A 56566-nucleotide genomic window follows, 5' to 3' on the forward strand; every position below is an offset into this window, starting at 1 on the left:
GTCGCCACCAGCAGTTTCCAGACGATCTCGCGAGATCTACCAGCAAGATCAACAGTCACAGGGAGTAGGCACACCACAGAAGTTGGACCAGAACCCAATCTCGTGAACAAGGCCAGGCATGGAAGGCCCGGAGCCGCTCTGCCGCCTTGCTGCTCAGCGAAATCATCGAAGGTGGAACCATGACAGGGGAAGCGCGAGGTCGTTCTGAGCAAGCAGGACCTTCGTGAGGTCACCGCGTTCGCCGCGGCATGCGCGGAGATGGTGCTGCAGATATTCGAGGCCGATCAGCCGGACGACTCGCGGCCTCGAGACGCTGTCGGTGCCGCCTGGGAGTTCGCCCAGGGTGGTGAGCGCGGCAAATCTCTGCGCGACACAGCGTCGGCGGCCCTCAAGGCAGCCAAGAGCGCGGACACCGCGGCTGCGCGCGAGGCGGCGTGGGCAGCGATGTCCGCGGCAGGCGCCGCCTACCTGCATCCGCTGGCCAAGGCCACCCAGGTCAAGCACATTCTCGGAGCTGGCGCTCACGCAGCCAGAGCGGCAGAACTCGTCGCCGGCGACGATCGGAGCGTTGGTGTCGAACACCTTGAGCAGACGGTGCGTCGTGCAACACCGGCCGTTGTCGACGTGCTCAAACGCTTCCCGGCGGCACCGGATCGCGGCGGACGGGTGGGTGAGTTGATCCGCATGTTGGACGCTGCCCTTCGTTTACCAACCCTCAATGAGTAACCTTCAGCCAGAAGGCGCGGACTCGCAACGAGGGTTGTCACGCACTCACTGACACAGCCGGTGGCCACCTCCCGAGTCACGCGGATGCTTGAAGCAGCGGTACGAAGGCCCACTGCTCGTCGAGTTACCGTCGGGTCCGGAGGCAGTCGCGGAGTCCTTGCCGATGGGATGCCGTTCTGCCTGGTGCGGACGACACGGCGGCCGCAACGGAGGTGCTGTTCCCTCTGCGGTCGAACTAAAGCGCCGCAGGCGCGGCCCCCGGCCCTGCACTCCGCACGTCGCCCTGCGCCACATCCCTCGCCACCTCGCGAGCGGCCCTGGCGAAGGCCTCCACCGCGCCGGTGGCGTGTCCGGCCCGCCACACCAGGCCGTAGCCGGTCGGCGCCGCGTCCGCGAAGGGGACGTGGGCAACACCGGGGCGGGTGTAGTACGTCGCTGTGTGCGCGGGTGCGAGCAGTGCGCCCTTACCGCCGGCGACCAGCATCAAGGCCTCCCGCATATCGGTCATGCCGGGGCCGCGGGCGATCGGCCGGCCGCTCGGTGTGTGTGCGGGACATGGTGGGCGAGCCAGTAGTCGGGTACGTTGCCGACGATCGTGAGCAGCGGTACGTCGGCCAGGTCCTCAAGGGACACCGAGTCCCGAGCGGCGAGCGGATGCGCCGAGCCGAACGCGAGGATGCGCTCCTCCGCGAGCAGCGTCGGGCCCTCACCCAGATCCTCCTCACGGACCGATGGTGCTCCGCAGGTCCGAGCCACAGACCAGCTGGGTCCTCCAGGGCTCGAAACGGATGACGTGGTATTCGGCCTCGTCGGGACCGCCCCGCTAGTACTGGACCGGGTCGTAGCCCACCCCTGGAGGGCTGCCCAGGCAACGGCCCGGGAAGTGTCGCACCCGGTTGACGCTGGACCAGGCCGCTGGCGGCTTCCACAGCAGCAGCTCGGTCTCCTGCCACATCGCGTCCGCCAGCTCCCACACGCGCGGCGCGGAGCTGTTCCGGGCTCCGGAACAGGGCCGGTGGCCCCCCGGCCGTTCCCCGCGCGCGTACACCGTCGGATGCCTTCGTGTTTGTGTGAGCCGGGCAGCTCGCACAAGCTGCCCGGCTGATTTCACCATCACCTTCACGACGGCGGAGGGTTCGGCAGCCGGTTTCACCGCCGGTGGCGCCGTCGAGGTCAGCTGCCGACGGGGTACCGGCTGGTGATCGCGACGCGGTTGAAGGCGTTCATCACGGTTGCCAGCCAGGCGATTGCCGAGACCTGGTCTGCGGTGAGTACGGCCGCGGCGGCGTTGAAGTCCTCGTCGCTGACGTGTCCATCCGGCACGCGTGTGATCGCCTCGGTCAGACGGAGGGCGGCGCGGTCGGTGTCGGAGAAGTAGCCGGTCTCTTCCCATCCGGGCAGCACGGCGATCCGGTCGGGGTTTTCGCCCTTCTTGAGGGCGTCGCGCGTGTGCATGCGCAGGCAGAACGCGCAGCCGTTGATCTGGGAGGTGCGGATCCTCAGCAGCTCGACCAGAAGCGGGTCGAGGCCCGCTGCCACGGCGGCCTTTTCCACCTCCGACGACAGGGCGATGAGGGTCTTGTAGGCGGCCGGGTGCTGCTCGCCGATGTTGACGCGCTGAGGGTTGGTCATGGTTCCTTCGGTTCCTTCGTGTGGTCCGCGCCGCGCTCTTCGAGCACGTCTTGGTGGTGGGTGGGGCGCGCTCTGGCAGGGGCGGAGCTCGTGAAGAGTGTTGCCGCCCCGCTGCGTGCCCCGGCTACGACTTCGGGTCGTTGATCTTGAGCTTGTCCCCGGTGTTGGAGACGAAGACGACCAGGAGCTTGGCTGGCTTGGTCCGGCTGACGTTCTGGGTGAGGACGTGGTGGGCGCCCGGCTGCTCGACCCAGTTCTCGCCCTGGTGGTAGGTGGTCACGGGCTTGTCGTCGAGCTTGCTGCGCACGGTGCCTTCGAGGACGTAGGCGTAGACGAACGCCTGGCCGTGCCGGTGCGGCAGCGCGGTTGCGCCGGGCGGGAAGACGACGATCGCTGAGGTGAACGTCTTGCCCTTCACATTCGGAAGGGCCTGCTGGAGCAGCGGTGTGAAGGTTTCGGAGGGGGCCGTCGCTGCCGCGACCGCCGCCTGTGCCTTGGCGTGGGCGGGCTGGTCGGAGGCCGAGCAGGCCGTGGCCGCAGTCAGCGTGGCCGCAGCCAGGAGGCCGGCGGCGATTCGCATTCCGATCACAATAGGTCTCCTGTTTCAGTCTTCCGTGACGCGGATGATCGTCTTGCCTGGGGTGCGCTTGCCGGGGGCGAACGCGGCGGGTGCCTCGGCGAGCGGCCGCACAGCACCGACGAACGGCTTGAGTCGGCCGTCCCTCAGGCGCGTGGCGAGATCGGCGAGCCGGGCGCGGTCGGGTTCGACGACGAAGAAGACCGTCCGCGCGTCCTTGGGCTGGACCTTCGGCGGCATGACGATGCTGACCAGCGTGCCGCCGGCGCGGACCAGGGCGGCCGAGCGGTCGAGGATGTCACCGCCGATCACGTCGAACACGACGTCGGCCTCGCCGGCGTCCTCCAGCGTCTCGGTCTGCAGGTCGATGAAGGTGTCGACGCCGAGTGCGAGTGCCCTGTCCCGGTCGGAGGTCCGGCCGGTGCCGATGACGCGGGCGCCGGCCTCGCGGGCGAGTTGTACCGCGATCGAGCCGACGCCGCCCGCGGCACCATGGATCAGGACGGTCTGGCCTGTGGTGAGGCGACCGTGGTCGAACAGACCCTGCCAGGCGGTCAGCCCGGAGATGGGCAGCGCGGCGGCCACCGTGTGATCGATGTCCGCCGGCAGCGGGGCGAGGTTGCGGGCCTCCACCGCGATGTACTCGGCGAGGGTGCCGTTGCGGGTCCAGTCGGCCAGGCCGAACACCCGCTGCCCGACGCTGAGGCCGGTGGTGCCGTACCCCAGCTCTACGACGACGCCCGACAGCTCGTGACCGGGCACGCTCGGCGTCCGGTCGCGGCCGGCGCGATCGGTCCACGTGGCGGGCCAGTCCAGCTCGCCACGGGTGAAGCCGGCGGCGTGCACCCGAACGATGACGTCGTTCTCGGCCGCATGGGGGTAGGGCATGTCCGTCAGGGACATCCCGGCAAGACCGGCGTCACGGTCCCGCACAGTGATGGCTTGCATACAGGTCCTTACTGGAGAGGGGGCGACCCGAGCGCACAGCCGGCTCGCGCGCAGGGCTCATGGCGGCTGCAGGTGGATGTATGCCGCTCTGCATGATCGATCTCACCTGCTGTCGAGATTCCTTCGTCGCCCGTTCTGCGTTCTCATCAGGGAGACGAGGTAGCCCCTCCGGGTGTGACAGCTCAGACGCGCTCGAGTTTGTCGGGGTTTATGACCCTGCGGTACGCGGTGATCAGACCGTTTGTGATCTGGACCGTGTCGACGGAGTAGACGCGGCCTTCCCGGTGGAACACGAGGGCGAGCTCGCCGCCGACCTCGGCGAAGTCGATGCGGTCCGGACGCCACTGGCGCCCCGTACGTACCATGACCTCGGCGACGCGCTCGCTGCCGTGGATGAGCTTGCGCGCCGCGAAGACCTTGCCGCCGCCGTCGGTGACGTAGACGGCGTCGGGGTGCAGGAGCCTGACCAGGCCGGCCAGGTCGCCGGCCTCGTAGGCGGCGCGGAAGACCGCGAGGACCCGTTCACGCTCCGCCTTCGACGCCTGCGGCGTGGACTGCTTCGCTTTGGCCACACGCCGTCGTGCCCGCGAGGCGAGCTGCCGGGCACCCGGCCCGGAGACATCCAGCACTTCGGCGATCCGGCCGAACTCAAGGCCGAAGACGTCGTGCAGGACGAAGGCCACCCGCTCCGGCGGGCTCAGCTCTTCCATGATCAGGAGCATCGCCGAACTGACCGACTCGTCGACGAGTACCGGCTGCGACGCGTCCGGCCCCGTCAGCAGCGGCTCCGGCAGCCACGGCCCGACGTAGGTCTCGCGGCGGAAACGGGCACTTTTGAGAATGTCGTACGACCGTCGCGCGGCCACCGTCACCAGCCAGGCCCGCAGATCACCGATGTCCTGCAGATCCGCTCCGGCCGCCCGCAGCCACACGTCCTGGGTCACATCCTCGGCATCGGCCACACTCCCCAGCAGCCGGTAGGCCACACCGAAAACCGCGGGCCGGTGCCTCTCCCATTCGACTCCGAGCGAGTCATCCTGCTCAGACCGTCCGGGCTCGTACCCGTCACCCATACGGATCGCAACCTCCTCCAGCCTGCCGATCCAGCGTAGCTATGCGAACTCGGGAAGCCCGCTCTGACACGGCAGCCGTAAGTCGTGATCAAGCTGCTTTGGGGCTGGTGCCGGCGTAGGGCGGTGTTTCATCGTGGAGCCACCATCCCTGAGGCAACGTCCCACCCGGACCCCACTCGCTGCGGCGCGCTCAGGAGCGGGTCCGTTCGCTGAGAGTCTCGCTTTCCCAGCCCGTGCGCATCGGGTCGCCGGTGGGCCTGTGAGCGCGCGTTCGTCCGGCGTGGAGGGCCGCAGCCAAGGACAGCGCCCCGACGAAGCCGACGTACAGGTAGCCCGTGGTCTCCAGTCCCCATGAGGGCGCCGCGAGCCCGGCCGCGAGGGACGGAAGACTCAGCGCCGCATAGCTGATCACGTAGACGGCCGAGAAGACCTCCGAGCGCGACTTCGCGGTGGTGACCGCGCTGATGGCGCGGAGGCTGCCGTTGAACGTCAGGCCGACGCCCAGCCCTGCGACGACCGATCCGCCCAGGTATACGGCCGGCGACGCGACAGCGATGGCCACCGCCAGCCCGGACGCACCCAGAGTCAGGAGAACCGCCCCCAGCAAGGTGGCGAGCCGTGCCGTATGCCGAACGGACCACAACCCGCCCACGCTGTTGGCCAGAAACAGCGCCGCGATGCTGAGCCCGCCCGCAGCGCCGGACCGCACATGCAGGACATTGCTCACCAGGGACGGAGTGAGCGCCAGGAACAGACCCGTGACGGACCACCCCGCGACGAGGGCGGGAACGGAGGCGAGGAACGCCGACCGTGTCTCCCGAGGAACCCGCACCCTCGGTCGCAACGACGCCAGCCAAAACGCTCGCGGGGCGAGGGTCTCAGGGATCCTGAGGATGACCGCGGCCAGAACGAGGAAGGCCAGCGTAAGGACGGGAAAGACATATGCATCGGGACGTGAAGTCGACTGAACCAGCAACCCCACGACTCCCGCACCGGCGGCCATGCCGATACTCGTGCCCACCGCTGTCATCGTTGGCCCCAGATGCGGACGTCGCTCGGGCGAGAGATCGACCAATCCGGCGGCGAGACCGCCCGTGGCCGTCCCCGTGGCGATGCCCTGCACCACCCGGGCGATCAGGAGGGAGACGACGCCGTCGGCCGTCCAGAAGATCGCCGTGCTGGCCGCCGCCACCAAAAGGGCGGCGACCAGCACAGGGCGGCGACCCAGGTGGTCGCTCAGCGATCCGACCGTCAGCAGCGCGCCGAGCAGACCCACGACGTACACCGCGAAGACCACCGTCAGCATCGTGACCGACAGGCCCCAACGCTCCCGGTACAGCGGGTAGATCGGTGACGGTGCGCTCGCCGTGGCCATCATCACCACATTGGCGCAGACCAACACGGCGAAGGACGCACCTCGCCCGAGACGACGCCCGTCGCGAGGGCGACTCACACGTTTCATCACGTTGTCTTTGGTGGCGTCCTGATCAGCTCGGCCAGGGAGCGCCGATGATGCGCTCGACCGTGGTTGTGCGACGGAAGCCGGGAACGAAGTGCTCCAACACATCCGAATTCACGGTTCCGTTCGTGGTCTCCGGGCGGTACTTGAGTCCGTCGACGAAGGCCTGCAAAAACTCGTTCTTGAAGTCGCCCCGCGGATGGACGGCGGTGATCTCGTCCACCTGGCTGCGATCCAGCTCGTCCAGACCGAAGCCGAGCACGTCGGTCAGAACCCCGAAATTCGTGATGGCGATCTCCGGCCCCATCCGCCCGGGAATTCCCGGGGTAGTGTGCAGCGCGATCGCCGTCCACACCACGTCGGCGGCCGTGGCCGGGAAACCGCGGTCGAGCATGAACTTACGTGCGTGGTCGGCTCCATCGACCTCGAAGCGCTGCTCCACGTCGGAAAACGGCGTCAAGAGGCCGGTGTCATGAAACATGGCGGAGAGGTAGAGAAGCTCCGGGTCGGGCTCCAGGCCGAGCCTGCGAGCATGAATGACGCCGAAGACGAAAACGCGCCGGGAGTGATGGTAGATGAGGGGGCTGGTCATCTCCTGCATGAGGCGGGTGGCTTCGGCGACCGCCGCCGTTTCAGGAATCTCTACCCCCGCGATGATCTCGCTCATGGGCTCTGTGCCTTCCGATATCAGTGTGCTTCGAATGGACGGTGCGTCCTTCTTCCACACTGCGACCAACCGGCGTCCGGCGCCGCCTCGGTCCGGCCATGAATCACCCGGATCCGGACAGGCGGGCAGCGGGGGCTCGGGCTCCGCCACGCATCGGGTCGCGTCCTCGTCTGTGACAGGTGAAACTCCTGGACGTCGCGGCCCGGCAGAGATACCGGCAGAGATATTCGCGGAAGCGAACCGGCTCGGTACCGACCACAAGATCGTGCGTGTCACCGAGGGTTGCCGATGTCATCTCGCTACACCTCGGCGGGCGTGATCGCCGCCCAGGCCGTGCAGTCGTTTCTCTGGCACGCCGTACCCGCGCTTGCGACGAAGCGGTGCACCGGCATGAACGACGACTCCATCGTGCGGGTGCTGCAGGTGAGCCGTCGTACCGTGCACAAGCGCGTCAGCCGTGCAGCAGGCCTTCATCCAGGCGGGTGGCTTCAGGTGCGGGTTGTGTACGCCAAGTACCGTTCGGCCGTCGGCTGCGTCGGGAGGGGCACACGGGCTCGAACGCCGAGATCCACGACGGCTCGCCTGGTCGGCGTCCGATAGCTCCCGAGCCTCGGCGCCATCGGCACCGTCGACGACGGCCTGCGGATCGGTGCGCCGGCCCGCCCTGAGCGACGTGGCACAGGCCCCGGGACGGCTCCCCGCTCTCAGGCCGTCCTCGAGGCCGCCTCCGCGCGGCTGCCGAAGCCGGGCCGGACGATACAGGGCGCATTCACTCCGTGGTGAACACCTCGTCGTATTCGAGGCGAGGCAGCCGCGGGAACCAGGCTTGCTCGCCCGGCTTTCCGATGTTCACCACGGCGAGCACCCCATGATCACCGTCGGGGAAGAACTCCTTGTTGATGCCCTCGGCATCGAATCCGGTCATGGGACCGGCCGCAAGACCGGCGGCACGAACGCCAAGGATGAAGTACCCCACCTGAAGGGCAGCGTTGAATCGTGCGGACTTGACGCGAACCTCGCGCTCGGCGAAGAAGACGTCCTTGGCCTGCGGAAAGTGTGGAAACTGAGCAGGAAGTTCCCGGTGGAACTCGTAGTCGGCCGCGAGGAGCACGGTCAGCGGCGCGGCAGCGGTCTTGGCCTGGTTGCCCTCGGCCATGTGCCGAACCAGGCGCTCGCGGGCGGCCTGGGACCGGATGAGGACCGCACGAAGCGGCTGCTGGTTCATGGAGGTGGGCGCGAACTTCACCAGATCGTAGATGGCGCGCACCTGCTCGTCCGTCACGGGTTCGTCCGTGAAGGCGTTCGCGGAGCGTGCGTCGCGGAAGAGAATGCTTTGGGCCACTGCGTCGATGACGAGAGACATGGATACCTTCGAGTCGTGGGACGTGGAGGGCTGACAAATTGCCGGCTCGCAGCCGCACGGAAACGCCGTCACCGACAGGTCGGCGACATGAGGGAGGGTGGCGATCCGCCGGGGTCTGCCGTGTTTCGCGACTCTACGAGCGTCGCCGCCGACATCCATCGCTTGAATGAGGTATTTCGCCGGAGGTAGTCAGGGGCTGCGGCTGTCGACTTCCCCTGTGCTGCTGACGGCGGGGCGGATCGCGAGCGACGCGCCGTCCGACACATCGGCCACCGCCCCCACGGCCGTGGCGACCGCCTTGTCCATCTTTTCCGCTCGGTCTCTCGCCAGTTTGCGCCGGTCTGCAGGCATTACAACGGCGGTTGAGCCTCAGAAATGTGGACAATCCGGATATCGACCGACCGATACCTCGTTCCACGGTCCAACGCCTTGGCGTCCTCCGACATCCCCCAGACAGGTGATATCGGTCGCGATCCCCTAGTCCTGGTGTCAGCGCCTGTCGCACGAACAAGGTATTTCCATGCCGCTTCTCCTTATCGCTCGCGGATTCCGTTGACGCCCGTCGTCCAGGTGTCGACGCTTTCCTTCATACACAGATGAGTGGCGGGAACCGAGGACATTCTCATGAAGACATTCGTGCATCGGGGACAGATCACCAAGGTGGCGTTCGGCAGCGGTACACGCAGCCGTATCCCTGAAGAGGTCGATGCTCTCGGAGGCCGTCGGGTGCTCATCCTGTGCACACCTGCTCAGGTGGAACAGGCAGCGCAGATAGGCGACCAGCTCGGTGCCGCGGCAGCGGGAACCTTCGGCGAAGCGGTCCCGCACACCCCTGTCGAGGTCACGGAGAAAGCCGTCGCGTACGCCAGATCCGTGGGAACGGACACCGTGCTGGCCATCGGCGGTGGCTCGGCCATCTGCCTGGGCAAGGCGATCGCCGCGCGGACCGGTCTTCCGCAGCTGGCGCTGCCCACCACCTATGCCGGCTCGGAGATGACGCCGATCCTCGGAGAGACCGAAGGCCGCAGGAAGACGACCCGGCGGCTGCCGGAAGTGCTGCTCAAGACGGTGGTGTACGACGTCGACCTGACGCTCACGCTTCCCGTTGCGGTATCGATGGTCAGCGGCGTCAACGCGATGGCGCACGCCGTGGAGGCCCTGTACGCACAGGGCCGAGACCCGGTCGCCTTCCTGATGGCGGGAGAGGCGCTCGATGCCCTCACCCGATCCCTTCCGGTCATCGCGCGGCGTCCGGACGACGGCGAGGCGCGGTCGGATGCGTTGTACGGAGCCTGGCTGGCGGGCACGTGCCTCGGCACGGTGGGCATGGCCCTGCATCACAAGGTGTGCCACGTACTGGGCGGCACATTCGGGCTTCCGCACGCCGAAACCCACGCAGTCGTCCTGCCGCACGTCGTCGCCTACAACGGGCCGGCCGCCCCCGAGGCCATGACGCGCATCGTGCAGGCGCTGGCGGGCGACGACGCCGCGGGCGGCCTCTTCGACTTCGCCGGACGGCTCGGCGTCCCCAGGGCACTGCGGGACCTCGGCATGCCGGAGTCGGGGATCGAGCAGGCGGCCGAACTCATCGTGCGGGACGGGTACTGGAATCCGCGTCCAGTGGATCGGACCGCTGTCCGCACCTTGCTGACCCGCGCCTGGGCCGGGGAGCCGCCATCGACGTCAGCCGGCAACGAACTTCCCCAGCCCAACTCCGTCATCTAACACTCAATCGTCACAGGAGCGCGCCATGCGGGATCTGACCAGCGACACCATCACCGAAGCCGTGATCTCGACCATGCGGGACACCAAGGACTCCCGCCTCGCGGAGATCCTTGAATCACTGGTGCGGCACCTCCACGCCTTCGTCCGGGATGTCGAACTGACGGAGGACGAGTGGGCCCGGGGAGTGGACTTCCTGACGCGCACCGGGCACATGTGCACGCCGACGCGCCAGGAATTCATCCTGCTGTCCGACGTGCTGGGCGTCACCATGCTGGTCGACGCCCTGAGCAATCAACGCCCCGCCAAAGCCACGCAGAACAGCGTCCTGGGCCCCTTCTTCAGGGAGGACCGGCCGCAGTACGCCGACGCCGCCGACATCTCCGGAGGCCTGCCCGGTACCCCGCTGTTCTTCGAGGGGCGGGTCGTGAACGGTGAGGGAGCACCGGTGACCGGCGCAGCGGTGGATGTCTGGCACAGTGACGCGGAGGGCCACTACGACGTGGACGTGCCCGGCCGAGTCGACCCGGCCATGCGCGCCCTGTTCCGGACCGACGAGACGGGACACTTCAGTTTCCGTTCCATTCGCCCGTCCAGCTACCCGATACCCGGTGACGGCCCGGTCGGCGAACTGATGAGCGCAACCGGCAGATCGCTCATGCGTCCCGCGCATGTGCACCTGCTGATCGAGGCCCCGGGATTCCAGCGCGTGACCACCATGCTGTTCCCTTCGGACGACCCGAACCTGGACGCGGATCCGGTGTTCGGGGTCAAGGAGTCGCTGGTCGAGACCTACAACACGTATGCGGCCGACGCCGGGCCCTGCCGCGGGCTGACCGACGTGCCGTACACCCTGCTGCGCCACACCTTCGTCCTGGAACCCCTCCCCGCAAACTGAGCGTCGCTGCCGCCGCATCGGCCACCTGCACGTCAGAAGAAGCTCGAAGTGCCTTGAGCTCGGCGCAGCGCGATCCGTCCACCACCCGCGCGATGACCTCGCGTACGTCACAAGGCAGCCACCCCGCCTTCTCGCCCTGCTCGACCGATAGGCCGCCAACGCACCCACCGGGACGGTGCGTTCATCCAGTGCCCCGCACATCAGGCCGACGCTGTTCCCGACTTTCACGGAGGTCCTCCGATGACTGAAACCCTTGATATGACAGCCGATTTCAGAGCCACGATGAGCCGACTCGCCACGGGTGTCAGCGTGATCACCACCTGCTCCGGAACGACGCCCATCGGCATGACAGCGAGCGCCGTGTCCGCCCTGTCCCTGGAGCCGCTGCAGTTGCTCGTGTGCATCGACAACCGCCTGTACACGCGAACCGCGATCGCGGAGCACGGCCGTTTCGCCGTCAATGTCCTCGGCGAGGGCAGCGAACCCCTGGCGCGGAACTTCGCCGTCTCCAAACCGGACAAGTTCGCGGGCGTCGAGACCTTCGACGACCACGGTGTGCCGTTGTTGAAGGACGCCATCGCGGCTGTCGTGTGCGATGTCGCCGAGGCACTCCCCGGCGGCGATCACACCATCTTCGTGGGTGACGTCCGCCACTGCGCGCACCGCGTGGACGGCCGACCGCTGCTGTACTTCGCGGGAGGTTTCGGCTCGCTCAGGGCTCCGCACTAGTTCCGGTGGCATCGGCCCCGAGGAGGCCGCTGCGGGCTCCTGACCGGCCCATTACCGCCCCCGATGTCCGGCTCTTGCGAGCGAGCCATGGCCGTCGGGGGCTCCGCCCGTCCTGACGACTCCACGGAAGGTGCCATGACCAGCTCCGTGCCGACCTTCAAGCTGCATCCTCCGGCCCAGCCCCCGCACCTGCTGACACGGCCGCGTCTGCTGCGTCGGCTTGACGCGGTGACCGAGCCCGTGGTGGTGGTCTCCGCACCGGCCGGCGCCGGAAAGACGGTGCTCCTGACCGAGTGGTCGCGAGGCCTGGCGGCTCGCGGAGAGTGCGCCTGGGTCAGCCTGGACACGTACGACAACGCCCCGGGCCGGCTCTGGGCCGGCATCCTGCGGGCGTTGCACCACGCACGACCGGAACTGCCCGCCCACCTCGAAAGCGACGAGTGGACGCTCGGCGCATGGCCGGAGGAGATCCTGCCAAGCCTGTTGACCGGACTGGGCGGAGGGGGACCGCTCACGCTGATTCTCGACGGACTGGAAGCCATCACGGACATCGACGCGGTCCGCAGCCTGGCGGATTTCCTGACGAGGCTCCCTCAGGGACTGCGCGTCGTTGTGTCGACCCGGCACGTTCCCGGAAGGCCCCTTCCGGCCCTGCGCGCCCGAGGTCTGGTCGCCGAACTCGACCAACACGACCTGGCCTTCACCCCTGAGGAAGCAGAGGCAGTGCTCAGCGATCTGCTCGGGTCCGCACCGAGCGCGGACACTGCGGGCGCGCTGTACGAGGCCACCGAGGGATGGGCGGCGGGGCTGTGCATCATGGGGCGCACCCTCGCACGCTCGGCGAGAGAGGCCGGCACGGCAGGGGACCTGGCCCGCGGCAGGCAGGCGGTCACCGAGTATCTGGCCACCGAGGTGCTCTACCGGCTCACCACCGAACAGCGCGAGTTCCTGCTGCGTACCACTGTGCTCGACGAGCTGAGTGCCGGTCCGTGCCAGGCCCTCGCCGGGGACCGAGCGGGCGTGCTGCTGCGCGAGCTCGCACGGACCGTGCAACTGCTGGTGCCCGTCGCCGCCGATCCGTCGGCTTACCGGCGTCACCCAGCACTGTCTGCGCTGCTGTCCGACGTCCTCAAGTCCGAAGGGCCGGACACCGTCGTGTCCCTGCACCGGTCGGCGGCTCGGTGGTATTCCCGGCAGGGGAAGACGACCGCTGCCGTACAGCACTGGGTACTGGGCGGCGACGAGTCCGCTGCCGTCGCGGCGGTCCTCGACGGCTGGGAACAGGCGATCTCGGCAGGCCGTAACGTGGAGGTCTCGCATTGGCTGGACCTCTTGCCGCCCCGAACCGTCGCCGCCGACGCAAGACTGTGCGTCGTGGCGGCGATGGCGGCTCTGTCGGGGGGCGCCCCGGAAACGGCCCGGCGCTGGCTGGACGTGGCCCAGCTCAGACAGACCGGACCGGAGACAGTCGGCGAAGGCAGCACGGTGTCCGATGCGGCAGCCGTCGCTCAGGCCGTGGCCTGCTGTCTCAAGGGGGAGGTCCTGACCGCCGACCATCTCGCCGAGTCCGCCGTTGCCGGCACCATGCCGTTGACTTTCTGGCGCGCCCTGGCCTGTACGGCCCGCGGTACCGCTCTGCTGTGGTCCTGCCGGTACGAGGAGGCGGAAGCGCTGCTCGGTGAGGCGACCCGTGACGCGCATGCCGCCGGGCACGGCCTGGCGCTCGTCCGCGCGCTGGGCCTGGCGGCGGTGTGCGCGCTCCTGGCCGGACGGCACGAGTCGGCGCGGCTTCTGAGCGACGAGGCTCTCGACGCCGCCGCGACGGCCGGACTGGGCGGACACTTCGTCACTGTGTCCGCCTACATCGGCCGGGCCGGACTGCTTCTCGAAGAGGGAAAGGTCGATGACGCCGAACGGGCTCTGGCCGACGCGGAGGCGGCGCTCGCGGGATTGCCCCGGACCGGAAGCGAACCCCACCTACGTGCCTTGTCCCACTTCACGCGGTCGCGGCTGGAGAGCGCCAGGCACCACACGAACGCGGCGCGGCAGGCCCGCGAGGCAGCCGAGCGCGCGGTGGCCCAGTGCGAGTCGCCAGGAGTCCTGACCGGCCTGCTCTGCCAAGCGGGCAAGGACACGGACGTGACGCCTTCCGCGCCTGTCCACCAGGACCTGTCTCCGGGGGAGCGCCGGGTGCTGCGCGCCCTGTGCGGTCCGCTGACGCTGCGTGAGATCGCCTCCGAGCTCTACGTGTCACACAACACCGTCAAGACACAGGTGCGGGCGATCTTCCGCAAACTCGACGCCCACGACAGGAGCGGAGCGGTGGCCAGGGGCCGGGAGTGCGGCGTGCTCTGACCCGGGCCCTGACACCGTGCTACGAGGCGTCCTGGCGTCAGGCGTAGCTCGCTGCGGGACGTTGACCACCGCGCGGGCCGCGCAGAACGCCCGGCAGGCTGCACCCAGCTCACGGAAGCCCTTGTAGTGCTCGCTGAAGCGTGGCTGTTTGCGCAGCGTTACCGGCGCTCGTAGCCGACGCTCCTGGTGCCGGGGCAGTCCCTTGCATGGTTCAGACGGGAGCCGGCTGCCCCTGGGCCCCAGCGGGCTTCCGGGCTGCCTTTGGACCCCAGCCGGCTCCCAGGTCTCATTCCACACCAGTACGCGGAACGACGGCCAGGCCAGATCGGACAGGTGTCCCTCGTTTCCGGACGTGCCGGCAACCGCCCGCCTCGCTTCGGGGCGGTGTTGTCGCAATGCGAGGGCGCTGTATCCCCTTTCCGGCCATGAGCAGCTCGTGCACGTGCGACTGCGCCGAGGCCGGTCCCGCGCCGGTCGACTGTCGCCGCCCGCGGACCCCGCGTCCGGATCTGTGGGATGCATGTCCGTTCGGACAGCTCCAGCTACCGGACCGGTTTGGGACCGTGGACATGAATCGGAGCGACCCATTCCTCGGCCTTTCCCTTCAGGAGACCCAATGCCCGAAACGATTGCCGGGATCACGGTCCCGGACACCGCCCTGGTCCGCGAGGCGACCGCTCTGGTGCGCCAGTCGGCCGACGACACGCTGTTCCACCACTCCCGCAGGGTGTTCCTCTGGGGAATGCTCAAGACCGCTGCCCGGGGACTCGAGGTCGACGCCGAGCTCGCCTACGTCGGCGGCCTCTTCCACGATCTCGGGCTGACGGCCGACTACCGCACGAAGGACCGCCGCTTCGAGCTCGACGGCGCGGAGGCGGCGTACGGCTTCCTGCGTGACCACGGCCGCAGCGAGGAGGAGGCACGAAACGTCTGGCTTGCGATCGCGCTGCACACCACGCCGGAGGTTCCCCTCCACCTAGCGCCCGAAGTCGCCGTGGTGACGCTCGGCGTCGAGACCGACGTCCTGGGCCTGGACCTCGAGCAGATCACCCCGGTACAACGTGCCGAGGTCGTCGCCGCCCACCCACGACCGGATTTCAAGAACCGCATTCTCCAAGCCTTCTACGACGGCATGGCCGACCGGCCGGACACCACGTTCGGCACCATGAACGACGACGTCCTGGCGCACTTCGACTCCACCTTCCAGCGCAAGGACTTCGTCACTGTCATACGGACCAACGCCTGGCCCGAGTGACCTGATTCGCGATCACACTTGGCGGCGTCGCGGGTTCACCAGCGGTCGGCAAGGAGCCGACCCGGCGCTCTTGGCCCAGGTCGGCCCACCGAGCGGCCCGCTGCGCCGCCAGTTGGAGCGGGCCAGACGGCGAGGGACTCTGCGGCTCTGGGACGCCGGGGTTTGATCAAGGAATTTGATCAAGGAAAGGAGCCGACAACCGCATGACCGTCCATCGTGTCGCCTTCCTCGTGTTCGACGGAGTGAAGATGCTCGACGTCTCCGGCCCGGCGGAGGTGTTCGCGGAAGCCAATGCTCTCGGCGCGTGTTACTCGCTGCGCTACACCTCTTCGTCCGGCGAGTCGGTACGCACGTCGATCGGTACGCTCCTGCCCGTGGACGCGGCTGCGGCAGAGGTCGACGTCGACACACTCGTCGTCGCGGGTGGGGATCCAACTCGTCACTGAGCCGATCCCGTCAGATCTGACAGAGGCCGTCCGGCTGCTGCGTGCCCGCACACGCAGGCTTGTCTCCGTTTGCACCGGCTCGTTCGTTCTCGCTGCCGCAGGCCTGCTTTCGGGACACCGCGCGACCACTCACTGGCGCCACGCCCAGCTGCTCGCGCGCGCCCACCCCGACATTCACGTCGAGCCCGATTCCCTCTTCGTCGAGGATCGTGACATCTTCACCTCGGCGGGTGTGACCGCCGGTATCGACCTGGCGCTTTCCCTCGTCGAGCATGACCACGGTGCGGATCTGGCACGTGACGTCGCCCGAAACCTGGTCATGTTCATGCAGCGCCCCGGAGGGCAGTCCCAGTTCTCTGCACCGCTGAAGGTGAGCGTGCCGCGCACGCCCGCACTGCGGGCAGTCATCGACCTCGTCTCGGCGCAGCCCGCGCTCGAGCACAGTACGGATGCGCTGGTGGCCCTCGTCGGTGTCAGTTCGCGACATCTCACCCGCCTGTTCAACGCGGAACTCGGCAGGACCCCGGCCAAGTTCGTCGAACACATGCGACTGGATCACGCAAAGGCCCTCCTCGACGCCGGTCACAGCGTGTCCGAGAGCGCCCGAGCCGCCGGGTTCGGCAGTCCCGAGACGCTGCGACGGGCCTTCGTGGCCCGACTCGGCGTCTCACCCGGCCATTACCGCGCCCGGTTCGCGACGACGCACACAAACCCGCGCCGCCCCCAGTGAAGTCGGTCTTCAAACGCCGCTGGTCCTGAACGGCGATCGTCTTTTACCTCCGGGCGAAGCTCGGCCCGCGACCACAGAGGAACCGGCGGTGAGCCGTCGACTTCAACGTCCCCGGACAAACCCCGCCTGCGCGTGGCGAGCCGTGCCGAAGCGGCGCTGATAGGCAGTGGGACTGATGGACAACTCCCGTGCGAACACTCGGCGCAGACTCTCGTAGCTCGGGAATCCCGCCAAGGCGGCTGCCTGGGTCGCGGAATGCCCCTGATCGAGGAATGCCTTGGCGAGGTCGAACCGGATCGACTCGACGTACCGGGCCGGCGTGGTGGACAGCTCCTCACGGAACAGCCGCGTGAGATGGCGGGGGCTGACATTGAGATGCTTGGCGAGTTCACCGAGGGAGTGATTGCCCGCAGGATCGGCCTGGACCAGGTCGATGACTCTGCGCAGCGCGGGAGACCTGGGCGGCGGGGCCTGCAGCGGGGCGGAGAACTGCGACTGACCGCCCGCGCGTTGCAGGTAGACCACCAGGGCGCGGGCGACGTCCCGGCTGAGTTCGGGCCCGTGGTCCTCCTCCACGAGAGCCAGCGCCAGGTCGATACCGGCGGTGACGCCCGCCGAGGTGTACGTGGTGCCGTCGCGTACGTAGATGGCGTCGGGCTCGACACGGGTCTTCGGGCACCGGGCGGCGAGTTCGCCTGCGACCTTCCAGTGAGTGGTGGCACGCTTTCCGTCCAGCAGGCCGGTGGCAGCCAGGACGAACGCCCCGGAGCAGACGGAGGCGACACGGCCGGAGCGGGCCGCCAGGTCCCTCGCGGCCTCGACCAGATCGCGCGTGACGGGAGTCCTGGGATAGATGTCGCCGCCCGGCACCACGAGCGTGTCCGGGGCCGGCTCGGAGGCGGGGCTGCCGTCGACGGTGATCCGGATGCCGACCGACGACGTGATGTCGGCACCGTTCGTCGACAGCAGGGTGATCCTATAGTCGGCGCCGAGTCGATTCGCTTCAGCAAACACCTCGGCGGGGCCTGAGACGTCCAGGAGTTTCACCCCGTCGTAGACGAGCATGGCCACCCGGTGGTGCATGTCGGAACTCCCGGTTCTCTTCCTCAGGCATCTGGGTCCGGTGACTGGCGGCCGTCGAGGCCGCGCATACGCCGCGGTCCGGACCACGGAGGACGACTACCGCCCACTCATCCTGCGCCGCATCGGAAGCGCGGACGTCATGAACGACATCATCGCAGGGACGGCCCGGTCGTGACGGCCGGCCCCGGACTGGAAGCGATGCCGGTGACTGCACCGGTGATGAGCGCGACAAGCCGCATGATCTCTCCCTGACGGGACGGACAGGAGGGCGCAGCCCCGGCCATCCGGGGCGCCTGCAGCCAGGAATCGGCGGCGAGCGCGGCAGCCACGGCATCCCTGCATGTCGGCACCTCACCTTCACCCCTCGCATCGGCTGCTCCGTGAATTCTGGATGATTATGAGCAGGGATTACGTTACAATCATCGATTGTAACGGATGGCCGGAGTGGCCCGGCTGCCGACGATCTCTGCGCCGGAGGACGGTCATGGCGAGCGACTACGAACGCGGTCGAGTGGGGTTGCTCCTCGTCGACCTGGTCAATGAGAACTTCTCGGAGCACGGCAAGGCCTACTCCATCTACGCACCGGAGTACGAACGGCTGGACACGATCGACAACCTGAAGAAGCTCATCGCCGGGGTGCGGCGGCACAAGGGCATTCCCGTCTTCTACTCGAGGACCGCCTTCACCGATGACGACTACTCGTCGTGGAAGCACGTCTCAGGGATTCACCGGCAGATGTTCGACAACCGGCTGTTCGAGGTGAACACCTGGAACACCGAGTTCTACGAGGACCTGGCTCCCCAGCCGGGTGACGTGATCCTAGCGCCGCACAAGAGCCTCGACGTGCTCCACCACACCGACCTGGAGTTCCAGCTGCGGCAGCGGAACGTCGAATACCTGGCCATCGCCGGAGTCTCCGGGATCATGGCCGTGGAGTCGACGGCCCGCACCGCGATGGAGCGCGGCTACCACGTCACGACGTTCACCGACGCGATCGCCGCTCCCGGTGGGCTTGTCACGTACCAGGCGATGATGCGCGGCCTGAACATGGTCTCGCACAGCGTGGTCAGCGTCGACGACTTCCTGGCCTCGCTCGACATGCCGGCGACGTAACACTTCACCGTCAGTGCGGGGTGAAGGGAGAGACCGGGGCGTGCATCGGGCACGAGTGGGGCCGACGGGCGTCCGGGACCGGTTCGTGGCATCCGATCCCGGACTGCTCAGGCTGCTGTCCGGGCTCAGCGCGGTCTGCTCGGTGCTGCTGGCGCTGGGGGCCCTCGCGGCGATGCACGCGCCGGTACCGATCCTGGTGGCGGGTGCTCTCACCGCCATGGTCAGCACGGTGGCGATCACCGAGCGCCGACCGCACGACCAGGCACTGACCCTCGCGGCCGGAGTGCCCCTCGCGCTGGCCGTCATGGCGGTCGGCAGCGCACTGACGCCGTACCGGGTCCTGGCGGACGTGGTGTTCGTAATGATGATCTTCGCCGCCATCTACATCCGGCGGCTGGGCCCGCGCGCGACCACGCTGGGCGTCTTCGCCTTCCAGCTGTTCTTCGTGACCCAGTTCGTCGAGACCCGCCCGGAGCAACTGCCGCAGCTGTGCCCGGCCGTGCTGGTGGCCTTCGGCAGCTCGGCGCTGATCCGCTTCGCCATCCTGCGCTCGCCGCCGGAGCGGACGCTGGCACGGCTGAACCGGGCTTTCCGGCTGCGGCTGGGGCTGGTCCTCGACGCGCTGATCGAGATGGCCGAAGGCGGACCGGAGGCGCCGCGAACCGAGCGGGCGGTTGACGACCTGCGCCGGCATGCGGCCCGGCTGCACACGGGCGCGTTGATGATCCAGAATTGGCTGGGCACCGGAGCGCCGGACCAGTCCACGGCCACCGCGATCCAGCGCCGCGTGACAGCAGCAGAGACGGCCGTGGAACGGCTGGCCATCCTCGTGATGCGGCTCTTGTGGCCCGGTGCCGACATCGACACCCTGACCCGGCATCTGACGAACGTCCGCCGTGCCGGCTCCTGCCTCGACGCTCGGGAGGCCCTGACGCTGCCCGTGCTCATCTCGGAGCTGCGCGCGCTGCGCGTGGCGATCGGCCCCGGTCGGCTGCGACCGGCGCCCACCGATCCCGCCGAGGTCCGCGACGGGCTGCTCGGCCACCGCAACGACGAGCACCCGTCCGACGCGTCCTCGTCGACGCCGGACGTCTTGCGCTCCGTCGGGGACCTCGCCCGCACCCTTCGCGACCTGTGCCTGCCCGCCGACGCGCCCACTTCGGCTCCCCAGGACTCCCCCGAGGCGCCACGGTGCACCGGGGAGCTCGAGGCGGAGGACTCCGGCCCGGCGAAGGACGTCGCACCGGGGCTGGAGGGCACCCGCGTCCGTCCCACCACCCGGACCGCGCTCCAGGTCGCCACCGGATCGGCGCTGGCCATCGGCGGCGGTGAACTGCTGTCGCCCCAGCGCTGGTACTGGGCGGTGTTCACGTGCTGGGTGGTGTTCATCAGCACCACCTCCACCGGTGAGGTCCTGGTCCGGGGATACCGCCGGCTGCTCGGCACAGTGATGGGTGTCGTCGCCGCGCTCGCACTCGCCGCCCTGATCGGTGACGATCCCCGGCTGGCGTTCGCCTTGGCGGTCCTCGGCGTGTTCGGGATGTACTACACGACCGCGGTGTCCTACACGCTGATGTCCTTCTGCGTCACCACCATGATCGGCATGCTGTACACCCTGCTCCACGCCCTCACCCCGGGCGTGCTGGTGGTGCGGATCGAGGAGACCGCGCTGGGGATCGCATGCGGGCTGGCCGCGGCACTGCTCGTGCTGCCGACGCGGACCCGGGAACGCACGGACCGCTTGCTGCACGAGGTGCTGGGGCGGCTGCGCGCGGTGCTCTCCCAGTCGCTGGCCCGCTTGGGCGGCGAGCCCGTCGGGGATCTGCTCGGTCCGGCCCGCGCGCTGGATTCGGCCCTGGACAGCCTGCGCGTGTCTGTGGAGCCGCTGATCACTCCGATCAGCCCGTTGCGGTCCCGGCGGCGCACCACGCTCGCGGTGCTGGGGCTGCTCGAGACAGCGGCCTTGCACACCCGCAGCCTGGCCGGCACCGCCGAACCGATGACGGCCGGCATCCGCCTCGGCGCCGGTCCGTACCTCAGGGAGGAGGCCGTCCGCATCGACCGCAACCTCGCGGCCCTGATCGGCCAGGTGGCCGACGGAGGTGACGACGGCACCGCGCTCGAGCGCGGCTCCGGGATCCTCGCCCGGTTCCCGGTCCGGGTGGACGGGGCGCGTACCGAGGACGTCCACGTGACGCTGCGGGTGCTACGGCACCTGCAACGCGTGGACGAGAGCATCCAGGGGCTGGCTCGGACGCTCGGCATGCCCGTGCGCGACAAGCCGTGACGCGGGCTCTCGTTGGTCGGCAGGTCCTCGCCCATGGCATCCAAAGGGAACCGTGGGCGGACGAACCGGCCCTCCGGTCCCGTCGTCGGCCCGGTGAGCGGCGGTCTCCGCAGGACAGCCCACCGGGCCGTGACGACCGGCGGCGCACCGCGTTTCCTCGGCGGCGAGGAGAACACCGAGCTGTCCCGACCGCGACAGCTCGCGCACCTCCGGCCGGACGGCCGTTTCCCGATCACCGACATGCACGAGAGGAAAGCATTCCGTGCCTCATCGGCAAGAGCCGTTCACCGTCATGGTGTTGGGTGAGATCGACCTCGCTTCTGTGCGTACCAGGCAGTCCCCGAGAACCCCACGACCCGCAAGGAGACGACCATGACCGCGGTCGACGTCCCCGCCGCCATCGGCACCTTCATCGAAGCCACCAACCGCGGCGACAGCGAGGCCTTCGCCGCCGCCTTCACCGAGGACGCCCACCTCTACGACTACGGGCGCGAGTTCCACGGACGTGACCATGTGCGCGACTGGGACCGCACCGACAACATCGGTGTGCGGGCCCACTTCGAGCTGATCGATGCGGTGGCCGGTCCCGACCCGGACCGTTATGTCGTCACGCTCAAGGTCACCAGCGACCGGTACAACGGCACCGGCCCCATGACCTTCCGCCTGCGCGACGGCCTGATCGGCGACCTCCGCATCGGCTGACCGCACGCGACCACCCGGCGCTATACCGCGGCCTTCTCCGCCTCGTCCGGCGCCTCCTCCTCGGCGTTCAGGCACTCCGCCAGGCAACGCGTCCGGGAGAGCGTGAAGATGCCGTAGGTGAGCAGGCCGAAGCCGAGCAGGGCCGGCAGGATCCACAGTCCCGTACGGGGCTGCTCGGCGTAGAGCGTCACTCCCAGCACGACACCGCTCACGGCGTCGGTGAGGGTCAGTGCTGGCTGGGAGGCGATGAGCGGGCCGGCCTGCATCGCGGTGCCCAGCAGGAAGAGGGACGTAGCCCCGATCACCGCGAAGCCGTACGTCTGCCACGACAGGAGGAACGCCACGGCTCCCTGATCGTCCAGTACGCCCATGGCCGACTTCATCAGCGCCGCGGCGAGCGCGTTGCCGAGAGCCGCACCGGCGGCCAGGCAGGCCGCCCGCGCCCGGCCGAACGGCCGGGCCCGGGCGGTCAGCACGAGAGCCGCGCCCAGGGCACCGGTGACGACGACGGTCGGCGCCCACCAGAGGACCGGTACCTCGGCGCGTCCCCCGGAAGGGGCGAGCGAGAACAGGAAGACGGCGAGCCCGACGGCGATGTACGCCACCGACGCCCAGGACCTGCGTGATCGGCGCACATGGAAGACCATCCCGCCGATCACGAGGGCCAGCGGCAGCTCCAGGATGAAGACCGGCTGGACGGCGGCGAGCGAACCGGAGGCCAGGGCGAGCGCCTGGAGGATCGCCGACAGCGTCACGCCGACGATGCCCGCGAGCCAGACGGGCGTCCGCAGCAGGTCGGCCAGCAGCCCGAGGCGCAGTGACGTCGACGCGGGGACGGTCAGCGCGGCACGCCTTTGCAACACCGTTCCGAGGGCATTGCTGCAGGCCGCGAGAACGGCGAGAGCGACGGAAAGGGTCATGGCCGCAACGATCCTCTCTCACCCCTGTACACCGTCCACCATTACGCAGGGAAACAACCAAGGCCGCCGACCCGGCATTCCGCAGGGCGCCGTGTCCTCTCGGACCCGTTGGCTGCCGCGGGCTCGGGACGGCGTGAGGCCTCCCACCGCTCGACCCGGTGCACGGCCGCCGCCGGACGCGCCGACGGGGTGCGTCCGGGCCATCGCCCGGTCACCGCGGCCGGCCACCGGACCCCGGTCACCGCGGCCGGCCACCGGACCGTACGTGCTCGCGGTGGGCAGCCCTATGCGACGGCACCGGCGGACCGGGAAGGACGGATGTCGTACGAGATGCGTCCGGCGGGCAGGTAGAACAGGGCGATCAGGGCGCCTCCTCGTACCTCGGGGTAGTGGTGGCTGCCCGGGGCGGGCGCGGTCCAGCCCGCTCCCTGCCAGCCGTTCGGCCCCACCAGCTGGGCTCCGGGGTCGATGGGGGCGACGAGGTTCAGTTCGCCGTACGGATGCGCGTGGTACTGGCCCCGGTAGCGCTCGACACTGTCCATGTAGACGGCCGTGATGCTGAAGTAGTGGGTCTCCGCCGTCGGTTCGGCGATGAGGCTGCGGCGGTAGCGGGGCCCGTCGACCTCGATGTTCGCCGCCCAGCCCTCCTCCAGGACACCGATCTTGATCAGGCGCGCGAGATCCTGGTAGAGCTCGCTGTCGGGGCCGTAGGTGGTGTTCAGCCAGCTCTCCAGGTCATCGCCGGCCGTACGGTTCCTGACCTCGGCCAGGAACGGGATGCTGCGCTCGATCAGTGCCTTGCGGCTGTCCTCGCTCATGCGCGGAGTCCTCTCGTGTCGCCACTGGGTCTGACACGAGAACGATGCAGCCGCTTTTCGTTACAGTCAATAGCTGTAATGAAATACCGATGTCCGTCGGCCCGGACGAAGCGGCGCCGGAAGCGGCCCGGGGCCCGCGCCCGCTCGGCGCCGCCCCGAGGGTCCTCTCAGACGGGGCGAGCCTCGCCGTCCACGGTGATCGCCGGCCAGACCGTGGCGACGACCCGTTCCGCGAAGTCGTCCGGGACCGCCCGGCCGGTCCGCAGGTAGTCGGCGAAGTAACTGCCGAAACACAGGGTGACGACCATGTCCAGGTCCACGTCCTCACGCACGGCGCCGCGGCGCTGCAGCGAGACCAGCGTCATCAGCAGTTCCTCGCAGCGGGGCCGCACCCCGTGCTCCCGCAACTGCTCCAGCAGGCCGGGCGCCCGCTCCACCTCCGCCATGAAGTTGCCGTGCAGGGCCATGGCCCGCTCGTTGTGGTAGCGGGGGTCGAGACGCCGTACCGCTTCGACGAGCGCCTCACGCGGGGCCAACTGCTCCATGTCCAGCGGAGGGTAGGCCTCGCGCTGCTTGCGCAGTCCGTATTCCAGGGCGTCGACGACGAGGTCGTACTTGTTCGCCCACCGCCGGTACAGGGTCGGCCGGGTGACACCGGCGTCCGCGACGATGTCCCCGATCGTCATGGAGGAGTAGCCGTCGGTGGCCAGCCGCTTGCGCGTGGCCTGGATGATCGCCTCCTCGATCGCCGGGTCCCTGGGCCGTCCGCCGGCAGGCACCGCCGGCTCCGCTCCCGAGCGCCCCCCGCGCCCCCCGCGCCCCCCGCGCCCGCCGGCCCGTTCATCGGAACGCGTCGCCTTCGCCTTCGCCATCTCATTCCTTCCGACACACAAGCCGGCCGGAGCCGGTTGCCCATCAGGCCCCCGCCGCATCAGCACACTACGCGAACTCCGGCCCGCCACCCGTAGCGCCTTCACCGGACGGCCAGATCCACTTTCTTTACAGCTCTTGACTGTAACTGAACAGGGCACCTAGCGTTGCGCGACACATGGAGCGTGTGATGTGGCCGAAGGCGAGAACCTCACATGAAGAAGGCCCAGCAGTCGATCGACCACGGCGTCGTGAGCCCCGGCGTCGCCGCGGGCCCGAACGCCCGGGCCCGGGCGAGGCCGCGACCCCGGTGCGGTGCGAGCCGGACGGCAGCGTCGCCGAAGTACTGCCCGGCCGCGAGGGGCGCAACGACGAGCACGCCGTTCCCCCAGCCGGCCGGGCGCCCCTCCTCCCACACCACCCCTCCCCCGGCCTGACCATGGAAACGATCATGAACCACACCCCGGCCACGGCACCGGTCCCCGCCGCCACCCCGGTCACGGTGGAGGCCGCCCTCCGCGGCCGGCGCAGCGTGCGAGCGTTCCTGCCGACACCCGTCCCCCGGTCCAGGGTCGAGCGGCTCCTCGCACTGGCCGCCCGGTCCGCCAGCAACTCCAACTGCCAGCCCTGGCAGGTCCACGTCGTGACCGGGGCGGCGAAACGCTCACTCACCGCCGCCCTCCTGCGGGCCCATGCCGGCGACGACGAGGGGCGGGGACGGGACTACGCCTACCAGCCGGAGCAGGACGGTTGGCGCGAGCCGTTCCGCTCACGACGCCGCCGGTTCGGTGAGAGCCTCTACCGCGAAACGCTCGGGATCCGGGCCGACGACACCGGGGCGCGGCTCGACCATCACCGCCGGAACTACGACTTCTTCGGCGCGCCCGTCGGCATCGTCCTCACGACCAGCCGCCATCCGCTGCAGAGCGCCCTGGTCGACGCAGGCCTGTTCCTGCAGGCCCTGATGCTCGCCGCGCGCGGCGACGACCTGGACACCTGTCCCCAGGCATCCCTCATCGACTTCTCTCCCGTGCTGCGCCGGCACCTGCTCATCCCCGACGACCAGCTGATCGTCTGCGCAGTCGCCCTCGGGTACGCCGACCCCGCGCACCGCCTGAACCGACTGCGCACCCCGCGCGAACCCATCGGTTCCTTCGTCACCTTCCACGGAGACGAAGCGGGCTGAGGGCCTCCCGAGCACGAGCCCCTCGGACATCTTCCGCATCCGTCCCCATCCCAGGGGACGGCCCACACCGGCCGGCCCGCATACGGGCCCCAGGGCAGGCGTCCCCGCGTCCCGAGCCACGCGCCACGGCCCGCGCCGTCCGTACCACGGGCAACCGACCCCAGCACACCTTGGCCCTCTCCCCCTGCCCCGCTTCCGCAGTCCCCGCGCGACCGGCCGACCGCCATGGGTCGGCAGCCACCGGTCGGGGGAAGTGGCCGGGCCTTCCTGGAAGAAGCTCAGGATCCGGGCGATGACCGCCTCCTCGACCGCGTCGACCGTCGACACGTCCTGCGGACGCGGAACGGACTCGTAGTACTCCAGGGCGAGGCGGCTGCCCGGGGCGCTGAGCCGGGTCAGACCGTCGAGCAGCCGCTCGCTCCGCGCTCAGGTACATGAAGAGCCACTCCACCAGCCACATGGTGGGAAGCGCGGGGTCGCACCCGGCGTCGGTGAGCGCCGCCTCCCAGGGGCCGCGCAGATCGGCGACGACCGGGTGGCGACGCGCGGCGGGCTTCAGCCGCGCGCGTCAGCACGCTGTCCTCGAACCGCAGCACCGGTTCGGTCTCGATCTCGTAGACGCTGGTGTCCGCGGGCAGGCCCGGGCGGTAGGCCCTCGCGTCCAGTCCCGCCGCAAGCACGACCAGTTGGCGGATGCCGACGGCGCAGGCCGCCGTGACCCGGCTGTCGTAGTACGGGGTGCGCACGCCGAGGAACGTCGACAGCACCTCTCCGTTCCGTTGACGGTCGGTTGCCACCGGCCTGCCGTGTCAGCCGTACGCACCACGCGGCGGCGGCGACTCGCCCTCCCCCATGCGCTCACCCGGCCGGCAGCCGGGAAAGCGCGCACCGCCAGTCCGGCAGCGCGTCGGCTGCCGGACTCGCGGTGCGGACAGGCGCACGGCGGACCCTGGGACCGCCGCGCTCCAGGACAGGTCAGGCGAGGCCGGCCTTCAGGGCGGCAGCGACCTGGACCACGCGCTCGGCCTGGTGGCGGGCGGCGTTGCGGGTGTGCTCGCCGACCGGGTTGTTGCCCTGTGCGTCGACGTGCGAGGTGCCGTAGGGGTTGCCGTCGACGAACTTGACGGGGTCGGTGTAGCCCGGGGACACGATGATGCCGCCGAAGTGGTGGATGGAGTTGTACAGGGCGAGCAGCGTCGACTCCTGGCCGCCGTGCGCCGTGGCGGTCGTCACGAAGCCGCTGTAGACCTTGTTGGCCAGCTTGCCCTGTGCCCACAGGCCGCCCAGGGTGTCGATGAACTGCTTCAGCTGGGACGAGATGTTCCCGAAGCGGGTGGGGGTGCCGAAGACGATCGCGTCCGCCCACTCGACGTCGGCGGTCGTGGCCTCGGGAATGCCCGCGCTCGCCGCGGCGTGGGCGGCCCACGCCTCGTTCGAGGCGATGGCGGCCTCAGGGGCCAGTTCAGCGGCCTTGAGCAGGCGCACCTCGGCGCCCGCCTTCTCGGCCGCCTCCGCGATCTCCTTGGCGATCTCGGCCGAGAATCCGGTGGAGGAGTAGTAGATGACAGCAACGCGGACAGGGCTGGTCATGGAAGTCGTCTCCGATCCTGAGGATGCGTACGGTGCGCCACGCCGGACTGGGCCCGCGTGGTGCACAGGCGTCGCGCTCGGCGCGCAGTGAGAAGCGCGGCGATCACCGACGGTATGCTGAAGCTTAAACCATCTTGTTTAATCGTCAACCACATCGGACGCAGAGGACCTCGCCGCCACCGGGGCCGGGCGCCGGTCCAGCAGGGCACGCCGGGCGCCTCGACCCGCCGGCGAGTCCCCTGCCGCCGAGCCGGTGCGTCACCTTCCGCACGCCGCATCCAGCGCCGAGGAACCACTGGGCGTAGACCACGCCCTGCCCGTAGGCGCCGACGTGCGCCTGGACGATGTCCATGGCGGCGCCATAGGCGTCCTGGCGGCCCCAGTCACCCTGGAGTTCGAACAGACAGCGAGCCAGTTCACGGGGACGGCACCGGCCACGGCCGTCCGCTGGACGGCACGCCCCCGCCCAGGCAGCCGGTCACCGCCCTCCTCGGTCGCTTCACCGATCCCTGCGGCCCGCACCGGCGGGCGTGTCACGCGATTCCTCGAGGCGGGACACGGCTGGGCAAAATCAGGGCACCCGGCCTTCCGCGCACGCTGCTCTGGTTTACAGTTCAACTATGTAGGGGTGCCACGAGGAGGTCGCACCATGGCAGAGCTGGGTCTGGCCGACACGGTCGGCATCCTGCGACAACCCGGTGTGCGGACGCGGTCCAGCAGCGCCGGGCTCGGGTGGGAGCGGCTGTACCTCTCCACCCAAGAAGAGCAGCCCTACCGTGGTGCCTTCGATCCGGCGCCCACGCACCTGGTGATCCTGCACCTGAGCGGACCTGTCGCCGTGCGGCGGGGACGGGGGCCGGGCGCGCGGTCGCGGACCGTTCCGGCCGGGGGGCTCTTCCTGCAACCGGCCGGCCGTACCCTCGCCGTCGAACTCGGCGGCAGGCTCGACACGGTCCACGCCTACCTCACCGACGATGCGCTGTGCGAGGCGAACGACGGACGGCCCGTGGAGCTGTCCGAGGAACTCGGCGCCACCGATCCGCTGGCCGAGCAGCTCCTGCTCGCGCTGGCGGGCGCGGTGCGCTCGTGGGAGCCGTCGGCCCGTACCTACACCGACCATCTGACCGCGATGCTCGCCGCACAGCTCGCCCGCCGGCACGGCGTCCGCGACGCCGTGCCGGCGGACAGCCGGCCCGGACTGTCCGCACGCCGACTCGCCGCCGTCCGCGAGCTCATGGAGGAACGGCTGGCCGAACCGCTGCCGATCGCGGACCTCGCCGCCGCGGCGTCACTGAGCTGCAGCCAGTTCACCCGGCAGTTCCGGGCGAGCACGGGACAGTCGCCGCACCAGTTCCTGCTCGCGCTGCGTGTGGAGCGGGCGTGCCGGCTGTTGCGCACCGGTACCGACCCGATCGCCGAGGTGGCCGTCGCCTGCGGGTTCTCCCACCAGGAGCACCTCACCCGGGTGATGCGCACCCGGCTCGGCACCACTCCCGCCGCCCTGCGCCGCTCGGGCTGAATACGGCGGCCGCGGCCCTCAGCACTAGCGCGCCAGGACGTGGCGGAGCGCGCCGAGCAGCTCCTCCCGCGCCGCCTCATCGGTCTCGGCGGCGGTGGCCCGGCGCCAGGCGACATGTCCGTCCGGGCGCACCAGCAGCACACCGTCCTCGGCGATCTCGCTGACGCGGCTCCACTCGCCGTAGGCGTCACGGCAGTTGTCGTCACCGACGCGCACCACGCGCAGCGGTACGCCGAGTGCGTCGCCACAGGCCCGCGCGGCGGTCTCCCAGGCACCGCCCGAAAGGCCGGTCAGCACGGTGAAGACACCATGGCCGACGACGTCCAGCGTGGAGACGCGCTCGCCCTGTGCGTCGACCAGCCAGGCGTGCGGCAGCTTGGCGCCCGGCCGGGTCGTCGGCTGGTGCACCAACTCGCGGTCGCCCGCCCACACTTCGGCCGGGCTGTCGTCGGGGAGCACCGCGGTGGAGACGTACCGCTGGTTCATCTCCACGCCGTGCGCGTTGAACTCGTAGTTCTTCAGCTGGATCGCTTCTTCGAGCTGCCGTCTCCTCTTGGCGCCCTCGGGTGTCCGCTCCCGTATCGCCGCGATCCCTTCGGCGATGGCCTCCGCGTCGCTGCCGCCGCCGACGCCGAGCACATCGAAGATCGGCCCGAACTGGTCGCGGCTGAGGTTGGCCCGCTCGACGATCTGCCGCCCCACCGGGGCGCGTTCGGCCGTGTAGCTGTCGAGCAGCGCGGGTCCGGCCTCGCCGCGGATCACCATCGCGAGTTTCCACGCGAGGTTGTACGCGTCCTGGACGGAGGTGTTGGAGCCCAGTCCGTTGGACGGCGGATGGCGGTGCACGGCGTCTCCGGCACAGAAGACCCTGCCGCTCGAATACTCCTCGGTGTAGGCGTGGTTGACGGTCCACAGCGAGGTCGACGTGATCTCCACCGGCAGGTCCGGATCGCCGACGAGGTCGCGCACGATCGTGCGCGCGGCCTCTTCGTCGACCCGCGGCGGCGGCTGCTCTATGTCGTAACCCCACACCAGCAGCCACTCGTTCCACGGGCGGACCATACGGACCAGACCCATGCCGATGCCTCCGGTGTCCGCGCCGGGCTGCAGCACCCAGTACAGGACGCTCGGACGGTGGGCGCAGTACCGGGCGAGGTCGGCCTTGAAGACGATGTTCATGCTGCCGGCCTTGGCCATGCGACCGGCGAAGGGCAGGCCGAGCTCCTCGGCGACCGCGCTGCGCCCGCCGTCGGCGCCGATCAGGTAGCGGGCCCGCACCGTGAACTCATCCCCTCGGACCCGGTCGCGCAGCAGGGCGGTGACCCCGTCCTCGTCCTGTTCGAAGCTGACGAACTCGGTGTCGAAGCGGACCTTGGCGCCGCGGGCCGCCGCGTTGTCGACCAGAATCGGCTCCAGATAGGTCTGCGGCAGGTCGATCATCTCGCAGGGGCTCTTGGCGGAGTACTCGCCGGCCGTCGCGGGGCCGGTGCCCCAGCTGCGGATGCGGCCGATCTCGTCGCCCGTCAGCGCCGTGCACAGCACGGTGTCCCCCATCAGGTGCGAGGGGCTGCCGAGGGCCAGCGCCTCCGGCTCGACGCCGAGGTCGCGCAGCACCTCCATGGTGCGCTGGTTGGTGATGTGCGCCCGCGGCGTGTTGGCGAGCCACCCGTACTTCGTCACCAGCAGGGTGCGGATGCCGTAGGTGGCCAGCAGCAGGGCCGCCGAGCCGCCTGCGGGGCCGCTGCCGACGACGAGGACGTCGGTGTCGTACGCGTCGAGCGGGTCGATGGTCGTCATGGGTGGGCGCTCCTCGGTCATCCGGCCTGGGGGGCGAGACGGAAGGTGTAGTCGAGCCGGCACCACTGGCCGTCGACCGGGCGGCCGTCGGGGGTGGGGCCGGACTGTGGTGTGAAGTCGACGACGAGTTCGTCCTTGACGCCGAAGACGGTGTCGCTGTCCAGGTACGCCCCGCCGGCCACGAACAGCTGCGTGACGAGCCGGCGGTGGCCGGGCGCGTCGAACATGAAGTGGAGGTGGGGCGCCCGGTAGGGATGGCGTCCGACCGCGTCGAGCATCTGCCCGACCGGTCCGTCCTCGGGAATCGGGTAGTGCGAGGGCAGGATGGACCAGAAGGTGATCCGTCCCTGGGCGTCGCTGCGCAGCCGGGCCCGCAGCACCGGTCCCTCCAGATCGGGGAGCTGGACGTCGTAGAAGCCGTCCTCATTCGACTGCCACACGTCCACCACCGCGTCCTTGACCGGCTCGCCGTCGCTGTCCGTGACCCGTACGTCCACCCACAGCGGGGTGCCGTGCAGGCCGCCGGAGATGTCGCTGCCGAGCGCGGTCTCGGGCGGGCCCTCCACGTAGAAGGGGCCGAGCACCGCGGACGGAGTGGTGTCGGGCGTGCGGGAGTTGGTGAGCAGGTCCACGGCGCTGGAGACACCGAGCGTGTCGGACAACAGCACGAACTCCTGGCGGGTCGGACTGCAGATCTGTCCGGTGCGGGTGAGGAAGTCGATGGCGTACTGCCATTCGGCGTCGGTGACGTCGTTGGCCGCGACGAAGGCGTGCAGGTGCCTGACGAGGTCGGTCATCAGCGTACGGACCCGGGGGTCGGGGGCGTGCGCGAAGCTGGCCACCACCTCCTCGGTGAGCCGGGCCAACTTCGCCTCCGTCGACGGCGGGCCCTGCGGACGGCGGCCCTGCCAGGCGTCGGCCAGCAGCTCGCCGATGCCCTCGGCGGTCAGCTCACGCGGGTTGGGGTACGGCGTCGAGGCGGCCAGTTCGGCCGCGCGTGCCAGGTCGGACTCCGCCATGCCGAGGTCGCGCAGCGAGGTGGGGGCTCCCAGGGAGACGATGAGGTCGTACACGCCGCTCGGTGCGTCGGGCACGCCCAAGGCGTCGGCGATGCGGCGCATCACCTCGGGGACGGCGGGTGCGTTGTAGGCCATGGCGTGCGGCAGCACGACGGTATGGGTCTCGGCGTGCGGCAGGCCGAAGCTGCCGCCGAGGGTGTGGCACAGCTTGTGGTGCAGGCCCATGCCGACCGTGGCGAGGCAGGTACCGGCGAGCCAGGCGGCGTGCAGCAGGTCGGCCCGGGCCTCCGGGTCGGCCGGATCGGCGGCCAACCGGGGCAGCGCCCGGGCGATGCGCGAGATCGCGTCGAGGGCCTGCCGGTCCGTCACCGGGTTGGCGTCGACCGAGTAGAGGGCCTCGACGGCGTGCGCCAGGGCGTTGACGCCGCTCGTCACCGTCATGGGCAGCGGCAGAGTGAGGGTGAAGTCGATGTCGTAGACGACGGTCTCGGGCAGGATCGCCGGGGACGACTGGGTGACCTTGCGCCCGTCCCGGGTCTCGCCGAGCACCGGGGTCACCTCGGATCCCGCGTAGGTGGTCGGCAGGATCACCTGCGGGAGGTCCGTACGCAGGGCCAGCGCCTTGGACAGGCCGGTCGTCGAGCCGCCGCCGACGGCCACGATCGCGTCGGCCGAGGCGTGCGTGAGCACGTCGAGCGCCTGCTCGGTGACCTCGACCGGGGTGTGCATGGCGGCGCCGTCGAACTCCGCCACCACGAGGTCTCCGAGCGCCTCGCGGACCCGCGTGGCGGTCCGGGCCAGGGGCGGGCTCGACAGCAGCAGGACACGGGAGCAGCCGAGCCGCGCGACCTCCTCGCGGAGCCGGCCCACCGTGCCGGGTCCGAAGACGACCCGTGAGGGACGGGATGTGTAGACGAACGTCCGCATTGAGTTCTGCCTCCGCTTGTCATCCGGTGCGCGTCGATCGCTTGGGGCACCGAGTGTGCGGAGGAGGGCGGTGCGTCGTCCTGCACGATGCACGCGCCGCGCTGCACGAAACGCGCGTGTGTTCCGGAGTCGGCGCACCGCGCACGACACGCCCGGGGGACGGCGCCCGTGCGCTTGTTCCGCGCCGCGGAGCGCCGGTCGTCCCCTCCGGTGCCTAGGCCGCCAGGCTCGGCTGCCCCGCGCTGACGGGGAACGGCGTGACGCGCAGCCAGGCATACACGCGGCGTCCGTTCCGGCCGGGGCGGATCTCGACGTGGTCCGCCAGGTGTCGCATGATCCCCACCACACCAAGGAGGCCGCGGCCGCCGGTGAAACCGCGCTCCGGCTCAAGCTGGTCGCCGCCTGGCGTCATTCCACCGTGTTCACCGAGGCCAAGCGGGCCGCACCGGCGCTTGCCGAAGAGGGCACCCGGCTCGGCGAGCAGGGCGTGCCGACGAGACCTGGGCCGAGGTGCGCGAGCACTACGACGACGACCAGGTCGGTGCGCTGGTCTGCCTGGTCGCCCTGATCAACGCGGCTACCCGGATGAACGTGATCGTGCACGACCTGGGGGTTCGTACGAGCCCGGCATGTTCGCCAGTATGTCGAGCTGATCGGCAGGCGAATGCGGCCCGGCCCGGGCTCCGCGAGGACGACATCCGGACCGGTACGCGGATGACCGCGCTGTCGGAAAACGCGCAGGCGGCCCATGGGACTGCTGCGGTTGAGTGACAGGAGTAGGGCTTCACATGGATGTTCGGGATGCGGCGAGCTGGTTTCTCTTAACTTCTTCTGGGATTCGATGTGTCGCGCAGCAGGCGGTCTCCTGCGTCCGCCACCCATGGAGGTCATCGAATGAATCTTCGTCCTTGGGTCGCGGCGTCCCTGGCGGGTGCGGCTATCGCCCTCGTGTCTCCGTCGGTCGGCGTCGCTGCGCAGGCTTCGGCACGGCACGCGTCCGGCTCCCTGTGGCTTCATGAGGGGGACGGCCACCACGGTCACCACAATCCCTGGCGTCACTGCTACAGCCGACGTCGTGTCGTGCTCATCGACAAGGGGCTGAGGGCGATTCTGACCAATGGCCGGCGTGGACCTGAGGCTCTCGTCCTCCAAGGGACCCCGGGATCCTCTTCCTCGTCGCCGACGGCACCGTGGAGCAGCTTTACTGTCTCGACGTATCTGGACGTGAATTACCCCACCCAGACCGCCAACCAGTATGAGTTTGCCATTCACGACTTCTTCAGGGTGCACCCGCTCTTCGTGGTGAAGGCATTCGACCGCCACGAGCGAGCCTTTCCCTTCCCGGCAGCCCACTGCGACGAGGACGACGAGGACGACGGTGAGCGCAGGGACCGGGGGGACCACCGGGACCGCGGGGACCATGCTCGTCCGCATGGTGGTACAACTGCTGATGGGAGTGGCTCGTCCGGCTACCCGTCGCCCCAGAAGGGGGACCAGCATCAAAACGGCCAGGGTGAGCCGAAGGCTCTCGCCCCCGGGGGCGCCATTCCGCCTGTTCCGCGTGATACAGCGGCTGCCGGCTGGAGCACCTGCCTTGTGAGTGCTACCCACATCCTGATCGCGGGCGGCGCTTTGCTGATGATCCTAGGAATGCTGGCTTTGGCCTGGCTCCGCCGACGTCGTTCTGCCCCGTGACGCCCGGCCGGAAGAGGAACCGGCAGTACTTTTGGTCCCTGGTTCTTCTCCCCTCGGCAGCACCTGCGGTTCGACCGCCACCGGCAGGTGCGCACCGCCGCTGTTGCCGGTCGCGGGAAGTCTCGGCCGGACTGGTCAAGAAGAACTGCTGCTTCCGGCGGTGGCTGAAGTATCAGGGACTGGAAATATCCCAGGGACTCGATGTGGCTGACGGACTGGATGTGTCCGAGGGACTCGATGTGGCTGACGGACTGGATGTGTCCGAGGGACTCGGGCGGGGGTCGTGGGGGCAGATCCAATAAGGGCTTTTGATTCCGAAGCTCAGGCCCCACTCCTTGTCGCAGCCACCCCAGTAGGTCCCCACCCAGCCGCAGTAGGGGCCGCCGTAGCTGTAACAGGGGGGCGCCCATGCCTGCGGGCCCGGATTTGTGACGGGCGGCTGGGGGGATTCGGCTTCGCTCTCCGAGATGCGGGGGGCGCTGACCGTGCGGACTTGCGTGGCATCGGAACTCCGGGGCATCCAGTCCGTGAAGAAGTGGGACAGGCCGATGGCTGAGGCGGAAGCCGCCACCGTTGCAGCAGCGAGAGCGCAGCGGATCAGGCGCATGACTGTTCCTCTCGGCTTTGTGGTCTGTGGCAGGTGTGGACGAACTCTGTGCACGGGCGCCGACGCCGTGAGCGCTGGACCTGAACGTATGGTTTGGAGTTCCCCTCAACAACCAGCGAACTGCGAGTCAGGCGGCCTTGCTCCGGTTTATTCACTCGAAGGGCCTCGCCTCGATCTCCTGTAATCGGGCACCGATTCCTTTCGTTCGGATCACCCGGTTGGACCAGAGGAAGATGCCCCGCAGCAGTCGCGCCGCCCCGAAGGGGCGGAGCGCCGTGCCGGTGGCTTCGCGGCCTGTGCCCCGTTGGACGGGCCTCCCAGTACCGGCACGGAGGCCGCTCCAGGTCCGGTCCGGAGGGCGGAGGCGTGTCAGCGGGTGCGGCGCAGGACGGCCCAGCTGCCCCAGCCGGCTTCGGCTTCGACGGCCTGCCACCGGCCGGGCAGGGCTGCTGTGACGTCATCGGCCGGCAGGTACAGCGGTCCATCGCTGCCGAGTTGGTTGATCCACAGCAGTACACCGTCCGACGTCAGGACGCGGGCGGTCTCGTCGGGGAACAGCAGCATGTCGATCGCGGCGATGACGGGGACGGAGGCGTCAGGCAGCGGCAGGGCGCCCGCGTCGGCCTGGACGCGCAACGGTGAGCGGCCGTGGGCCTGCTGCAGCGTGGCGGTCACAGGAGCACTCCAGCATGACCGTGATGTCCGGCGGATCGCCCCGGGGGGCGGAATGAGCTCTCCACCTGCGGGTGGAGAGGCGACGCTCACTGGTGGCCGCCATGGGGGTCCATAGGGACATTCGCGGTGGCCTGGTCGGGGATCGGGCCGAGGCCGCCGAAGTTGATGTCTCCCTTTTGACTCGCATCCTTTCATCTCAGGATGCAATGCGACATTCATCACGTATTGGAATTGTTAAGCAAGGCCTCACGCGTCCTTTATCGTGGTCCGATACCAGGCACAAACATGGATGTATTGGTCATCTCCCATGAGAGTGGGGCATCAGCGGCCGGGCGATGGGGCCCGCCGCGTGACCGATCCCCGGAGCGCTCGGAGGTACCGGTAACCCCTGGGCGCTGACGCGCAGGGACGCGGATCTCCAGCGGACCCTGACTGCGGACGCCGCCGTGCCATCGACCGGCAGCACTCCTGCGCTCGGCCCTGCCTGTGCATCGACGTGACCAGTACCAACACCGATTCCGGCACCGAATGGTGCCGACGGAGGTAAATCTGTGGCATCGGCCAGAATCAAAGGGATGACGGCAGCCGCCATCACGGCGACGATCGCGGGGGCCGTGCTCACGGCGTGCGGGCCGCACGCAGGCGGGCACATAGCCCAGAGCCCACCCAGCAGCGCCACTCCCCCGGCGAAGCCCGCCTCTCCCGGGCCGCACCCGCCCTCCCGGGCGCCGTCGACCTCGTCCGCTTCCCCGTCCGCGCCGGCATCCGGCCGCGCCGCAGGAGGAAAGCCGTCCGGCCGCAACGGAGGCTCCGCCGCAGTGCCGTCCGGGCCTGCCTCGCAGCCCGGCTCGGCGCATGCCTTCGGGCAGCTGCCGAGCGCCCCGACGGGCTCCGACGTAGTGGTCGGCCACGGGGTGGAGGGCGGCGGCAAGTCCGTGGCGCTCACCTTCGACGACGGCCCGGACCCGCGGTGGACCCCGCAGGTGCTGGCGCTCCTCGCCCAGCACCACGCAAAGGCCACCTTCTGCGAGATCGGGCCGCTCGCCCAGAGGTACCCGTACCTGACCAGTGCGATCGTCGCGGATGGGGACCGGCTGTGCGACCATTCGGTCCATCACGACGAGCAGCAGAGCCGTAAGCCGGTCGAGTACAACATCCGCGAGATCGTCGAGGCCAAGCGCGACATAACCAACGCGGCGGGCAACGGTGCGAAGCTGATGTACTACCGGGCACCCGGCGGCGACTGGAGCCGGACGATCCGGGCGATAGCCGGCGCCAACCACCTGCAGCCGCTCGGCTGGAGCGACGACGCCAACGACTGGCGGCGCCCGGGTGTGGACGGCATCCTGCGCAACATCAACCAGGACTTGCGACCCGGCACGATCATCCTGATGCACGATGGCGGCGGTGACCGCTCACAGACGGTGCAGGCCCTCGCCCACCTCCTCGACCAGCTGGACGCTCAGGGCTACAGCTACGGCTTCCCCGCCTGAGACGCCCGCCCGGCCGGCTGTCCGGGCGGTGAGGGTGCTCAGGATGGTCGTGCTGTCGCCGCCGCCTCCCGTGCGGATCAGAAGTTGCCGGGGCGGCGTCCAGGAAAGAGTGCGCGCCGGCGTTGAGGGCCTTCCGGGAGGTCGCGTTCACGGGCCCGCGATCGCGACCTCCCGACCAGTGCTCACCGTTCCGGCCCGCGCTGCGATGCGGGCCCGTCGACGGAAGTCGGCCACCGCGCGGTTCAGCCGAGGGACTGCAGCAGTTCGTTGCAGGCCTGCTCGCACGAGCGGCAGGCTTCGGCGCAGATGCGGCAGTGGTCGTGCTGGTCAGCATGGGAGGCGCACTCGTCGGCGCAGGCTTTGCACGCCGTGGCGCAGGCGGTGAGGATTGCGCGGGTGATGTTGGCGTCGTAGCCCGTGTGGCGGGACAGGACGGCGGCGGTGGCGTTGCAGATGTCGGCGCAGTCCATGTCGGTACGGATGCACTTGGTCAGCTCGCCGACCATGCCTTCGGACAGGCAGGCGTCCGCGCACGCCGTACACGCCTGGGCACAGGCGATGCACTCCTCGATGCAGCGGGTGAGCTTGTCGCGGTCGACGTCGCCCAGATCGGCCGGGTAGGTGGCGAGCATGTCCTTCACGCTGGTGGTCACGGTGATGCCTCCTTCTTCGGGGCGCCGGAGGTGGCACACCGGGCCGGCCGTGCCTGCTCAACCCTCGACCCTTGTCGACTCACCCACCTCAACCACGTCAAACAGGGCCGGCCCGGTCCATGGGGTCCGGGCCGGGCGGGAACGCTGCCGAGGCCCCTGGGTTCCAGGTGCCGCCGGCGAATCCGTCTTCCCTTCGGCGGCTGGTTGCCGTCCCGCTGAGCAGGACGCGTAAAGCACCCGACAGTGCCCCACCGGAGGTGGGCTACGGGACGTCTCGTGGTCAGGCGGCGATGGTGGCCAGTCCGGCGATGCCTATGAGATAGATGACCACCGCGGCGATGCTGTCGACGCCCATGCGGGCGTACTGACGGCGTGGTCGGAAGATCAACCCCGCCATGTACACCACCGTGAGGATGATCCCGAGCGCGGTGAGGTAGATGTCGGTGTCGTGCGCGGCCGGCAGGACCGGTTTGCCGGAGATGACGGTGGCGAGCAGGAACAGCACGGGCAAGAAGGCGTTGCCGCCGAAGATGTCGCTGACGGCGAGCTGGTAGTCGCCCAGCTTCGTGGAGGTCAGGCCGGTGCTGACCTCGGGCAGGGAAGTGGCCGCCGCCAGCACGGTCGCGCCGAACAGCACGCCGCTCAGGCCCTGCCGGGCGAAGAACTCCTCACCGCTGCGCTCGATCACGACACCGGCCACGAGCGTGGCCAGTGCGGACACGCCGAACACCAGCCCGGCGCGTGCGGTGCTCACGCCCTTGTCGCTGGCGGCCTTCTCCTTCTTGCCTTTGGAGTGGCCGCGCGGTTCGGGCTGGCTGTCCGGGGCGTCGCCACCTTCCAGCCACGGCAGACCCCGGCCGGCCCGGTTCAGCAGAACCAGGCCGATCACCCACAGGACGGCGATGGCCACCGAAGCGGGAGCCAGGCGGGCGGCGTGCAGGTTCGGGGACAGCTGCGTGCCCATCACCACCACGGCCAGGACGACCACCACCATGGCCCCCTCGAGGACCAGCTGCAAGCTGGCCGCCAGGCGGGTCAGCGGGGCGCGCGGACGAACCCCGGCCGCGTCCAGGACCGCGAGGACGATGGTCTGGATGGCTATGCCGCCGAGGATGTTGCCGACCGCGACGTCGAGCTGGCCGGCCATCGCCGCACTCACGGTGATCGCGATCTCGGGAAGGTTCGTCGCGATCGCCAGCAGGATCAGACCGCCCAGCGCGCTGCCGAGGTGAAGCCGTTCAGCGAGCACATCGGTGGTGTCCGACAGCTTGATACCCGCAATCCAGATGACAGCCGCACTGGCCACGAACAACACCAGCAACAATGACGAACCCAAAGATCCCATGCCGTTGGGGTTACCCGCCGATCCAGGACAGAACCAGCGGACCGCGCCGCGCACGACACGGCCTCGCGGCCCAGCCCCCGTCAACGACTCCGGACAATGCCGCGGCATCGGGGCAGCACCGAGCCCGGCGATTGGGCGAACGGCGGGGCCGCCGTGTGATCCAACGGGCAACGAGATCTGCGTCGTCGCCGAACGTGCCCGCCACTGTCGCCCGTGGGTGTGAACTGTCAAGGAAGGGAAGAAACTCCGCGGGAGTCGCGAGAGCGGGGAGGCGCTGTGGCGAGCGAGGTTTCGGACAGATTCCAGTACTGCATCACGCACACCTACGTCACGCGGCACGTCGGTGACAGCACACAGACGGCGACGCTGGTCAGCGCGGGGGTGGGCAGCCTGGACCGGTTCGCCGATCGGCCGAGCGAGACGAGCGAGTTCTGCCTGCACTGCGAGGCGCGGCTGCGGGTCGTGCTCCGGTCCACGGCCGACGTACGGCGGCGTCGGCGTACGCACCGGCTGCTGTGGCCGGTGTGGGCCCTGCTTGCCGTGTTGAGCGGCTGGGGCCTCGTGCACGTGCTCCGCACCGGTGACGGCCTGGGGTACGACGACCTCTTCGGCTTGTTCTTCACCGCGGCCGCGACCGTCCTGCTCGGGTACAGCACCCTGCGCAGCCTGATCCTGACTCGGGGCTTCCACACGCCGGAGGTGACCAGGACGGACGATCGGGAGCCATATGGGGTTCGCCACGGCTGGACCACGCCCCGACAGACGGACGCCGAGGATCGCAGGTCATGAGCCAGCCGACCATGTGCCTGATCGCGCTGCGGGTGGCCTGCGCGGTGTATCCCGTGCTGGGCGTGCTGTGGATCCGCAACCGGGCCGACCGGGCAGCGGCCACGGGGCTGGACGCGGTACACATCGACCCGTCCCACGCGGCTTGCGAAGCTGCCTCGAACCGTTCGACGAACGCATCGCGTTCCCATCCCAGTTGGCCACAGCAGCTTGACGACTAGGCATCGTGAGATGTCTCGGTGCGCGGGAGGCCGTCCCCGCCTGCTCAGCGATGACGAGGAGGACTTCGTTATCCAGACGGACACGACCCGCCCACGCAAGCACCATCGCAGAAACCGACCCGGCGGAAGTCCGCCTCGACCGACCGCGCACCGCTGAGCACCGCGGCCCAGCTCGTCACCCGGCCGGGCCGCGGTCAGATGATCCACCTCGCCCGCCACCGAGACCACCGTCCGGCTGCCCAGCGTGGTACCGGCCACGCGCAACCACTCGCCGGACCGCTCATCCGGTTGCCATCCACGCCGTCAGCGTCTCGGCCGGCCATCCGAAAGTCAAAGGCTCCTTTCGGGCACAGACCGGTGCCTGGCGCTGGTCCTCGCACACGGGGCCAACGGTGATCTCACCTGCTCCCGTCACTTCCTCGGCGGGCGAGCTCGGAGAAGCCGGTGGGTGCTGGCGTCCGTGGATCGCGGGGGTGAGGCTGGAGGCGAGCAACAACATACTGACGTGCCGATTATCACGCCCGGCCCCGTCTGTCCGTCTGTCTGTCTGTCTGTCTGACCGTGCGGTCACGATGATCGGCAGTCGAGCAGGCGATCTACCGGCTGGGAGAGAAGGCCACCGACGAGGGCACCGTCACCGCTGCGTCAGTGCGGCGCGGCCCAGTCCTCGCCAGAAAGCGAAAAAAGAGCGAGCGAGGGGCTGGAGGCAGCAATGGCGATGCTCGCACTTCTTCTGCTTGTCACCGCGATGATCTTGGTATTGGTCGGCACGCTCGTGCTCTTCATCGGCGCCCTCCTGGCCCTGGTGGCCGTAGTCCTGGCCGCCGTCGGCGGATTCCTGATCTTCATGGGCATGGCCATGCTCGCAGCAGGGACCCTGCTCCTGATCCGACGAGCGCTGAGGCGGATGCGTAGGCGGGACGAAAGGCATTAGGCGAACGTCCCGGCACGCACCGATGTCCAGCGCCGAGGTTGCTGCGCTGTCAGTGGTATGCACGCTCGGCGACCGGGGTACGCGCAGGACGATCAAACCGTATCCGAACGGCCGAGAGACAACGAAAGAGCCACATGGTCTTCCCGCTTAGGAAGCAGGCGGCAGACGAGCGGGGCACAGGTGAGCACGCCGTGCTGTGCTACAGCACGGCCTGGGCCCGTGGCGCCGCCCGCGCTGCGGACGCGCGTCAGGCACTGCGCGCCTTCCTTGCCCACGCCCCGCATTCCGGCCGCGCCGCGGCGCCCGAATCTGTCGTCCTGGACGCCGAGCTTGTCGTCAGCGAGCTGATAGCGAACGCCGTCCGGCACGCCCCCGGACCCTGCGGACTGGTCCTGCAGCTCTCCGATGACGAGCTGACGATCACCGTGTGGGACACCTCCGCCGAAGAACCGGTTTTCCGGAGGCACGATCGGCAGCGCGTCGGCGGCCACGGACTGCACCTGGTACGCGCGGCCAGCAGCAAAGTGAGCGTCCTACCCCGCGCTCCGGGAAAGCAGATCACAGCCCATCTGCGCCTTGCCGAGAACGACAGCCGCATTGCCATCGACCGGACTGTCCTGCCCGCATCCCTGGCGGACAGCACACCCCAGAGGGACTGACCCAGAAGCTCACCGCCCATGCCGATCAGCGGGTCCTGGCAGCGCCACAATCAGCGAACGAACCGTGGGCCGGTGGCTGGCTCGCCCGGGCACCAAACATCGCCGGTTCCTCGACCCGAACGGGTCCAGCAACCGGCGCCCGCCGGGACGCATCGTGGCCCAGCATGTTGGTCGCCGCGTATGGGCGAGCCGATTTCACGCCGAGCAGGTACCTCCGCCGAGTGCCACGTCCGCAGGACGCGAGGGAACGGCGAGCGCGGGTGCCTTGTCAGCGGATGAGGTCAAAGACGTTCTTCTGCAGGCCGTTGGCGTAGGCCTCGTGCTCGACCGGCTTCAGCTTCTGGGTGTCCTTCTCCGTTTGCGCTGAACAGGCGCTTGCCCGCGCCGAGCAGGAGGGGGAAGACGAGCAGGTGGTGACGGTCGATCAGGTCGGCGTCGGCAAGGCCGTGGCGTCAGGCACATGAAGGAAGGCCGCCAGGTGCCGTCGAACGGATCAGCGCCGCATCCGCCGTCGGACGCTTCTCCCGCGCCGCCACCAGCCGGTCGCGTTCGGCCGGCGGCACCGGACTCCGGGTGGTGATCGTGGCCGCCGTAGTGCAGGCCCACCACGGGTGGATCGACGTGACCAGTCGCCCCCGCAACACGACCTTCCCGTGCGCCTGCCACAAACGGAGTCTGAGCAGCTGTTGCCCGGCAGGACTCCCGAGAATGCCGGGCCGAGACCGCCGACGGGCGGCTCGGGGATTCCGCACCGGTCGCGTCACCGCGCCGGGGTGGGCATGCTGGTGTGAGGCCGAGTGCCGAGCTCGCCGCAACGGGAGGGGATCCACAGCGCCCTCATCGCGCGATCCCCGGGTCCCCTGATGCCGTGGGCCCACAGCCAAGTGACAGCATCAATGTCAGGAGCGACACCCATGACAGCACGTACCCGAGCGCGCGGAGGCCGCCGCTCAGCAGCCCTGCGCACCGCAGTGCCGGTGGTCACCATGCTGCTGGCCGCGGTCGCCTGCGGCGCACCGGCCTCACAGGTGCGCCCGGGGAACTCAGCCCGGTCCGCCACCACCAGCCATGGCGCCGAAACCCCCGGCGGCGGGCGTTCAGTGCCCGGCAGCGGCACCGCCGCCGATACCGCCTCGGCGGCACCCGCCGCCTCCTGCACCGACCAGATCTTCTCCGGCATGACCACGGCTCAACGTGTCGGGCAGCTCTTCATGGGCGGGATCTCCGCGGCCCGTCCCGACCAGGCCCAGTTGCGTGTCCTGCGCGACAACCACGTCGGGTCCATCATGCTGACCGGGCGCGGCAGCGCCGGTGTCAAGGCGACCAGAAGCCTGGTGGACGGTCTCCAGCGGCAGGCGGACCAGGTCGCCGGGCGGCGGGTCGGGATCCTGGTCGCCACCGACCAGGAAGGCGGCAACGTGCAGGTACTGAGCGGTCCCGGCTTCGCGGCCATACCCAACGCGCTGACCCAGGGAAGCTGGTCGACCGCAACCCTGCGGACCCGGGCCGCCCAGTGGGCCGGTCAGCTCAAGGCCGCCGGAGTCGGCCTCAACCTGGCCCCCGTCGCCGATGTCGTCCCGGCCGGCCTGGGTACCCGCAACGGCCCGATCGGCCACTACTTCCGTGAGTACGGCCACACCCCGGACACGGTGGCCTCACACAGCGGCGCCTTCGCCGCCGGCTTCGCTCAGGCGGGTGTGATGACCACCCTCAAGCACTTTCCCGGGCTGGGTCAGGTGCTCGGGAACACCGACACCACGGCCAACGTCGTGGACTCGGTGACAACTGCTTCCAGCGCCAGTCTCACGCCCTTCCGGACCGGGATCAGGGCCGGTTCACCGTTCGTGATGGTCTCCCTGGCCAAATACACCAAAATCGACTCCACGCATTTGGCGGCCTTCTCGCCGACGGTCATCGGCCGGCTGCTGCGCACCCAACTGGGCTTCAAAGGCGTGGTCATCTCCGACGACCTCGGGCAAGCGGTCGCCGTGCGGTCGTACACGCCGGCGCAGCGGGCGCTGAACTTCCTTACGGCGGGCGGGAACATGATCCTGACGGTGCAGCCGAGCACCATACCGGCCATGACACAGGCAGTCCTGACCAGGATGCAGCAGAACGCCTCCTTCCGGGCCCAGGTGAACGACAGCGTGCACCGGATCCTCACCGCCAAACTCAACTCCGGCCTGCTCGCCTGTCGCTGAGCGAAGCATTCTTGCGAAGGCCGCAAACCAGCGCACACCGAAGCACGTCGATGCAGAGCTGGGCCAGATCCTCGGCGCTTCCAGGATCTGGTCGAGCATGACCCCGGAGGTAATCGCCCCCCGCGTGGGCCTGCGGAACCATCAAGGGCGTACCACTCGCCCAACGTCCGGATTCCGGGAGGCCTGCCATGCCGTACTTCACCAGCCCTGTCGACGGAGCCCGCCTTCACTACACGGACTACGGACCGGCCGACGGCCCGGTGGCCGTCTTCGTCTCCAGCGCCTACCTCGGTTCCGAGATGTGGGAGGACCAGACGCTGCCGCTCGCCACGGAAGGCCGTCGCTGCGTCGCGCTGGACCGGCGTGGGCACGGACGCTCTGACGATGTGTGGGGCGGCTATGACCTCGACTCGCTCGCCGACGATCTGTACGGCCTGCTCGACCACCTGGACCTGCGCGCGGCGACTGTGATCGGACACTCGGTCGGCAGTGCCGAGATCGTGCGTTGTCTGGCGCGACACGGCACCGACCGGGTGGCCCGCATCGCGCTCGTCGCCGGCATCACCCCGGGCGTGTCCCGCTCGGCCGGCAACCCGGACGGCTGGGACCCGGCGGTCATGCGGGCCGGCAACGCCGCCTACCTGCGGGACCGGGCGGCATTCTTCAACGACCCCGATGCGCTGCGCGACTTCTTCGCTCTCCAACTGCCCGGCAACGATGTGTCCTCCGCCCACATCCGCTACCTGTCCGACCGCTGCCTCGTCTCCACCGCCCGCGCCTTCAGCGCCCTCCAGGAGACGGTGGTCACCGTGGACGTCGCCCCGGAACTGGCCGAGCTCGACCTGCCGGTCCTCGTCCTGCACGGCACGCACGACGTCTCGGCACCCCTGGACATCACTGGCCGCCGCGCCGCGGCCCTCGCCCCCCGCGCCACACTCAAGGTCTACCAGGACGCCGGTCACGGCCTGTTCGCCACGCACGCCGACCAACTCACCGCCGATCTGCGGGAATTCATGTGGTGCGGGTGACGTGAGGCTGGTTGAGCGACAGGGGGTGCGGCGCCGCCCACGTCTCAAGCCGAGAGTGCCGGTTCCTGCCCCTCCGGGCCATACGCGCACGCGGCCGCCAACTCGTCCAGAGACACATGCAGCGCAGCGGCCAGGGCCGCGACGGTGAAGAAGGCGGGGGTCGGGGCCCGGCCGGTCTCGATCTTGCGCAGGGTCTCTGCGGAAACCCCCGCCGCGGCCGCCACCTCCGTCATGCTCCGGCTGCCGCGCGCTCGACGCAGCAGCGCGCCGAACCGCTCGCCGCGTTCCCGTTCCCACGGTGTCAGAGGAGTCCTCACCATGACCGTGATACTAATACCGGTATAAGTATTGGGTCTACTCGAGGCGGGGAGTCGCAGCACATGGTGGAGATCAAGACCGATGCCGCATTGGACGCGATGCGGGAAGCCGGACGTGTGGTGGCCCGCGCCCTGGCAGCGGTCCGAGAAGCAGCCGGCGTGGGAGTGTCCCTGCAAGAACTGGACGAAGCGGCCCGGTCTGTTCTGGCCGAGGCCGGAGCCGGCTCCCCGTTCCTCGGATACCGGCCGTCCTTCGCCCCGGTCGCTTTCCCGGCCGTGATCTGCACGTCCGTCAACGACGCCGTCTCACACGGCATCCCCACCGGTTACCGGCTGCGCGACGGCGACCTGGTGAGCATCGACTGCGGCGCCCAGCTCGACGGCTGGACGGGCGACGCGGCCATCACCTTCCCCGTCGGAACGCCACGCCCCGGCGACCTCGATCTGATCGACGCCACCCGGCAAGCCCTCGACGCCGGAATTGCCGCCGCCCAGGTGGGCAGTCGCATCGGCGACATCTCCCACGCCATCGACACCGTCGCCCGCAAGGCGGGCTGCGGCATGCCCGCCGACTTCGGCGGCCACGGCATCGGCCGCCGCATGCACGAAGACCCCCATGTTCCCAACCGCGGCCGCCCCGGCCGTGGCTTCCCCCTCCGCCACGGCCTGGTCCTCGCCATCGAACCCATGCTCATGGCCGGCGGGCAGAACACCTACCGCACCGATGTCGACGGCTGGACCCTGCGCACCACCGACGGCAGCAGGGCCGCCCACATCGAGCACACCGTCGCCATCACCGACCAGGGCCCCCGCGTTCTGACCCTGCCCTGACGTCCTCCGGACACTGCCGGATCCGGGACCGGCTGCCGACGCCGCATGGCACGCGACGTCGATGACCCGCCCTCGCACGCGTCAGGCAGGTGCAGATAGGTCCGGTGAGCTGACCAAGTCGCGGTGCCCAACAGCGTCCCAGCGTTCATCGGTGAACTCTTCGCCCCGCAGCCGGCGCGGGCAGGGCGCCGGGCCTCACACTCGGCCTTCCGCTGCTCGGGACCTGCGAACGCGCTGGTCCCGCGTGCGTGAAGGCGACCAGGACTGCTGCGCCACACCTGTTGCGATCATTACGGTGCTCATCCATAGCCACTGAGCTGCGAGCGTTCCATCGAGAGTCCACCTCGGGATCCGCGATCACCGTGTCACCGACCCCCATGCGCGACGCGCGTGGCCGAACCCCAGCCCGGCTGCAGGCCACGTGCTGCAGAACGCCAGGTGACGCAGTAGCCTCTCTGCTTGGCTGCAGTCGGAAGGACGGGGGAACGAGCCTTGGCACAGACAGCGGGTCCAGCCGACCGGGATGATCGGGCCATGGGCGGAATCCTGGTACGCGACGTGGTCCGTGACGTCGTGGCCGATGCAGCTTCGCATGAACTGCCCCTGCTCGAGGGTCTCCTCGTGTTCGACGATGCGACCGTCGTGCGACGGTTGGGGCGGCGGGCCCGGGCTGAAGAGCCGTTGGGTTTCGGACTGGGAGAGGTCGCTGCGCTTGTCACCCCCGTGGTATGGCTCGTGCTGGACGAAGCGGCCCGCCGCCTGGCCGGGGCCGCAGTCGACGGTACCGGCAGGATGATCAAAGCCAGGCTGAGCAGGCTTGTGCGCAGACCTGTCGAGCCCGTAGTTCTACCTCCCTTGACACGTGATCAGCTCTTGGAGGTTCGTCGGGGCGTACTGGAATCGGCTAGGCGCAACGAGATCGATGACAGTCTGGCCACTGCGCTCGCGGACGCCGTCGTGGCGCGGCTCGCGCTGACCGATCCCTCGCGACCCGCCGATGTCCACCGAACAGACAGCGATGGCAGCACCGGACGGTCAGTCGGCGGAAGCGAAGACAGCGGCCCTGAACCGCACACTGCGCGAGCCTAGCCCGGAAAGACCGATGACCAGCCAGACCCTCCCGGCACGGATCGATCACCGTGTACTGGGCTCGGGTACGACAATGCGCTTCGTCCTGCTGCTGCTTCTGGTGCTGACCAGTGGTCTTGGCATGTCCCTGGCCGTCCTGCAGGGACTTCTCCTCACGAACGACGGTCTCGGCTGCGCTTACGCCGCAGGGTTCGACGCGAACAGCGGTGCATACCTCGGCAACCTGAGGGCCCTCGTCTCCCAGGAGGCCGCATACGACGCGTGCCGCGCCCGGTACGCTCCCGGCCTGCCGTGGTGGTCGGCACTCGCTTGGACCGCCCTTCTCCTGGTGGTCGCCGCCGTGCTCTTCTGGAGCCTGCCCGCCTGGAAAGCACGGGCCGGCCGGGTAGTCCCGCTGGAGGTGATCGACCCCGCGGGAGACCTGCGTGCGGAACTGGCGAATTTGGCGGCGACAGCGGGGCTCGACTGCGTACCTAGAGTCGTGGTCGACCCGTCAGCGGCGACGACCAGCGCAGCCGCCTTCGGCCGCATCAACCGCTTCACGATTTGCCTGCACGGCGGCCTGATCACCGGCAGATCCACCAACCCGCAGGGGTTCCGCGCCGTCGTTCTCCACGAACTCGCGCACATCCGCAACGGTGACATCGGCATCACATACGCGACCGTCGCCTTGTGGCGTGCGTTCCTCTGCATCATCCTGCTGCCGTACGCTGCTTGGCACATCCGGATCTTCTGGGAGCCGTCGGACTTCTGGCAGGGAGGCCTGCCGATCGTTCTCCGCAACGTGCTCACGGCATGCTTCATGGTCGCCCTTGTCCATCTGGCGCGCGCCGATGTTCTGCGTAGCCGGGAGGTGCACGCAGACCTGGACGCGGTGGAGTGGGGCGCGGACACCGGCAGCTGGAGCCGCCAGGCCACAGGCGCGGCCAGTCAGCGCGGCGGTCGCAGCCGCGTGATGAGTCGGCTGCGTGGGCTGTGGCGCACCCACCCGAACTGGGAGGAGCGTCTGGCATCCATCGCAGACCCTGCCCCGCTCTTCGAAGTCCGGGCGTTGCCGATGTTCCTGACCGGATCCGCTGTTGCGCTCCTGGAGTGGCAGGTGGTCCTCTACGTGAGCGACTCGTTCTCCCTGACGGAGTCGCTCGTCCGGGCAACGGCATGCCTGAGCGCCGGACTGGTCACCGGTATCGCCGGTGTCGCCGTCTGGCGCTCGGTCGCCCACGCGGCCCTCACCGGCCGTCCCATGCCCTCGGGAGCGCTTCCCGGCGTGTGGCTGGGCGCAGGCTTCATCTGCGGTCAGTTGATGACCAGTCGCCTGACGCTGAACCATTGGTTGCCTGCCTGGTCATGGGTTCTCCCGCTGCAGCTTGCCGCTCTGGCCACCGTGGTGTGGTGGACATGCCATTGTGCTCAGATATGGGTCAAAGCCTGGCGATCGACTGCCGTCCGGCCGGCAATGCTCATGGTGCTCGCGGGAAGCTGGATCGTGTTCACCGCGGTGTTCTACTGGTGGCAGCACTACGGAGACCTGTACGCGAACGGCTGGCCTTTCTCCCGCCACGCGATGGAACACTGGCTGCAGCAGTCCTTCCCCGGATCAGCCGGCGCCCGCGACAGTGAGCTGTCTGTGATCGCCGTGGTATGGCCCGCGCTCACCACGCTCGACTCCGGTCCGTTTTGTCTGTGGGCCGTGCAGATTCTCTGGCTCCTCCCTCTCCTAGCCTGGATCGTTGGATCTGCGCCACGGACACGACGCCCGACGACCAATTCCGCCGACGCCGACCAGGCACCGGAGCCGGATGCCGGAACACCTCGCGAACTGCCTCGGACGCTGGTCGCCGCCGCAGCTGGTGGACTGCTGTGCTGGATCGCCCTTGCGGTCGTGATGGCGCACATGCATTCCATGCGGCGGGTCATCAACTGGCACGAAAGCGGCTACCGCGTCGCCTACACGCTGTGGGACATCGTCGCCTTGGCCGTTGTGCCGGCTGCCGCCGCAGCCGTGGCGGCTGCGCGAACCCGCGGCCCCCGAATCCTTGTGGCCCTCGTCACGAGCGGCTGCGCCATGCTGGTCGGTGCGCTGGGAAAGTTCCTCCTCGCAGCGTCGGACGGGTGCGTCGAGCCGTTGAACGTACTGGCGTCGTCCTGCGGCTGGTGGCCCGGTCCCGCCTGGTCAGAGATCGTCCTCCTGGTGCGGCGCGCCACAGTGACAGGCCTGCTCGTAACGGTCGTGGTAGCGGTGACGATCGCGGCGGCGTCCCGCTGGCACAGGCAGCAGGGATCCCCCGCCCCGGAAGCGGCTCCCGCAATCCCAACCAGTGTCCTGCGCCCGTGGCGGATCGGCGCTGCCGTCCTCTGCGTACTGGCCGTCGGACTCGCCGTTGCGACGACCGCGGGAGTGCCGTCGCGCGCTTCGGCGAACGACGCCGTCGCCCTGACAGTGGGCCGGTCCCTTCCCTCCGGCGGCTCCTCGGCAGTCTCCCCGAAGACTCGCCGCCTACAACTGCTGGCCTGGGCCAGGTACGGCGGCTCCGATCTGATGAACAGCTTGAACTCGGGAACCAGAGACCTTGCGGCTGCCCTCGACGAGGCCGCGAAGTCCAACGCGACGTCGATCAAGACGTCCCGCTTCCACGCCCTTTGCTCGCGCATCGCCGAAACCGCCGAGCGCGCCGGCACTTACTTCCGTGTTCCGGACCCGCAAGGACAGAAACTGTGGTTGAAGGCGATGGCAGGAGAGAAGAAGGCGACCGCCGACTGTCTGCAGTCTCTGCGGGACGGCAACGCGACACTGTTTTACACATCGATGAGTGAGGCCACGGCTGCCGACAACAGCATCAGCTCCGTGCTGAACTGGATGAACTCGGTCCTTGCTGCCGACAAGCACTCGGTGCCGCAAGCTCAGTAGGCGTTCCCTCGACACCGGACATCACGGCCATCACCTGCACCAGCCAACAGGCGTCAGCGGATCGTAACCAGTGCAGTGATCCAGCTTCCTGACACATCAACGCATCCTTTAAGGCCTCGCCGCTGGGCTGTTCGGGCGAAGAGCTCGATCAGCTGCGAGGCCGCACTGCCCGGCTGGGGCACCCTCGTATGTGATCAAGGGCCCTCGTACCGTCCAGACAAGTTCAGGAGATCCAAATGTTCGCCGAACAAGGCAGGGTCGTACCTCGTCGCTGGGTGCCTGCCGCCGCGGTGGCGGCGGTGGTCGGGGCTGTCGGCCTGGTCGGAGCGGCTCCTGCGGCAGCCGCCGCCGAAACGCAGGTGGACTGCAACGGCAATCCCGGCGCCCTGCAGCCCGCCATCACCGCGGCTTCGCCCGGAGACGTCCTGCGAGTGATCGGGACCTGCACCGGCCCCTTCACGATCGACAAGCATCTGACGTTGCAGGGCATCGGTCAGGCGACGCTCGACGGCCATCAGGCAGCCTCCACTGTGACGGTTCGCGGCGGCGCCCAAGTCCGCTTCGACCACCTGACCATCACCAACGGCCGAGCTGCACTCCTCGGCGGCGGCATCGACAACCAGGGCACATTGACGGTGAGCCGCTCAACCGTCAGAAACAACACAGCGCCATCAGGCGCCGGCGGCGGCATCCACAACCAAGGCACGCTGACGATCAGCGACTCAACCGTGAGGGGCAATTACTCACTCGGCGCCGGCGGCGGCATCAACAACAACGGCTCGCTCACCGTGCGCGACTCCGACGTGTTCGGCAACTCCGCAGACAACGGCGGCGGCATCTTCAACTTCCTGGCCGGCGACACGGCTACGATCACCGGCTCCGCGGTGCACGGCAACATCGCGAGAGCAAGCAGCGGCGGCGGCATCGACAACAGCCAGGGCACCGTGACGCTCTCCGACTCCGTGGTGTACGCGAACACCGCCCCTCATGGCGGCGGCATCGAGAATGAAGCAGGCACCCTGCGGCTGATCGGCTCGACCGTGAGGGACAACACGGCGCCGAACCAGGGTGGTGGCATCTACAACGGCGGCGCGCTGACACTGACCCGCTCCACGGTGGTGCGCAACACCGCAGGCAGCGGCCCCGGCAGCGGCGGCGGTATCTACACCGTGCGCGGAACCGCCACCCTCGACCGTTCCGAGGTTAGTGGCAACGCCCCGGACAACTGCGGTCCCTCAGGCGCTGTTCCGGGGTGCACCGGCTGAGCTGCGCGCCCACAGCAGTTGGTCGCCGGGTGCCGGCTGGTTCCATGCGCCCACTGCACATGAAACCAGCCGGCCCGGGCGTGACCGGCCTGTTCGACGCCTGGCAGCGGGCGGGGCCCGCGCTATGGCCCGCGGCCACCACACGATCTCCAGCAGTCCACACAACCCCCGATGATCACGCGGCGGCCGTCCCCCTTGCCGGCCCGGCTGTCAACTTGGTTGTGGAGTCGAGCTCGCGTGGCTCAGGCGGTGAAGCCGCCGTCGACGAGGATCGAGGCTCCCGTGATGTACCTGCCGTCCGCACTCGCCAGGTGGGCGACGGTGGCCGCGATCTCGGCCGCTTCCGCAAAGCGGCCCACAGCGGTGAAGCCGGCGATCACCTCGGCGTTCGGCCCGTCGGCGGGGTTGGCGTCCGTATCGGTGGGGCCCGGGTGCACCAGATTGACGGTGACTCCACGCGGGCCCAGTTCTCGCGCCAAACCCTTGGTCATCCCGATGAGAGCCGTCTTGCTCATCGAGTACAGCGCCAGTCCGGGGAACACCGCACGTTCGGCGACATTGCTGCCGATGCTGATGATACGGCCGCCCTGGCCCATGTGACGCGCTGCCGCCTGGGACGCGGCGAACGGTGCCCGGACGTTCACCGCCAGGGTGCGCTCGATCTCTGCCGGTCCCAAGTCCTCAAGTGGGCCGACGAGGAAGACGCCGGCGTTGTTGACCAGGATGTCAAGTCTGCCGAACATCGCGGCCGCCTCGTCCACCGCGGCGGTGAGTGCCTCAGGTACCGCGCTGTCGGCCTGGATGGCCAGTGCCCGGCGCCCGCCGGCCTTGATCTGCTCTACCACCTCGGCGGCGCGTTCCGCTCTGTTGTGAAAGGTCAGGGCGACATCGGCGCCTTCTTCGGCCAGTCGTAACGCGACAGCGGCACCGATGCCCCGGCTTCCGCCCGTGATCAAGGCCACGTTTCCTTCAAGTCGTTTCATGGCGTCGAGCATCGCGGACCCCACCGTCGGACTCTGGCGGGAAACCGACCTGGCGTTCGGCCTGCTAGGGCGGCACCTGGCCGAGCTGCGCGGCCACGATCAACCGGCCGGTTGGGCGCAGCACCCGGTGGAACTCGGCCGCGTTGCGCGGGGCGAACACGGTCAGCACGACATCGGCCGCCCCGTCGGCCAGCGGGAGGGGACGGAAGACGTCCCAGGCCACCGCGGCTGCTCGTTCGTGGGCTCGGGCTGCCGCGCGCAGTGCGCGCACTGATGTGTCCAGGCCCAGACCACGGGCGCCGGGCAGCTGGTCGAGTGCGCCGGCCAGGTAGTAGCCCGTGCCGCACCCCACGTCCACAACCGTGGCCTGCTCAGACACGGCGTCGGCCGCCAGGTGGGCCCCGACTTGGCGGATGGGCGCGTAGGCGCCGGTGGACAGGAATCGCCCCCGGGCCTGGACCATGGCCGCGTCGTCGCCACTGGTGGCGCGGGTGCCCGTCAGGAGGCCGGCATAGCCGTGGCGGGCGATGTCGAAGGTGTGGCCCACCGGGCAGCGCAGTGCGCCGTGGTCGGGATGCAGGCGGCGCGTGCGGCACGTTGGGCAGCGCAGCAGATCGAGCGAGAGTTCGAGGGCAGGGGGCAGCGACACGGGCACGAGGCACTCCTGGCAAGGGGGAAGGGAAGAGACCATGCCTGCACGCGCGCTCGGAGCCTTATTGCCTCAGGGAGGAACGGGCAGCGTCGGGAACGTGGTTCACGCAGCAGGCACACCAAGAAGGGCGATGCCGTCCGGCATCGCCCTCAACGCCTTCCGATCACAGGAAGCAGCAGTGCGGGGTGCTCATGAATGCCACACCATGAGTCTACCGGCATCGGCGAAACCCCTCATGCTCCGCCGAAGTTGAGCGACACACCAGGCCGTCGTCACGCGAAGTGACTACAGGGCCACGACGGTCTGCCGCCCGCGCGCGTCCAGGCCGGACGTCGACGTCCTCGGCCGTAAGCCTGGCGGTCGGTTTCACCCACGTCGACGCCTGGATACGCCACCGCCCCGCCGATCTCCGCCGTGGGACTTGCGTGCGCCAGCCACTGCCTGCGCCGGCCCACCTGCGGCACATGGGCGTCGTCCGCGTGACGCCTGGGGGGCTGGGGGGGTGGGGGGTTGGGGGCGAAGGTCCTACGGGCTGCGCCTGACGGTCGATGCTTCGGACGGCCACCCGAAGACCGGAGCGTGCGACGACCGGCGAGCGACGCGGTGTGGCAGGTCAGCCGCGTGCGAATTCGAGGAGGTCGGCGTTGAACCGATCCGCGAACTCGGGAACCATCGACAAGCCGTGCGGAGCACCCGCGTAGACCTTGAAGGTAGCGTCCGCAACAAGCCTTGCCGATTTATTCGCGGATGCCACGATGGGAACGATCTGGTCATCGTCGCCGTGAATGATCAGCGTGGGGATGTCGAACTTCTTGAGGTCCTCGGTGAGGTCGGTCTCGGAGAACGCCTTGATGCAGTCGTGGGCTCCCTTGATGCCCACCGTCATGCTCCAGAGCCAGAACTCGTCACGGGTCCCCTGAGAAACGGTCGATCCCTCGCGGTTGGCGCCGTAGAACGGAGCGCTGAGGTCCTTGTAGAACTGGGAACGGTCCGTCAGCACGCCTTTACGGATCTCGTCGAACACGTCGATCGGCAGCCCCTCCGGGTTCGCTTCCGTCTTGAGCATCAACGGGGGGATCGCGCCGAGCAGAACCGCCTTGGTGACACGACTCGAGCCGTGTCGGCCGATATAGCGCGTGACCTCTCCCCCGCCGGTCGAGTGACCGACCAGGATGGCGTCACGAAGGTCGAGAGCCTCGATGACCGAGGCGAGATCTTCAGCGTACGTGTCGAGGTCGTTCCCCTGCCAGGGCTGGCCCGAGCGTCCACCCCCGCGCCGGTCGTGGGCCACGGCCCGGAAGCCGTTGTCCGCCATCAGCTTCAGCTGCGCATCCCACGCGTCCGCGATCAGTGGCCAGCCGTGGGAAAAGACGACCGGCGGACCCGATCCCCAGTCCTTGAAGTAGATCTGCGTGCCGTCATTTGCAGTGGCAAAGGCCATGATTGCCTCGCTAGCGCTTGTCCCGGAACTCCGCACCGCATGCGAATTCAGTGCCCGAGCCGCACTTGGAATGTCACGACCAGCAGCGGACGCGCATCGGGGCCGACGGAGACGCGGGAGGCGGAAGGCGGCAGATGAGCACGTCGTGTTTCCTACGTTACTCGGATAGCCCCCCTTGGGCGCGTCGGGCAGGCCACAGCGCTCTGCCGTGGAGGGCCCTGCACATGCGCGGCATAGTTGCAGTATGTCCCCTGATGGTTCTGCGAGATCCTCAGCTGGAGAGCGGGCTGTGGACCCGGTTGACGTCCTGGCAGTGCTCGGTGCCGACATGACGGTCTCCGTGTGGACCGGGGCCGCCGAGCGCCTGTGGGGCTATTCGGCCGACCAAGTGCTCCATGGTCCCGCCGAGGGGCTGCTGGTCTCGGGCGCCCCTGAAGTTCCCCGCGTCTTTGCCGGCAGCCCCTGGTCAGGGCGGGTGCGGATACGCCGCCGCGACGGCCATGAGGCAACCGTGGATCTGCGGGTCACTCCTCTGGACGCTGACGGCGGCGCGGGGTGGCTCGTATGGGGGCCGAACACATTTGGCCGGCCAGGCCTGGATCCGGGTGCGGTGGATGCGCTCTTTCACCGCTCGCCGATCAGTCTGGCCATCTGGGACCGGGAATTGCGCTGTGTCTGGTTCAACGAGAGCGTTCACGACCAGGACATCTACAGCACCGAGCGGGAGCTGGGCGGCTATGTCACCGACGTGGTCCGTGCTCGTCATCCAGAATTTCTGGAATGCGCTATGGCGTACGTCCTGTCCAACGGCGTGCCGCTCCTCGGGCATGAACTGTGTCCGGCCGATCCTCGGGCTCACGACCGTTACTACAGTGTCGCCTTGATCCGTCTCGATGGACCGGACGGTCGACCACTGGGCGTCTGTTCTGTGGCTGTGCAGATCGGCTCCGGGCAGAAAGGCGGACGACTTCGTCTGCTCAATGAAGCGAAAAGCCGCATCGGCACGGATCTGGATCCGTTGGTCACCAGCCAGAGGCTGGCGGAGACAGCGGTACCGAACCTCGCCGACTACGCCACCATCGACCTCGTCGAGGCCGTGCCGCTGGACAAGGAGCCGTTGAGACGCCTCAAGCCCACCGATACGAGCATCCCTGGCTTCTACCGCGCAGGCGCCGCTTCCATTCACGACGATCTTCGCGAGTCTCTCTGGGCGCGCGGAACGCCGGTCTACGTTCCGCCTGCGTCCCCTTTCACCACCGTGCTCAAGAATCGTAGGTCCTACTTCGAGCCCGTTCTCGACGCCTCCCCCGGCACCTGGCTCGAGAGCGACCCGGATCGGGCGCAGGTCATTCACCGGACCGGAATGCATTCCCTCATGATCGTCCCCCTGCAGGCCCGCGGTGCGATGCTCGGCATCGCCGTCTTCGTGCGCAGCCAGAATCCGGTCCCGTTCAGCAGGGCGGACCTTGCTCTCGCCGAGGAACTCGCGGCCCGGGCCGCACTGATCATCGACAACGCCCTGCGATACACGCGGGAGCGAACGACCGCGCTTGCGATACAACGCGACCTGATGCCGCACCACTTGTCGGGCGGCAGCACAGTCGAGGTGGCCAGCCGCTATCTGCCCGCGGACACGTATGGCGGCGTCGGCGGCGACTGGTTCGACGTCATACAACTGTCTGATGGCCGCGTCGCCTTGGTCGTCGGAGACGTCGTCGGTCACGGCATCAACGCAGCCGTGACCATGGGACGCCTGCGCGCCACGACCCGTGCGCTCAGCAAGTTGGAAGTGCGGCCCGACGAATTGCTACGTCTCATGGATGACCTCACCGTCGACATCGCCCGTGACCGTTTCGACGAAGGCACCTCCACACCATCGGCTATCGGAGCCACCTGCCTCTACGGCGTGTACGACCCGAAATCTCAGCGGTGCACCATGTCCTGTGCCGGCCATCCTCCACCCGCGATCATCGCCCCGGACGGATCGGTCGACTTCGCCGAGGTACCTCCTGGTGCACCCATCGGGGTGGGACTGGGCTCCTTCGAATCGATTGAGGTCGAGCTACCGGACAGCAGCGTGATAGGGCTGTACAGCGACGGTCTGGTCGAGATGGACCATGACCTCGACCGGGGACTGCAGCGGCTGCGCACCGCTCTCGCCGTCCCCGTTTCCAGTCTGGACGACCTTTGCGCATCGGTCGTCGACACCCTGGCCCCCAACGGACCGGTGGACGACGACATCGCCCTCCTTCTGGCCCGCACCCACTCCGCGGCTGACTAGTAGGACTCCGTTACGTCTGTCTGCGTGCCGTGTTCAGGGGCATGAGGACTGTGTGGACGCACATGAAGTCAATCGTGTTCGGGCGACGTT

Annotated in this window: 49 protein-coding genes and 5 pseudogenes; 26 read left to right on the forward strand and 28 right to left on the reverse strand. The window is 69.1% G+C overall.

Features of this window, described 5'->3' with window-relative positions:
* Window positions 1-258 precede the first annotated feature (258 nt).
* A complete protein-coding gene (locus ACZ7L1_RS34025) occupies window positions 259-726 on the forward strand; it encodes a putative immunity protein (protein WP_471442835.1) in 468 nt (155 codons plus the stop codon).
* Window positions 727-961: 235 nt separating this feature from the next.
* Here ACZ7L1_RS34025 and ACZ7L1_RS34030 read toward each other — a convergent pair whose 3' ends face one another.
* The 10 genes from ACZ7L1_RS34030 to ACZ7L1_RS34075 form a co-directional block, all read right to left on the reverse strand.
* Entirely contained in the window at window positions 962-1234 is a 273-nt protein-coding gene (locus ACZ7L1_RS34030; RefSeq protein ID WP_471442837.1) for a hypothetical protein, read from the reverse strand.
* Complete coding sequence (locus tag ACZ7L1_RS34035) at window positions 1231-1482, reverse strand: hypothetical protein (protein ID WP_471442839.1); 252 nt, start codon at window positions 1480-1482, stop codon at window positions 1231-1233. The genes ACZ7L1_RS34030 and ACZ7L1_RS34035 overlap by 4 nt, the downstream gene beginning before the upstream one ends.
* 67 nt (window positions 1483-1549) lie before the next feature.
* A complete protein-coding gene (locus ACZ7L1_RS34040; RefSeq protein ID WP_471442841.1) occupies window positions 1550-1702 on the reverse strand; it encodes a hypothetical protein in 153 nt (50 codons plus the stop codon).
* A 197-nt stretch (window positions 1703-1899) separates the two neighbouring features.
* Window positions 1900-2358, reverse strand: coding sequence for a carboxymuconolactone decarboxylase family protein (locus tag ACZ7L1_RS34045; protein WP_471442843.1), 459 nt, complete (start codon window positions 2356-2358; stop codon window positions 1900-1902).
* Window positions 2359-2482: 124 nt separating this feature from the next.
* Window positions 2483-2938 carry a cupin domain-containing protein gene (locus ACZ7L1_RS34050; RefSeq protein ID WP_471442929.1) on the reverse strand — a complete coding sequence of 152 codons (456 nt, stop codon included), beginning with the start codon at window positions 2936-2938 and terminating at the stop codon, window positions 2483-2485.
* Between the two features lie 24 nt (window positions 2939-2962).
* On the reverse strand, window positions 2963-3883 hold the full coding sequence (locus tag ACZ7L1_RS34055) for an NADP-dependent oxidoreductase (RefSeq protein ID WP_471442845.1): 921 nt from the start codon (window positions 3881-3883) through the stop codon (window positions 2963-2965).
* 182 nt (window positions 3884-4065) lie between these two features.
* Window positions 4066-4956 (reverse strand): RNA polymerase sigma factor SigJ, encoded by an 891-nt coding sequence (sigJ, locus tag ACZ7L1_RS34060; protein ID WP_471442847.1) that lies wholly within the window; start codon window positions 4954-4956, stop codon window positions 4066-4068.
* A gap of 190 nt (window positions 4957-5146) precedes the next feature.
* The gene (locus ACZ7L1_RS34065; RefSeq protein ID WP_471442849.1) at window positions 5147-6358 is read right to left on the reverse strand and encodes an MFS transporter; all 1212 of its coding nucleotides are present in this window, start codon (window positions 6356-6358) and stop codon (window positions 5147-5149) included.
* A gap of 85 nt (window positions 6359-6443) precedes the next feature.
* The gene (locus ACZ7L1_RS34070; protein WP_471442851.1) at window positions 6444-7082 is read right to left on the reverse strand and encodes an HD domain-containing protein; all 639 of its coding nucleotides are present in this window, start codon (window positions 7080-7082) and stop codon (window positions 6444-6446) included.
* Between the two features lie 769 nt (window positions 7083-7851).
* The gene (locus ACZ7L1_RS34075) at window positions 7852-8445 is read right to left on the reverse strand and encodes a malonic semialdehyde reductase (RefSeq protein ID WP_471442853.1); all 594 of its coding nucleotides are present in this window, start codon (window positions 8443-8445) and stop codon (window positions 7852-7854) included.
* Between the two features lie 624 nt (window positions 8446-9069).
* Between ACZ7L1_RS34075 and ACZ7L1_RS34080 the strand changes: the two genes are divergently transcribed.
* From ACZ7L1_RS34080 to ACZ7L1_RS34105, 6 genes and pseudogenes are all read left to right on the forward strand, one after another.
* Window positions 9070-10170, forward strand: a complete 1101-nt coding sequence (locus ACZ7L1_RS34080; protein WP_471442855.1) for a maleylacetate reductase — start codon at window positions 9070-9072, stop codon at window positions 10168-10170.
* Window positions 10171-10195: 25 nt separating this feature from the next.
* A complete protein-coding gene (locus ACZ7L1_RS34085; RefSeq protein ID WP_471442857.1) occupies window positions 10196-11065 on the forward strand; it encodes a dioxygenase family protein in 870 nt (289 codons plus the stop codon).
* Window positions 11066-11347: 282 nt separating this feature from the next.
* Window positions 11348-11794, forward strand: a complete 447-nt coding sequence (locus tag ACZ7L1_RS34090; RefSeq protein ID WP_471442859.1) for a flavin reductase family protein — start codon at window positions 11348-11350, stop codon at window positions 11792-11794.
* Window positions 11795-11929: 135 nt separating this feature from the next.
* Window positions 11930-14149, forward strand: coding sequence for a helix-turn-helix transcriptional regulator (locus tag ACZ7L1_RS34095; protein WP_471442861.1), 2220 nt, complete (start codon window positions 11930-11932; stop codon window positions 14147-14149).
* 616 nt (window positions 14150-14765) lie between these two features.
* Entirely contained in the window at window positions 14766-15404 is a 639-nt protein-coding gene (locus tag ACZ7L1_RS34100) for an HD domain-containing protein (RefSeq protein WP_471442862.1), read from the forward strand.
* Window positions 15405-15607: 203 nt separating this feature from the next.
* Window positions 15608-16580: pseudogene (locus tag ACZ7L1_RS34105) on the forward strand (GlxA family transcriptional regulator).
* A 102-nt stretch (window positions 16581-16682) separates the two neighbouring features.
* On the opposite strand, the gene ACZ7L1_RS34110 reads toward ACZ7L1_RS34105, so the two are convergent.
* Window positions 16683-17663 (reverse strand): GlxA family transcriptional regulator, encoded by a 981-nt coding sequence (locus tag ACZ7L1_RS34110; protein ID WP_471442865.1) that lies wholly within the window; start codon window positions 17661-17663, stop codon window positions 16683-16685.
* Window positions 17664-18147: 484 nt separating this feature from the next.
* Between ACZ7L1_RS34110 and ACZ7L1_RS34115 the strand changes: the two genes are divergently transcribed.
* The 3 genes from ACZ7L1_RS34115 (at window position 18148) to ACZ7L1_RS34125 (ending at window position 21766) form a co-directional block, all read left to right on the forward strand.
* On the forward strand, window positions 18148-18777 hold the full coding sequence (locus tag ACZ7L1_RS34115) for a cysteine hydrolase family protein (RefSeq protein WP_471442867.1): 630 nt from the start codon (window positions 18148-18150) through the stop codon (window positions 18775-18777).
* Between the two features lie 85 nt (window positions 18778-18862).
* Complete coding sequence (locus ACZ7L1_RS34120; RefSeq protein WP_471442869.1) at window positions 18863-21064, forward strand: FUSC family protein; 2202 nt, start codon at window positions 18863-18865, stop codon at window positions 21062-21064.
* Window positions 21065-21436: 372 nt separating this feature from the next.
* Window positions 21437-21766 (forward strand): nuclear transport factor 2 family protein, encoded by a 330-nt coding sequence (locus ACZ7L1_RS34125; protein ID WP_471442871.1) that lies wholly within the window; start codon window positions 21437-21439, stop codon window positions 21764-21766.
* A gap of 20 nt (window positions 21767-21786) precedes the next feature.
* On the opposite strand, the gene ACZ7L1_RS34130 is transcribed toward ACZ7L1_RS34125, so the two are convergent.
* The 4 genes from ACZ7L1_RS34130 to ACZ7L1_RS34145 all read right to left on the reverse strand — a co-directional run bounded on the left by ACZ7L1_RS34130 (window position 21787) and on the right by ACZ7L1_RS34145 (window position 24792).
* Window positions 21787-22686, reverse strand: a complete 900-nt coding sequence (locus ACZ7L1_RS34130; protein ID WP_471442873.1) for a DMT family transporter — start codon at window positions 22684-22686, stop codon at window positions 21787-21789.
* A gap of 284 nt (window positions 22687-22970) precedes the next feature.
* The gene (locus ACZ7L1_RS34135) at window positions 22971-23504 is read right to left on the reverse strand and encodes a DUF4863 family protein (protein WP_471442875.1); all 534 of its coding nucleotides are present in this window, start codon (window positions 23502-23504) and stop codon (window positions 22971-22973) included.
* Between the two features lie 167 nt (window positions 23505-23671).
* Window positions 23672-24283, reverse strand: coding sequence for a TetR/AcrR family transcriptional regulator (locus ACZ7L1_RS34140; RefSeq protein ID WP_471442877.1), 612 nt, complete (start codon window positions 24281-24283; stop codon window positions 23672-23674).
* Window positions 24284-24585: 302 nt separating this feature from the next.
* Window positions 24586-24792, reverse strand: coding sequence for a hypothetical protein (locus ACZ7L1_RS34145; RefSeq protein WP_471442878.1), 207 nt, complete (start codon window positions 24790-24792; stop codon window positions 24586-24588).
* A gap of 33 nt (window positions 24793-24825) precedes the next feature.
* Here ACZ7L1_RS34145 and ACZ7L1_RS34150 point away from each other — a divergent pair, with 33 nt between their 5' ends.
* Window positions 24826-25560, forward strand: a complete 735-nt coding sequence (locus ACZ7L1_RS34150; RefSeq protein ID WP_471442880.1) for a nitroreductase — start codon at window positions 24826-24828, stop codon at window positions 25558-25560.
* On the opposite strand, the pseudogene ACZ7L1_RS34155 reads toward ACZ7L1_RS34150, so the two are convergent.
* The 3 genes and pseudogenes from ACZ7L1_RS34155 to ACZ7L1_RS34165 all read right to left on the reverse strand — a co-directional run bounded on the left by ACZ7L1_RS34155 (window position 25532) and on the right by ACZ7L1_RS34165 (window position 27502).
* A pseudogene (locus tag ACZ7L1_RS34155) lies at window positions 25532-26357 on the reverse strand (class I SAM-dependent methyltransferase). The gene ACZ7L1_RS34150 and the pseudogene ACZ7L1_RS34155 overlap by 29 nt on opposite strands.
* A 178-nt stretch (window positions 26358-26535) precedes the next feature.
* Window positions 26536-27150: an NAD(P)H:quinone oxidoreductase gene (wrbA, locus tag ACZ7L1_RS34160; RefSeq protein ID WP_263234523.1), complete on the reverse strand. Its 615-nt coding sequence runs from the start codon at window positions 27148-27150 to the stop codon at window positions 26536-26538.
* Window positions 27151-27295: 145 nt separating this feature from the next.
* A complete protein-coding gene (locus ACZ7L1_RS34165; protein WP_471442882.1) occupies window positions 27296-27502 on the reverse strand; it encodes a hypothetical protein in 207 nt (68 codons plus the stop codon).
* A gap of 297 nt (window positions 27503-27799) precedes the next feature.
* On the opposite strand from ACZ7L1_RS34165, the gene ACZ7L1_RS34170 reads away from it, so the two are divergent.
* The gene (locus tag ACZ7L1_RS34170; RefSeq protein WP_471442884.1) at window positions 27800-28669 is read left to right on the forward strand and encodes a helix-turn-helix domain-containing protein; all 870 of its coding nucleotides are present in this window, start codon (window positions 27800-27802) and stop codon (window positions 28667-28669) included.
* Window positions 28670-28693: 24 nt separating this feature from the next.
* Here ACZ7L1_RS34170 and ACZ7L1_RS34175 read toward each other — a convergent pair whose 3' ends face one another.
* Both ACZ7L1_RS34175 and ACZ7L1_RS34180 read right to left on the reverse strand, forming a co-directional pair.
* A complete protein-coding gene (locus ACZ7L1_RS34175) occupies window positions 28694-30466 on the reverse strand; it encodes an FAD-dependent oxidoreductase (RefSeq protein WP_471442887.1) in 1773 nt (590 codons plus the stop codon).
* Between the two features lie 17 nt (window positions 30467-30483).
* Window positions 30484-32412, reverse strand: a complete 1929-nt coding sequence (locus tag ACZ7L1_RS34180) for a maleylacetate reductase and hydroxyquinol 1,2-dioxygenase domain-containing protein (protein WP_471442889.1) — start codon at window positions 32410-32412, stop codon at window positions 30484-30486.
* Window positions 32413-32755: 343 nt separating this feature from the next.
* Here ACZ7L1_RS34180 and ACZ7L1_RS34185 point away from each other — a divergent pair.
* Window positions 32756-33065: pseudogene (locus ACZ7L1_RS34185) on the forward strand (carboxymuconolactone decarboxylase family protein); the annotation flags it as partial.
* A 427-nt stretch (window positions 33066-33492) separates the two neighbouring features.
* Window positions 33493-34107: an MYXO-CTERM sorting domain-containing protein gene (locus ACZ7L1_RS34190; RefSeq protein ID WP_471442891.1), complete on the forward strand. Its 615-nt coding sequence runs from the start codon at window positions 33493-33495 to the stop codon at window positions 34105-34107.
* Between the two features lie 976 nt (window positions 34108-35083).
* Here the strand turns inward: ACZ7L1_RS34190 and ACZ7L1_RS34195 are convergent.
* Complete coding sequence (locus ACZ7L1_RS34195; RefSeq protein ID WP_471442893.1) at window positions 35084-35389, reverse strand: hypothetical protein; 306 nt, start codon at window positions 35387-35389, stop codon at window positions 35084-35086.
* Window positions 35390-35964: 575 nt separating this feature from the next.
* On the opposite strand from ACZ7L1_RS34195, the gene ACZ7L1_RS34200 reads away from it, so the two are divergent.
* Window positions 35965-36882: a polysaccharide deacetylase family protein gene (locus ACZ7L1_RS34200; protein ID WP_471442895.1), complete on the forward strand. Its 918-nt coding sequence runs from the start codon at window positions 35965-35967 to the stop codon at window positions 36880-36882.
* 242 nt (window positions 36883-37124) lie between these two features.
* Here ACZ7L1_RS34200 and ACZ7L1_RS34205 read toward each other — a convergent pair whose 3' ends face one another.
* Window positions 37125-37535, reverse strand: coding sequence for a four-helix bundle copper-binding protein (locus ACZ7L1_RS34205; protein WP_471442897.1), 411 nt, complete (start codon window positions 37533-37535; stop codon window positions 37125-37127).
* Window positions 37536-37815: 280 nt separating this feature from the next.
* Window positions 37816-38988 carry a sodium:calcium antiporter gene (locus ACZ7L1_RS34210; RefSeq protein WP_471442900.1) on the reverse strand — a complete coding sequence of 391 codons (1173 nt, stop codon included), beginning with the start codon at window positions 38986-38988 and terminating at the stop codon, window positions 37816-37818.
* 168 nt (window positions 38989-39156) lie between these two features.
* Here ACZ7L1_RS34210 and ACZ7L1_RS34215 point away from each other — a divergent pair, with 168 nt between their 5' ends.
* From ACZ7L1_RS34215 to ACZ7L1_RS34230, 4 genes are all read left to right on the forward strand, one after another.
* Window positions 39157-39669: a hypothetical protein gene (locus ACZ7L1_RS34215; protein ID WP_471442902.1), complete on the forward strand. Its 513-nt coding sequence runs from the start codon at window positions 39157-39159 to the stop codon at window positions 39667-39669.
* Window positions 39666-39887 carry a hypothetical protein gene (locus tag ACZ7L1_RS34220; RefSeq protein ID WP_471442904.1) on the forward strand — a complete coding sequence of 74 codons (222 nt, stop codon included), beginning with the start codon at window positions 39666-39668 and terminating at the stop codon, window positions 39885-39887. The genes ACZ7L1_RS34215 and ACZ7L1_RS34220 overlap by 4 nt, the downstream gene beginning before the upstream one ends.
* 718 nt (window positions 39888-40605) lie before the next feature.
* Window positions 40606-40821 carry a hypothetical protein gene (locus ACZ7L1_RS34225; protein ID WP_471442906.1) on the forward strand — a complete coding sequence of 72 codons (216 nt, stop codon included), beginning with the start codon at window positions 40606-40608 and terminating at the stop codon, window positions 40819-40821.
* Window positions 40822-40955: 134 nt separating this feature from the next.
* On the forward strand, window positions 40956-41480 hold the full coding sequence (locus ACZ7L1_RS34230) for an ATP-binding protein (protein WP_471442908.1): 525 nt from the start codon (window positions 40956-40958) through the stop codon (window positions 41478-41480).
* A 268-nt stretch (window positions 41481-41748) separates the two neighbouring features.
* Here ACZ7L1_RS34230 and ACZ7L1_RS34235 read toward each other — a convergent pair.
* Window positions 41749-41923, reverse strand: a pseudogene (locus tag ACZ7L1_RS34235) (dihydrofolate reductase family protein); the annotation flags it as partial.
* A gap of 471 nt (window positions 41924-42394) precedes the next feature.
* Between ACZ7L1_RS34235 and ACZ7L1_RS34240 the strand changes: the two are divergent.
* Both ACZ7L1_RS34240 and ACZ7L1_RS34245 read left to right on the forward strand, forming a co-directional pair.
* Entirely contained in the window at window positions 42395-43681 is a 1287-nt protein-coding gene (locus ACZ7L1_RS34240; RefSeq protein ID WP_471442909.1) for a glycoside hydrolase family 3 N-terminal domain-containing protein, read from the forward strand.
* Window positions 43682-43869: 188 nt separating this feature from the next.
* Window positions 43870-44709, forward strand: a complete 840-nt coding sequence (locus ACZ7L1_RS34245; protein ID WP_471442911.1) for an alpha/beta fold hydrolase — start codon at window positions 43870-43872, stop codon at window positions 44707-44709.
* A gap of 44 nt (window positions 44710-44753) precedes the next feature.
* Here the strand turns inward: ACZ7L1_RS34245 and ACZ7L1_RS34250 are convergent, their stop codons facing one another.
* Window positions 44754-45029, reverse strand: coding sequence for a helix-turn-helix domain-containing protein (locus tag ACZ7L1_RS34250; RefSeq protein WP_471442913.1), 276 nt, complete (start codon window positions 45027-45029; stop codon window positions 44754-44756).
* A gap of 60 nt (window positions 45030-45089) precedes the next feature.
* Here ACZ7L1_RS34250 and map point away from each other — a divergent pair, with 60 nt between their 5' ends.
* The 4 genes from map to ACZ7L1_RS34270 all read left to right on the forward strand — a co-directional run bounded on the left by map (window position 45090) and on the right by ACZ7L1_RS34270 (window position 51119).
* Window positions 45090-45857 carry a type I methionyl aminopeptidase gene (gene map, locus ACZ7L1_RS34255; RefSeq protein WP_471442915.1) on the forward strand — a complete coding sequence of 256 codons (768 nt, stop codon included), beginning with the start codon at window positions 45090-45092 and terminating at the stop codon, window positions 45855-45857.
* Between the two features lie 534 nt (window positions 45858-46391).
* Complete coding sequence (locus tag ACZ7L1_RS34260) at window positions 46392-46946, forward strand: hypothetical protein (RefSeq protein ID WP_471442917.1); 555 nt, start codon at window positions 46392-46394, stop codon at window positions 46944-46946.
* Between the two features lie 13 nt (window positions 46947-46959).
* A complete protein-coding gene (locus ACZ7L1_RS34265) occupies window positions 46960-49854 on the forward strand; it encodes a M48 family metalloprotease (RefSeq protein ID WP_471442919.1) in 2895 nt (964 codons plus the stop codon).
* A 275-nt stretch (window positions 49855-50129) separates the two neighbouring features.
* Complete coding sequence (locus ACZ7L1_RS34270) at window positions 50130-51119, forward strand: hypothetical protein (protein ID WP_471442921.1); 990 nt, start codon at window positions 50130-50132, stop codon at window positions 51117-51119.
* A gap of 242 nt (window positions 51120-51361) precedes the next feature.
* On the opposite strand, the gene ACZ7L1_RS34275 is transcribed toward ACZ7L1_RS34270, so the two are convergent.
* The 3 genes and pseudogenes from ACZ7L1_RS34275 to ACZ7L1_RS34285 form a co-directional block, all read right to left on the reverse strand.
* Window positions 51362-52114, reverse strand: a complete 753-nt coding sequence (locus ACZ7L1_RS34275) for an SDR family NAD(P)-dependent oxidoreductase (RefSeq protein WP_471442923.1) — start codon at window positions 52112-52114, stop codon at window positions 51362-51364.
* A 64-nt stretch (window positions 52115-52178) separates the two neighbouring features.
* Window positions 52179-52757: pseudogene (locus ACZ7L1_RS34280) on the reverse strand (methyltransferase domain-containing protein); the annotation flags it as partial.
* Window positions 52758-53367: 610 nt separating this feature from the next.
* Window positions 53368-54195 (reverse strand): alpha/beta fold hydrolase, encoded by an 828-nt coding sequence (locus ACZ7L1_RS34285; protein WP_471442925.1) that lies wholly within the window; start codon window positions 54193-54195, stop codon window positions 53368-53370.
* 289 nt (window positions 54196-54484) lie between these two features.
* Here ACZ7L1_RS34285 and ACZ7L1_RS34290 point away from each other — a divergent pair, with 289 nt between their 5' ends.
* Window positions 54485-56476 carry a SpoIIE family protein phosphatase gene (locus ACZ7L1_RS34290; protein WP_471442927.1) on the forward strand — a complete coding sequence of 664 codons (1992 nt, stop codon included), beginning with the start codon at window positions 54485-54487 and terminating at the stop codon, window positions 56474-56476.
* Window positions 56477-56566 lie beyond the last annotated feature (90 nt).

Source organism: Streptomyces sp. NPDC107546 (assembly GCF_055639175.1).

Coding starts and splice junctions, on each gene's coding strand:
- ACZ7L1_RS34170 (WP_471442884.1), top strand. CDS start 27,800: ATGGCAGAGCTGGGTCTGGCCGACACGGTCGGCATCCTGCGACAACCC.
- wrbA (WP_263234523.1), bottom strand. CDS start 27,150: ATGACCAGCCCTGTCCGCGTTGCTGTCATCTACTACTCCTCCACCGGA.
- ACZ7L1_RS34045 (WP_471442843.1), bottom strand. CDS start 2,358: ATGACCAACCCTCAGCGCGTCAACATCGGCGAGCAGCACCCGGCCGCC.
- ACZ7L1_RS34080 (WP_471442855.1), top strand. CDS start 9,070: ATGAAGACATTCGTGCATCGGGGACAGATCACCAAGGTGGCGTTCGGC.
- ACZ7L1_RS34180 (WP_471442889.1), bottom strand. CDS start 32,412: ATGCGGACGTTCGTCTACACATCCCGTCCCTCACGGGTCGTCTTCGGA.
- ACZ7L1_RS34090 (WP_471442859.1), top strand. CDS start 11,348: ATGAGCCGACTCGCCACGGGTGTCAGCGTGATCACCACCTGCTCCGGA.
- ACZ7L1_RS34030 (WP_471442837.1), bottom strand. CDS start 1,234: ATGACCGATATGCGGGAGGCCTTGATGCTGGTCGCCGGCGGTAAGGGC.
- ACZ7L1_RS34275 (WP_471442923.1), bottom strand. CDS start 52,114: ATGCTCGACGCCATGAAACGACTTGAAGGAAACGTGGCCTTGATCACG.
- ACZ7L1_RS34250 (WP_471442913.1), bottom strand. CDS start 45,029: ATGGTGAGGACTCCTCTGACACCGTGGGAACGGGAACGCGGCGAGCGG.
- ACZ7L1_RS34050 (WP_471442929.1), bottom strand. CDS start 2,938: ATGCGAATCGCCGCCGGCCTCCTGGCTGCGGCCACGCTGACTGCGGCC.
- ACZ7L1_RS34095 (WP_471442861.1), top strand. CDS start 11,930: ATGACCAGCTCCGTGCCGACCTTCAAGCTGCATCCTCCGGCCCAGCCC.
- ACZ7L1_RS34260 (WP_471442917.1), top strand. CDS start 46,392: ATGGGCGGAATCCTGGTACGCGACGTGGTCCGTGACGTCGTGGCCGAT.
- ACZ7L1_RS34165 (WP_471442882.1), bottom strand. CDS start 27,502: ATGGACATCGTCCAGGCGCACGTCGGCGCCTACGGGCAGGGCGTGGTC.
- ACZ7L1_RS34125 (WP_471442871.1), top strand. CDS start 21,437: ATGACCGCGGTCGACGTCCCCGCCGCCATCGGCACCTTCATCGAAGCC.
- ACZ7L1_RS34075 (WP_471442853.1), bottom strand. CDS start 8,445: ATGTCTCTCGTCATCGACGCAGTGGCCCAAAGCATTCTCTTCCGCGAC.
- ACZ7L1_RS34210 (WP_471442900.1), bottom strand. CDS start 38,988: ATGCCGCGGCATTGTCCGGAGTCGTTGACGGGGGCTGGGCCGCGAGGC.
- ACZ7L1_RS34245 (WP_471442911.1), top strand. CDS start 43,870: ATGCCGTACTTCACCAGCCCTGTCGACGGAGCCCGCCTTCACTACACG.
- ACZ7L1_RS34265 (WP_471442919.1), top strand. CDS start 46,960: ATGACCAGCCAGACCCTCCCGGCACGGATCGATCACCGTGTACTGGGC.
- ACZ7L1_RS34110 (WP_471442865.1), bottom strand. CDS start 17,663: ATGCACCACCGGGTGGCCATGCTCGTCTACGACGGGGTGAAACTCCTG.
- ACZ7L1_RS34130 (WP_471442873.1), bottom strand. CDS start 22,686: ATGACCCTTTCCGTCGCTCTCGCCGTTCTCGCGGCCTGCAGCAATGCC.
- ACZ7L1_RS34025 (WP_471442835.1), top strand. CDS start 259: ATGGTGCTGCAGATATTCGAGGCCGATCAGCCGGACGACTCGCGGCCT.
- ACZ7L1_RS34085 (WP_471442857.1), top strand. CDS start 10,196: ATGCGGGATCTGACCAGCGACACCATCACCGAAGCCGTGATCTCGACC.
- sigJ (WP_471442847.1), bottom strand. CDS start 4,956: ATGGGTGACGGGTACGAGCCCGGACGGTCTGAGCAGGATGACTCGCTC.
- ACZ7L1_RS34070 (WP_471442851.1), bottom strand. CDS start 7,082: ATGAGCGAGATCATCGCGGGGGTAGAGATTCCTGAAACGGCGGCGGTC.
- ACZ7L1_RS34135 (WP_471442875.1), bottom strand. CDS start 23,504: ATGAGCGAGGACAGCCGCAAGGCACTGATCGAGCGCAGCATCCCGTTC.
- ACZ7L1_RS34150 (WP_471442880.1), top strand. CDS start 24,826: ATGAACCACACCCCGGCCACGGCACCGGTCCCCGCCGCCACCCCGGTC.
- ACZ7L1_RS34175 (WP_471442887.1), bottom strand. CDS start 30,466: ATGACGACCATCGACCCGCTCGACGCGTACGACACCGACGTCCTCGTC.
- ACZ7L1_RS34115 (WP_471442867.1), top strand. CDS start 18,148: ATGGCGAGCGACTACGAACGCGGTCGAGTGGGGTTGCTCCTCGTCGAC.
- ACZ7L1_RS34220 (WP_471442904.1), top strand. CDS start 39,666: ATGAGCCAGCCGACCATGTGCCTGATCGCGCTGCGGGTGGCCTGCGCG.
- ACZ7L1_RS34230 (WP_471442908.1), top strand. CDS start 40,956: ATGGTCTTCCCGCTTAGGAAGCAGGCGGCAGACGAGCGGGGCACAGGT.
- ACZ7L1_RS34240 (WP_471442909.1), top strand. CDS start 42,395: ATGACAGCACGTACCCGAGCGCGCGGAGGCCGCCGCTCAGCAGCCCTG.
- ACZ7L1_RS34100 (WP_471442862.1), top strand. CDS start 14,766: ATGCCCGAAACGATTGCCGGGATCACGGTCCCGGACACCGCCCTGGTC.
- ACZ7L1_RS34285 (WP_471442925.1), bottom strand. CDS start 54,195: ATGGCCTTTGCCACTGCAAATGACGGCACGCAGATCTACTTCAAGGAC.
- ACZ7L1_RS34055 (WP_471442845.1), bottom strand. CDS start 3,883: ATGCAAGCCATCACTGTGCGGGACCGTGACGCCGGTCTTGCCGGGATG.
- map (WP_471442915.1), top strand. CDS start 45,090: ATGGTGGAGATCAAGACCGATGCCGCATTGGACGCGATGCGGGAAGCC.
- ACZ7L1_RS34200 (WP_471442895.1), top strand. CDS start 35,965: ATGACGGCAGCCGCCATCACGGCGACGATCGCGGGGGCCGTGCTCACG.
- ACZ7L1_RS34225 (WP_471442906.1), top strand. CDS start 40,606: ATGCTCGCACTTCTTCTGCTTGTCACCGCGATGATCTTGGTATTGGTC.